Annotated in this window: 47 protein-coding genes, 1 tRNA gene and 3 pseudogenes (1 of these 51 only partly in view); 16 read left to right on the plus strand and 35 right to left on the minus strand. The window is 71.6% G+C overall.

Annotated features, from left to right (window positions below):
- Window positions 1–206: pseudogene (locus HHX30_RS31830) on the plus strand (hypothetical protein); the annotation flags it as partial.
- A gap of 62 nt (window positions 207–268) precedes the next feature.
- Here HHX30_RS31830 and HHX30_RS31835 read toward each other — a convergent pair.
- A pseudogene (locus HHX30_RS31835) lies at window positions 269–935 on the minus strand (phosphotransferase family protein).
- A gap of 9 nt (window positions 936–944) precedes the next feature.
- Window positions 945–1,787, minus strand: coding sequence for a fused MFS/spermidine synthase (locus HHX30_RS31840; protein ID WP_311922956.1), 843 nt, complete (start codon window positions 1,785–1,787; stop codon window positions 945–947).
- A 32-nt stretch (window positions 1,788–1,819) separates the two neighbouring features.
- On the opposite strand from HHX30_RS31840, the gene HHX30_RS31845 reads away from it, so the two are divergent.
- Complete coding sequence (locus HHX30_RS31845; protein ID WP_169986616.1) at window positions 1,820–3,475, plus strand: penicillin-binding transpeptidase domain-containing protein; 1,656 nt, start codon at window positions 1,820–1,822, stop codon at window positions 3,473–3,475.
- A gap of 5 nt (window positions 3,476–3,480) precedes the next feature.
- Here HHX30_RS31845 and HHX30_RS31850 read toward each other — a convergent pair whose 3' ends face one another.
- Both HHX30_RS31850 and HHX30_RS31855 read right to left on the minus strand, forming a co-directional pair.
- Window positions 3,481–3,927 (minus strand): Lrp/AsnC family transcriptional regulator, encoded by a 447-nt coding sequence (locus HHX30_RS31850; RefSeq protein ID WP_169986619.1) that lies wholly within the window; start codon window positions 3,925–3,927, stop codon window positions 3,481–3,483.
- Window positions 3,924–5,279, minus strand: a complete 1,356-nt coding sequence (locus HHX30_RS31855) for a transaminase (RefSeq protein WP_169986621.1) — start codon at window positions 5,277–5,279, stop codon at window positions 3,924–3,926. Before HHX30_RS31855 ends, HHX30_RS31850 begins: the two co-directional genes overlap by 4 nt.
- 320 nt (window positions 5,280–5,599) lie before the next feature.
- Here HHX30_RS31855 and lat point away from each other — a divergent pair, with 320 nt between their 5' ends.
- Window positions 5,600–6,889 carry an L-lysine 6-transaminase gene (gene lat, locus HHX30_RS31860; protein WP_169986623.1) on the plus strand — a complete coding sequence of 430 codons (1,290 nt, stop codon included), beginning with the start codon at window positions 5,600–5,602 and terminating at the stop codon, window positions 6,887–6,889.
- On the opposite strand, the gene HHX30_RS31865 is transcribed toward lat, so the two are convergent.
- The 12 genes from HHX30_RS31865 to HHX30_RS31920 form a co-directional block, all read right to left on the minus strand.
- Entirely contained in the window at window positions 6,878–7,105 is a 228-nt protein-coding gene (locus tag HHX30_RS31865; protein WP_169986625.1) for a response regulator transcription factor, read from the minus strand. The genes lat and HHX30_RS31865 overlap by 12 nt on opposite strands.
- Window positions 7,106–7,204: 99 nt before the next feature.
- Complete coding sequence (locus HHX30_RS31870; RefSeq protein WP_169986626.1) at window positions 7,205–9,487, minus strand: penicillin acylase family protein; 2,283 nt, start codon at window positions 9,485–9,487, stop codon at window positions 7,205–7,207.
- A gap of 9 nt (window positions 9,488–9,496) precedes the next feature.
- On the minus strand, window positions 9,497–11,728 hold the full coding sequence (locus HHX30_RS31875) for an FtsX-like permease family protein (protein WP_169986628.1): 2,232 nt from the start codon (window positions 11,726–11,728) through the stop codon (window positions 9,497–9,499).
- Window positions 11,725–12,405: an ABC transporter ATP-binding protein gene (locus HHX30_RS31880; protein ID WP_169986630.1), complete on the minus strand. Its 681-nt coding sequence runs from the start codon at window positions 12,403–12,405 to the stop codon at window positions 11,725–11,727. The genes HHX30_RS31875 and HHX30_RS31880 overlap by 4 nt, the downstream gene beginning before the upstream one ends.
- Window positions 12,402–12,926, minus strand: coding sequence for a PadR family transcriptional regulator (locus HHX30_RS31885; protein WP_169986632.1), 525 nt, complete (start codon window positions 12,924–12,926; stop codon window positions 12,402–12,404). Before HHX30_RS31885 ends, HHX30_RS31880 begins: the two co-directional genes overlap by 4 nt.
- A gap of 92 nt (window positions 12,927–13,018) precedes the next feature.
- A tRNA-His gene (locus HHX30_RS31890) sits at window positions 13,019–13,094 on the minus strand.
- 82 nt (window positions 13,095–13,176) lie between these two features.
- On the minus strand, window positions 13,177–13,773 hold the full coding sequence (gene orn, locus HHX30_RS31895) for an oligoribonuclease (RefSeq protein WP_169986634.1): 597 nt from the start codon (window positions 13,771–13,773) through the stop codon (window positions 13,177–13,179).
- 33 nt (window positions 13,774–13,806) lie between these two features.
- Complete coding sequence (locus HHX30_RS31900; RefSeq protein ID WP_169986636.1) at window positions 13,807–14,853, minus strand: DUF2510 domain-containing protein; 1,047 nt, start codon at window positions 14,851–14,853, stop codon at window positions 13,807–13,809.
- Between the two features lie 19 nt (window positions 14,854–14,872).
- The gene (locus HHX30_RS31905; protein ID WP_169986637.1) at window positions 14,873–16,210 is read right to left on the minus strand and encodes a hypothetical protein; all 1,338 of its coding nucleotides are present in this window, start codon (window positions 16,208–16,210) and stop codon (window positions 14,873–14,875) included.
- Window positions 16,211–16,295: 85 nt separating this feature from the next.
- Window positions 16,296–17,795 (minus strand): serine/threonine-protein kinase, encoded by a 1,500-nt coding sequence (locus HHX30_RS31910; RefSeq protein WP_169986639.1) that lies wholly within the window; start codon window positions 17,793–17,795, stop codon window positions 16,296–16,298.
- 123 nt (window positions 17,796–17,918) lie between these two features.
- The gene (locus tag HHX30_RS31915; protein ID WP_211592863.1) at window positions 17,919–20,168 is read right to left on the minus strand and encodes a serine/threonine-protein kinase; all 2,250 of its coding nucleotides are present in this window, start codon (window positions 20,166–20,168) and stop codon (window positions 17,919–17,921) included.
- 71 nt (window positions 20,169–20,239) lie between these two features.
- The gene (locus tag HHX30_RS31920; protein ID WP_169986641.1) at window positions 20,240–20,875 is read right to left on the minus strand and encodes a pyridoxamine 5'-phosphate oxidase family protein; all 636 of its coding nucleotides are present in this window, start codon (window positions 20,873–20,875) and stop codon (window positions 20,240–20,242) included.
- Window positions 20,876–20,942: 67 nt separating this feature from the next.
- Here HHX30_RS31920 and HHX30_RS31925 point away from each other — a divergent pair, with 67 nt between their 5' ends.
- On the plus strand, window positions 20,943–22,328 hold the full coding sequence (locus tag HHX30_RS31925; protein WP_249350674.1) for a PLP-dependent aminotransferase family protein: 1,386 nt from the start codon (window positions 20,943–20,945) through the stop codon (window positions 22,326–22,328).
- Here HHX30_RS31925 and HHX30_RS31930 read toward each other — a convergent pair.
- The 3 genes from HHX30_RS31930 to HHX30_RS31940 form a co-directional block, all read right to left on the minus strand.
- Complete coding sequence (locus tag HHX30_RS31930; RefSeq protein ID WP_169986645.1) at window positions 22,306–22,845, minus strand: hypothetical protein; 540 nt, start codon at window positions 22,843–22,845, stop codon at window positions 22,306–22,308. The two genes, HHX30_RS31925 and HHX30_RS31930, sit on opposite strands and share 23 nt — an antisense overlap.
- Before the next feature lie 197 nt (window positions 22,846–23,042).
- On the minus strand, window positions 23,043–24,725 hold the full coding sequence (locus HHX30_RS31935) for a sigma factor-like helix-turn-helix DNA-binding protein (protein ID WP_169986647.1): 1,683 nt from the start codon (window positions 24,723–24,725) through the stop codon (window positions 23,043–23,045).
- Window positions 24,726–24,868: 143 nt separating this feature from the next.
- Window positions 24,869–26,533, minus strand: coding sequence for a substrate-binding domain-containing protein (locus HHX30_RS31940; RefSeq protein ID WP_311922957.1), 1,665 nt, complete (start codon window positions 26,531–26,533; stop codon window positions 24,869–24,871).
- Window positions 26,534–26,738: 205 nt separating this feature from the next.
- Here HHX30_RS31940 and HHX30_RS31945 point away from each other — a divergent pair, with 205 nt between their 5' ends.
- Window positions 26,739–27,548: an RNA methyltransferase gene (locus HHX30_RS31945; RefSeq protein ID WP_169986649.1), complete on the plus strand. Its 810-nt coding sequence runs from the start codon at window positions 26,739–26,741 to the stop codon at window positions 27,546–27,548.
- Here HHX30_RS31945 and HHX30_RS31950 read toward each other — a convergent pair.
- The 5 genes from HHX30_RS31950 to HHX30_RS31970 form a co-directional block, all read right to left on the minus strand.
- Window positions 27,535–28,437 carry a D-alanyl-D-alanine carboxypeptidase family protein gene (locus HHX30_RS31950; protein WP_169986651.1) on the minus strand — a complete coding sequence of 301 codons (903 nt, stop codon included), beginning with the start codon at window positions 28,435–28,437 and terminating at the stop codon, window positions 27,535–27,537. The genes HHX30_RS31945 and HHX30_RS31950 overlap by 14 nt on opposite strands.
- A gap of 4 nt (window positions 28,438–28,441) precedes the next feature.
- Window positions 28,442–28,936 (minus strand): VTT domain-containing protein, encoded by a 495-nt coding sequence (locus tag HHX30_RS31955; protein ID WP_311922958.1) that lies wholly within the window; start codon window positions 28,934–28,936, stop codon window positions 28,442–28,444.
- A 221-nt stretch (window positions 28,937–29,157) separates the two neighbouring features.
- Complete coding sequence (locus HHX30_RS31960; protein WP_169986655.1) at window positions 29,158–32,523, minus strand: AfsR/SARP family transcriptional regulator; 3,366 nt, start codon at window positions 32,521–32,523, stop codon at window positions 29,158–29,160.
- Window positions 32,524–32,714: 191 nt separating this feature from the next.
- Window positions 32,715–33,794, minus strand: coding sequence for a lysylphosphatidylglycerol synthase domain-containing protein (locus HHX30_RS31965; protein WP_169986657.1), 1,080 nt, complete (start codon window positions 33,792–33,794; stop codon window positions 32,715–32,717).
- An 88-nt stretch (window positions 33,795–33,882) separates the two neighbouring features.
- On the minus strand, window positions 33,883–34,680 hold the full coding sequence (locus tag HHX30_RS31970) for a PIG-L deacetylase family protein (protein ID WP_169986659.1): 798 nt from the start codon (window positions 34,678–34,680) through the stop codon (window positions 33,883–33,885).
- 162 nt (window positions 34,681–34,842) lie between these two features.
- On the opposite strand from HHX30_RS31970, the gene HHX30_RS31975 reads away from it, so the two are divergent.
- Complete coding sequence (locus HHX30_RS31975; RefSeq protein ID WP_169986661.1) at window positions 34,843–35,952, plus strand: glycosyltransferase family 4 protein; 1,110 nt, start codon at window positions 34,843–34,845, stop codon at window positions 35,950–35,952.
- Window positions 35,953–36,231: 279 nt separating this feature from the next.
- On the opposite strand, the gene cysS is transcribed toward HHX30_RS31975, so the two are convergent.
- A complete protein-coding gene (gene cysS / locus HHX30_RS31980) occupies window positions 36,232–37,587 on the minus strand; it encodes a cysteine--tRNA ligase (protein WP_169986663.1) in 1,356 nt (451 codons plus the stop codon).
- 126 nt (window positions 37,588–37,713) lie between these two features.
- On the opposite strand from cysS, the gene HHX30_RS31985 reads away from it, so the two are divergent.
- The gene (locus HHX30_RS31985; RefSeq protein WP_169986665.1) at window positions 37,714–38,457 is read left to right on the plus strand and encodes a DUF427 domain-containing protein; all 744 of its coding nucleotides are present in this window, start codon (window positions 37,714–37,716) and stop codon (window positions 38,455–38,457) included.
- 159 nt (window positions 38,458–38,616) lie between these two features.
- Here the strand turns inward: HHX30_RS31985 and HHX30_RS31990 are convergent, their stop codons facing one another.
- Window positions 38,617–38,904, minus strand: a complete 288-nt coding sequence (locus HHX30_RS31990) for a hypothetical protein (protein WP_079315904.1) — start codon at window positions 38,902–38,904, stop codon at window positions 38,617–38,619.
- Window positions 38,905–39,145: 241 nt separating this feature from the next.
- Here HHX30_RS31990 and HHX30_RS31995 point away from each other — a divergent pair, with 241 nt between their 5' ends.
- From HHX30_RS31995 to HHX30_RS43845, 6 genes and pseudogenes are all read left to right on the plus strand, one after another.
- The gene (locus HHX30_RS31995) at window positions 39,146–40,624 is read left to right on the plus strand and encodes an XRE family transcriptional regulator (RefSeq protein ID WP_169986667.1); all 1,479 of its coding nucleotides are present in this window, start codon (window positions 39,146–39,148) and stop codon (window positions 40,622–40,624) included.
- A gap of 8 nt (window positions 40,625–40,632) precedes the next feature.
- Entirely contained in the window at window positions 40,633–41,556 is a 924-nt protein-coding gene (locus HHX30_RS32000; protein ID WP_169986669.1) for a phosphotransferase enzyme family protein, read from the plus strand.
- 211 nt (window positions 41,557–41,767) lie between these two features.
- Window positions 41,768–41,971 (plus strand): cold-shock protein, encoded by a 204-nt coding sequence (locus tag HHX30_RS32005; RefSeq protein WP_030511616.1) that lies wholly within the window; start codon window positions 41,768–41,770, stop codon window positions 41,969–41,971.
- Window positions 41,972–42,107: 136 nt separating this feature from the next.
- Entirely contained in the window at window positions 42,108–43,778 is a 1,671-nt protein-coding gene (locus HHX30_RS32010; protein ID WP_249350675.1) for an alpha-amylase family protein, read from the plus strand.
- 92 nt (window positions 43,779–43,870) lie between these two features.
- The gene (locus tag HHX30_RS32015; protein WP_169986672.1) at window positions 43,871–44,455 is read left to right on the plus strand and encodes a DUF3995 domain-containing protein; all 585 of its coding nucleotides are present in this window, start codon (window positions 43,871–43,873) and stop codon (window positions 44,453–44,455) included.
- 133 nt (window positions 44,456–44,588) lie between these two features.
- Window positions 44,589–45,026 (plus strand): annotated as a pseudogene (locus tag HHX30_RS43845) (DUF998 domain-containing protein); the annotation flags it as partial.
- Window positions 45,027–45,161: 135 nt separating this feature from the next.
- Here the strand turns inward: HHX30_RS43845 and HHX30_RS32025 are convergent.
- Window positions 45,162–46,538: an NAD(P)/FAD-dependent oxidoreductase gene (locus HHX30_RS32025; protein ID WP_169986674.1), complete on the minus strand. Its 1,377-nt coding sequence runs from the start codon at window positions 46,536–46,538 to the stop codon at window positions 45,162–45,164.
- A gap of 98 nt (window positions 46,539–46,636) precedes the next feature.
- Window positions 46,637–47,614 carry a malate dehydrogenase gene (locus tag HHX30_RS32030; protein ID WP_169986676.1) on the minus strand — a complete coding sequence of 326 codons (978 nt, stop codon included), beginning with the start codon at window positions 47,612–47,614 and terminating at the stop codon, window positions 46,637–46,639.
- Between the two features lie 298 nt (window positions 47,615–47,912).
- Between HHX30_RS32030 and HHX30_RS32035 the strand changes: the two genes are divergently transcribed.
- Window positions 47,913–49,766 (plus strand): glycoside hydrolase family 6 protein, encoded by a 1,854-nt coding sequence (locus HHX30_RS32035; RefSeq protein WP_169986678.1) that lies wholly within the window; start codon window positions 47,913–47,915, stop codon window positions 49,764–49,766.
- Between the two features lie 71 nt (window positions 49,767–49,837).
- Here HHX30_RS32035 and HHX30_RS32040 read toward each other — a convergent pair whose 3' ends face one another.
- From HHX30_RS32040 to HHX30_RS32065, 6 genes are all read right to left on the minus strand, one after another.
- Window positions 49,838–50,014: a hypothetical protein gene (locus tag HHX30_RS32040; RefSeq protein WP_169986612.1), complete on the minus strand. Its 177-nt coding sequence runs from the start codon at window positions 50,012–50,014 to the stop codon at window positions 49,838–49,840.
- Between the two features lie 92 nt (window positions 50,015–50,106).
- Window positions 50,107–51,075, minus strand: coding sequence for a 2,3,4,5-tetrahydropyridine-2,6-dicarboxylate N-succinyltransferase (gene dapD / locus HHX30_RS32045; RefSeq protein WP_169986680.1), 969 nt, complete (start codon window positions 51,073–51,075; stop codon window positions 50,107–50,109).
- Between the two features lie 25 nt (window positions 51,076–51,100).
- Window positions 51,101–51,769: a response regulator transcription factor gene (locus HHX30_RS32050; RefSeq protein ID WP_310742295.1), complete on the minus strand. Its 669-nt coding sequence runs from the start codon at window positions 51,767–51,769 to the stop codon at window positions 51,101–51,103.
- Window positions 51,770–51,777: 8 nt separating this feature from the next.
- On the minus strand, window positions 51,778–52,914 hold the full coding sequence (locus HHX30_RS32055) for a sensor histidine kinase (protein ID WP_169986682.1): 1,137 nt from the start codon (window positions 52,912–52,914) through the stop codon (window positions 51,778–51,780).
- Between the two features lie 122 nt (window positions 52,915–53,036).
- Entirely contained in the window at window positions 53,037–53,240 is a 204-nt protein-coding gene (locus HHX30_RS32060) for a DUF397 domain-containing protein (protein WP_169986684.1), read from the minus strand.
- Entirely contained in the window at window positions 53,230–54,069 is an 840-nt protein-coding gene (locus HHX30_RS32065; RefSeq protein ID WP_211592867.1) for a helix-turn-helix transcriptional regulator, read from the minus strand. The genes HHX30_RS32060 and HHX30_RS32065 overlap by 11 nt, the downstream gene beginning before the upstream one ends.
- 283 nt (window positions 54,070–54,352) lie before the next feature.
- Between HHX30_RS32065 and HHX30_RS32070 the strand changes: the two genes are divergently transcribed.
- Window positions 54,353–54,517 (plus strand): hypothetical protein, encoded by a 165-nt coding sequence (locus HHX30_RS32070; protein ID WP_249350677.1) that lies wholly within the window; start codon window positions 54,353–54,355, stop codon window positions 54,515–54,517.
- 140 nt (window positions 54,518–54,657) lie between these two features.
- Window positions 54,658–54,933, plus strand: a complete 276-nt coding sequence (locus tag HHX30_RS32075; RefSeq protein WP_169986688.1) for a hypothetical protein — start codon at window positions 54,658–54,660, stop codon at window positions 54,931–54,933.
- Window positions 54,934–55,163: 230 nt separating this feature from the next.
- On the opposite strand, the gene HHX30_RS32080 is transcribed toward HHX30_RS32075, so the two are convergent.
- Window positions 55,164–56,667, minus strand: partial view of a DEAD/DEAH box helicase family protein gene (locus tag HHX30_RS32080; RefSeq protein WP_169986690.1) — the 3' portion only. The gene runs 1,937 nt beyond the window's last position; 1,504 of the gene's 3,441 nt are visible here — the last part of the coding sequence; its start codon lies beyond the right edge, outside the window — the gene reads right to left on this strand; it ends in the stop codon at window positions 55,164–55,166.

The raw sequence follows: 56,667 nt of genomic DNA on the forward strand, positions 1-56,667 counted from the left end.
CGCTCCCGGCCACCAGGTGCCAGATCGACCACGCCGACAACTGGAGCACCGGCGGCCTGACCGACCTCAAACTGCTGGGCCCGGCCTGCCAGTTCCACAACCGCGACCGCTACCAGCACCCCGACCGTTACACCCGCCACAAGACCGGCAAAGACCGCTGGGCCTTCACCTACCACCCAGCCCGAACCAGGCGGGTCCGGGAGTGACGACCACGACGACACGAGGCGGGTTGATGCTGTGGCCGGAAGCGTTCTCCCCGGGGAGGAAGTCAGCGGTAGCCGGTCAGTCCGTCCGCCAGTTGTGCTTCGTCGCCGTCCCGCTGCGCGGACAGGGCCTGCTGCAGCGCGAAGGTGGCGCGAATCATGGCGATGCGGGTGGTCATCGTGCTGTCCGACCAGCCGCCCAGTGCGAGCAGCCGATGCAGGAAACGCGTGCCGTAGCTGGCGTCAACGGCCGCCAGGTCCTCGGCGGGATCGCCGATCGTGACCTCATCCCAATCGATCACCGCGGTGAGCACCGGCAGTCCGTCGCGGCACTCCCACAGGACGTTCTCGGCGCCGAGATCACCGTGCACCACCGCGTGGGCGATGTGAGGAAGGCGGTCGAGTGCCGCGAGTTCCTGCTCGGCTCGTTGGCGCCCCTTGCCGGACATGAGCCCGAACAGTTCGGCGCGGACGTCCGCTGCGAACCGTCGCCACCGATCTTCCTGTGGTGCCGGCAGGGCCGCTCGCACCTTCTTCCCCGCACCGCCTGCCTCAGCGCCGATCCTGGCCAGTTCGGTCAGGAGCGGCCGCTGCCGTGCGAGGCAGGCACACGACACGGTCTGCACCGATCACTACCTGGTGGAACTGCCCGTGGCGGACGGTGAGATCGTCCGGTTCGACGCCCGGCAGCAGCCGGCTCAACAGAGCGCGATTCGCCTGGGTGATCTCCACGAGGGCCGGCTACTCGAACAGGCCGGGCGGGGGGACGGGGGCGAGGACGGCGTCGCCGTCGCGGATGGGAGCGGCCCCCGCGACCAGCCGGGTGAGGTCCTCGTCCGCCACGCACCGGGCCTGGGTGAGGCCGCCGGCCGCCTTCCTGGTCAATCCGTCGATCGGCAGGTCGCCGGGCGAGGCCGCGAGGATGACGTTGCCGAACCTGCGCCCGCGCAGGATGCCGGGCTCGGCCAGCAGCGCGACGTGCGGGAAGACGCGGCTCACCGTGGAGGCGACCCGCTTGACGAAGGGCAGGCCCTTGCCGTCCGCCACGTTGATCAGCGCCGTGCCGGAGGGGCGCAGTACGCGCGCGATCTCCGCCATGTACTGGACGGTCGCGAGCTCGACCGGCATCGTCGCGCCCGTGAACGCGTCGAGCACGAACAGGTCGGCCGAGTCGTCCCCGAGGTCCGCCGTCGCCGCGCGGCCGTCCACGACCCGTACTTTCAGCCGGGGCACCGACTTGAGGCTGAGCTGGTCGCGCACGAGCTGGACCAGCGCGGCGTCCGGCTCCACCACGATGTGCCGGGAGCCGGGCCGCCGGGCGGAGATGTAGCGCGGGATCGTGCAGGCCCCGCCGCCGATATGGACGGCGTCAAGCGGGCCTTCGGGCAGGCAGTCGATCACACTTGCCATGAGCTGGGTGTAGGAGAAGTCCAGATAGGTGGGATCGGTCAGGTCCACGTACGACTGGGGGACGCCGTCCCTGATAAGCATCCATCCGTCCGGCCGGTCGAGGTCGCGCAGGAGCTCCACCTCGCCGAAGGTCACCGGGTAGCGGCCTGGCAACGGTTCTCTGCTCCTTGCCACCTATGGCTCCTTTCGCGTGATATGAGAACCGTATGCGGAACAGGGCCCTGCTCGCCCTCGTCATGGTCGCCGCGGCCATCTTCGTCTTCGGCGTTGTCGGACTCATTGTGTCCGGCAGGCAGGAGCCGAGCTCGGACTTCGTCGCCGCGCCGCGGGGGACACTCGCACCCGCCGGCCCGCAGACGCTCCAGCTCCGTCCCGAGTCATCTCCCGAGCCGTCCCCCGCGGGCTCCCCGGAAGGCTCTCCGGACGAGACGGCCGCCGCCTATTTCCAGGCCTGGGTCAAGGGCGACTACGACGCCATGCACGACCTGGTCGACGAGCCCCCCGACGACTTCGCGGACCAGCACCGCGCGTTCGAGGACGCCGCTCTGTCCGGCTCGCTGCGGATCACGGTCGGCGACATGGTCCGCACCGGGGACGAGACGGCCGAGATCCCGTTCACGCAGGAGCGGGACGAGCAGGACGCCGGCACCTGGCGATTCGACTCCAGCCTGCATCTCGCCGTACGGGACCTCACCTGGAAGGTGCTCTGGACGCCTGCCGTCCTGCATCCGGAGATCCAGCCGGGCGGCAGTCTCGTCAGGACCGCGCCGGAGGTGGGACCGCTGCAGCCGGTGACCAGGGGAGGGCGGGAGTTCCCGCGGAACTCGGGCGCCGAGGCGTACCTCGAGAACCTGGTGAAGCAGGGAGTGGCGCCCGCGACGGGTGTGGCCGTGGGGTGGGCGCTGGAGGTCGACAATCCGGGCCTGCCGTCGAAGACCGTCCTTTCGTACAAGCCGGACAAGCGGCCGGCCGGTGTACGGACCACGATCGACTACGCGACGCAGGCCGCGGCGGCCCGGGCGCTCGACGGCGTGCAGCGCGGCGCCATCGTGGCCATACGTCCGTCGACGGGGGAGATCCTCGCGGTCGCCGACCGCCTGGGCGGCCGCGGGGCGTTCGAGCGAAAGTACGCCCCCGGCTCGACGTTCAAGACGATCACGGCGGCGGCGCTGCTGAACAACGGGCTGTCCCCGGACAGCACGGTGGACTGCCCGGCGGCCTACCAGATCCCCATGAACCGGTCGATCCACAACTATCGCAACGAGAACCACGGGACGGTCACGCTGCGGCAGGCGTTCGCCCTGTCGTGCAACACCACGTTCGCCCGGCTGACGATCGAGCGGCTGAGCAGTGACACGCTGGTCGAGCAGGCCAAGGCGTTCGGCTTCGCGGTGGAGGGGGAGAGCGGCGGCATGAGCACGTGCGGCAGCCTCCGGCGGCCGGAGAACCCGGACGCGCTCGCCGAGGACTCCTTCGGCCAGGGCACGGTCGAGGCGACCCCGCTCTGCATGGCGTTGGTCGCCGCCGCCGTGGAGAGCGGCGAGTGGCGGCCGGCCCGCCCGCTGGCGGACGAGGAGCAGCAGGGGGAGCTGCCGCAGAACGTGCCGCTGCCGTCGAACGTGGCGGAGGGGCTGCGTTCGCTGATGGGCGCGGTCACGGTGGACGGGACCGCCGCCGGTTCCGGGCTTCCACAGGGGGTCGCGGGCAAGACCGGCACCGCCGAGGACGGGCAGGGCGGGCAGGACCACGCCTGGTTCATCGGCTACCGGGGCGACCTCGCCTTCGCCGTGTTCGTCGAGCACGGCGGCACCGGCCGCGGCGCCGCCGTGCCCATCGCCGCCCGTTTCCTGAAGGGCCTGTAGGACCCTCAGACGCCCGGCCAGGCGAACCGGTGGGTGTGGATCCCGAAGTAGGTGAACGCCTCGGCCCGGGTGACGCCCGGCACCCGCTTGACGTGGTCGTTGAGCACGGTGAGAAGCTCGGCCGGCTCCCGGCACACCACCTCGGCGAACAGGTCGAACGAGCCCGCCGTGAGCACCACGTAGATCACGCCGGACAGCTCGCTGATCCGGTCGGCGACCTCGTGCACGTCGCTGTCGACGCGGACGCCGATCAGCGCCATGACCGGCAGGCCCAGCGCCATCGGGTCGGTGACGCCGACGATCTGCACGACGCCCTCGTCGCGCAGCCGCTGCACGCGTTGCCGTACGGCGGGCGCCGACAGGCCGGTGGCCTCGGCGAGCGCGGTGTAGGAGGCCCGGCCGTCCCGCTGCAGCTCGCGCAGCAGGACCCGGTCGACCTCGTCGAGGGTCATGAGACCAGGTCCGCCACGGCCGCGGCGAACACCTCGTGGTGGAGGTCCACGTCCGCCTCGGTGGTGGCGGGCGACATCAGCGCCATGTTGTGGAACGGCGTGAGCAGCACGCCCCGGTTGGCCAGGTAGACGTGCAGGTAGTCGTCCAGGTCGGGGTCGCCGGCCGCGTTCGACTCGCCGCCGTTACGGGGGGCCGGGCTGGTGAAGCGGTACTCGGCGCGCGCACCGAGCCGGGTGACCGACCACGGCAGGCCGTGCTCGTCGATCACCTCCTGGACGCCCTTGGCGAAGCGGGTCGCCAGCTCGGTCATGGCGGCGAACGCGTCGTCGGTGAGCACGTGCTCCAGCGTCGCGCGCATCGCGGCGACCGACAGGGCGTTGCCGGCCAGCGTGCCGCCGACCCCGCCCATGTCGACCAGGTCGAGGCCCTCCATCGCCTCGATGCGCGCCGCGACCTCGGCGGACAGGCCGTACCCGCCGCTGGGGATGCCGCCGCCGATCGCCTTGCCGATCGTGACGATGTCGGGGTGCAGGTCCCAGGCCTTCGTGCAGCCGCCCGGTCCCGCCGAGAGGGTGTGCGTCTCGTCGTTGATCAGCAGGCTGCCGTATCGCCGCGTCAGCTCCCGCACGCCCTCCAGGTAACCCGGCTCGGGCAGCACGATCCCGATGTTGGTGAGGGCGGGCTCCATGAGGACCGCCGCGACGTCGCCGTACGCCAGTTCGCGCTCCAGCGAGGGCAGGTCGTTGAACTCGACGACGCGCGAGGTGGCGGTGGGGTCGACCGGCGCGCCGACGTTGCCTTCACGGGAGACCTGCTCGCCGTCCGGGCCGACCACGATCAGCACCTCGTCGACACTGCCGTGGTAGCAGTAGCTGTTCACGAGGATCTTGGGCCTGCCGGTGATCGCCCTGGCCAGCCGGATCGCCCACCGGTTGGCGTCCGTGGCCGTCAGCGAGAAGCTCCAGTAGGGCAGGCCGAACCGCCGGCCCAGCTCGGCGCCGACCCAGGCGGCGTCCTCGGTCGGCATCATGACCGTGGCCCCGCCCAGCCGGCCGAACCGGTCGGCCACCGCCTCCACGGTCGCACGAGGCGAGTGTCCCGCCATCGCGCCCGTGTCGCCGAGGCAGAGGTCGACGTACTCGTGGCCGTCCAGGTCGGTGACGCGGGCGCCGTGCGCCTCGGCCAGGTACAGGGGGAAGCCCGCCGCCGTCTTGTTCATCCACGTCATCGGCACGCCGCCGAACAGGTGGCCTCTCGCCTGCTCGTACGCGGCGGCCGAGCGCGGGTTGCGCTCCCGGAACGCGCCGCGCTCGCGGTCGAGGAGCCGGGCCAGGCGAGTACGGTCGATCATCATCCCTGCCTCAGAAAAGATCGCTGATATCCGTGCAGTGCCACGGAATCTGAAGCAAAGGTACACAAACGGGTCCGAATCGTCATCCAGGACCGCGAGCCGCCGATCTGGTTGTGGACCAGCCTCTCGGGAATCACGTTCACGGTGGGGCTGATCTGGATGTTCACCCGCAGGCCGCCCGTGATGAGCTTCTCGGACGCCGAACCTACCCTTACGGACTGAAAGATGTCCTTCGAAGGTGCTATCTGGGCGAAAACTATTCACATAGATGGCCGTGTGTGAGGGAATCATCTCGTTTCCCAGTATGACGCGGAGGCGAAATGGACCCCACCGCCGTACACGACGCCCTCGCACGGCACCTGCTCGTCGACGGTTACCGTCTGGTGCTCGACCTGGACAGGAGCGCCGGCTCCTGGCTGGTCGACGCCCGCGACGACCGGAGGTATCTGGACTTCTACACGTTCTTCGCGTCGTCGCCGCTCGGGGTGAACCCGTTCGCCGACGACCCGGAGTTCGTCGCACTGCTCGGCCGGGTGGCGGCCAACAAGCCGGCCAACTCCGACATGTACACCGTCCACCTCGCCGAGTTCGTGGAGACGTTCCGGCGCGTGCTCGGCGACCCCGAACTGCCGCACCTGTTCTTCGTCGAGGGCGGGTCGGCGGCCGTGGAGAACGCGCTCAAGTGCGCCTTCGACTGGAAGAGCCGCTGGAATGAGGCCCACGGCCGCCACCCCGGCCTCGGCACCCGCGTCCTCCACCTCACCCGGGCCTTCCACGGCCGCGGCGGCTACACGCTCTCGCTCACCAACACCGACCCGGTAAAGACCGACAGGTTCCCCCGGTTCTGCTGGCCGCGCATCGACGTCCCCGCCATCCACCTCGGGAACGTCGAACGGGCCGAGAGGCGCGCGCTGGCGCAGGCCAGGGAGGCGTTCGAGCGGTTCCGCCACGACATCGCCTGCTTCATCGCCGAACCGATCCAGGGCGAGGGCGGCGACAACCACATGCGTCCCGAGTTCCTCCAGGCGATGCAGGCGCTCTGCCACGAGTACGAGGCCCTGTTCGTCGTGGACGAGGTGCAGACCGGCGTCGGCCTGACCGGCACCCCCTGGGCGTACCAGCAGTTGGGGCTGGCTCCCGACATCGTGGCCTTCGCGAAGAAGGTCCAGGTCGGCGGCATCATGGCGGGCCGCAGGGTGGACCTCGTGCCCGACAACGTGTTCCGGGTGAGCGGCAGGATCAACTCCACCTGGGGCGGCGGCCTGGTCGACATGGTCCGCTCCCGCCGCCTGCTGGAGATCATCGAACGGGACGGCCTGATCCCCAGGGCGGCCATCCTGGGCGAGAAGCTGCTGGGGGCCCTGCGGGGACTGGAGGCCGACGGCCTGGTCGTCAACGCCCGCGGCCGCGGGCTCATGTGCGCCTTCGACGTCCCCGACCCCGGAGGGCTGGTCTCCCGGCTCAGGGAGGAGCACGCGATCCTGGTGCTGCGCTGCGGCGAACGGTCGGTGCGGCTGCGCCCCGCCCTGTCCGTCCAGCCCGACGAGCTCGAGTACGGGCTCGCCGGACTGCGCGCCGCTCTGCTCGGATCCGGCCGGTCACTGCCCTGAGGAGGGCTCGGCCTCGCCGCGCCAACGGCAGATCGCCCTGACCCGCGACTCCACCCCGAGCTTGGCGTAGATGCGGTTCACGTGGTTCTTCACGGTTTTCTCGCTCAGGAACAGCCGCTGGGCGATCTCGCCATTGGAGTGACCGGTCGCGATCAGCTCCATGACCTCGGTCTCCCGCTTGCTCAGCCCCATTGCGGTGCGGTCGTCGATTCTCATCCGGCCTCCGTCGAAGACGTCAGAGATCGCCGAGGCCCCCGCACGGCGGTTGTGAGCGAGAGCATAACCCGCAATATCCACCTTTGGGGCAAAGAGTGCTTACTTGCCCGCGTCAACGCCGCCACGGACCGTGACGGTCCTGAGACGCGGATCGGCGGCGATCTCCGCGGCGGTGAAGCGCTCGGTGACCCACCCGCCGCGCGAGAACAGGGCCGTCTGGTCAGTGTGATGCGGCGAGGCGGGGTTGGCGGACAAGGAGTAGGTGAGGACGGTGCGCGCACGCGGCCCACCGGGGGTGAGTTCGACGGCCATCATGAAGCTGGAGCCGGTGTCCACCTCCGGGTAGCGTCCGTCCGCGCCCAGTGGTCCGCGCATGCGCACCCGGTCGAAGCAGCCCTCCCCTTCCGTGCAGCCGGGAATCGGGATGGAGGAGTAGCTCTGCGCCTGCCCGGGAGTGAGTGTCAGCGGGATCCGGTTGGACCGGAAGAACAGCACGGCGTCGGCGAGGGCCTGCCGTACGGCGGGGTCGTTCTTGAGGCCGCGAGGGGTGGTCAGCGGGCGCGCGGGGTCGAACGGCACCCGCCACATGGGACGACCGAGCCGGGCGAAGAACTCCCGCCACAGGACGGCGCCCTCGCCGTCCAGGGTGGCGCGCCCGTCCCACTTGCCCAGCGTCCGGCAGGCCTCGCGCACGTCCGCCCAGGAGTCGGTACGGCACATCTTCAGCAGGTCGTCGCGCATCAGCTCGAAGGTGAGGTTGCGCTTGCCGTGCACCGTGGCCTGCAGCGTCTCCAGCGTGAAGCCGGGCGCGCCGAGCCCATCGGCCCCGGACAGCCGCTGAGCGATCATGTCGAGGCCGACCCGGGGGCGCGGCTCCAGGTCCGTGCCCGTCTCGCCGTACGCCTTGGGATAACCAGTGAGCGGCTTGTCCGGGTTCGTCATCCAGTAGGTGTTGTTGGAGTTGGCCACGTAGTCGGCGCGGACCAGCTTCGGCTGGCTGCCGGGCCCGAAGATGCCCGGCACGACGGCGTCGCCGTCCCTGCCCCACAGGCACGCGGAGGTCGCACCGTCCAGCACGTACGCATCCAGGCCCGGGACGGGCGAGGGCTTGGCGCAGCGCTTCGCTTCGGCGTCGCCGACGTGGGGGACGACCGAGGTGTCGGCGAAGTAGGCGGTCCCGCCCGCGTCGGTGGCGAGGGTGTGGACGAACGGCATCCCCTGGTAGGTCCGCTGGGCCGCGCGCAGCTCGTCGACGCTGCCCGCCCTGGCCATCGCCAGCCATTCGTCGGCCGCCCGCAGGTTGGCGGCGTTCGCGTCGGCCAGCGCGTACGCGGCCTCGTCGGTGTGCCCAACTGCGAGCACCGGGCCGTAGCGCGAGGTGAGGAGTGTGTGGGCGGAGACGGTGCCGTCCGGCAGCGTGACCTCCACCTCCTGCTCGCCCATCGGCTCCGCCCGGCCGTCCACCGTGTAGCTGTGGCCGTCCGCGAGTGCCAGCCGGTAGACGGTGAAACGCTGGGCGTGGGAGACGGTGTGGGTCCAGGCGACCCTGGCGTTGTGGCCGATCTGGACGACCGGTGTGCCGTACAGGCTGCCGCCGGAGACGTCGAGCACGCCGGGGATGGTGAGCTGGACCTGGTAGAAGCGGCGGATCCCCTGCCAGGGGAAGTGCGGGTCGGCCAGCACCATGCCGCCGCCCCCGCGGGTGGCCTGACGGCCCAGGGCCCAGGCGTTGCTGCCCGCCGCGGGCTTGGGCTGCGGCGGCCTGTCTTCCGGAGGTCCCGCGTCCTCGGGTCCGGCGATCCCGGTGACGGCCTCCTTGAGCGGCGAGCTGGAGAGCATCCGGCTGAGGTCGAGCAGGTTGTGCCACATGTCGCCGGCGGTGATCGGGCCGACCCAGGCCTTGCCCCGGCAGGTGGGGTCGGGCAGGTTCGCCACGCCGGTGTCCGCGAGGTAGCGGTTGTACCCGGCGACGTAGCCATCGACCAGGCGGCGCAGCTCGTCGCCTGGGCCGATCGGCGCGGGCCGGGCCAGCAGCCGCCGTACGACGCCGGAGTCGGCGACGCTCTTGTAGTACACGTCGCTGGCGAGGTTGGCGACCGGGCGGACCGGGTCGTCGGACTCGGCCTCGGGGCCGAAGTAGCGGGACCGTTCGCCGCGCAGCGTCACCACCCAGGAGGCCAGCGTGCACAGGTTGTCCTGGGCGAAGGCGTAGCCGTACCCGAATCCGAGGTCGCCGTAGTCCTCGGCGGTGATGTGCGGGATGCCGTACTCGGTGCGCCGGATCGTGGCTGAATAACCTCCGTCGGCCGCCTCCGCCGCGGGTACGGCCGCGACGGCGGGGGCGAGTAACGCCAGCGCGATCACCAGTGGTCTGAGCTTCATCGGGGGCTCCTATTCGAAACGCGCGTTGTCGGGCGCGGTCATGCGCCGCAGCAGCGGCAGCGTCGTGAGGATCACCAGGAGAGAGGCGGCCAGGCCGCCGCCGAGGGAGGCGAAGTAGACGGGTCCCGGCATCGCGGACGCCGCGCTCTTCATCGCGAGGGCGTCGAGGAGCGGCTCGGCCACGCCGAAACCGGCGGCGGCCGCGAGCGCGGCGGCCAGCGCGAGCGGCAGCGCCGACTCCAGCAGCACCACCGCGGCCAGGGTGCGCGTGGGCGTGCCCGCCAGCCGCAGCAGGGTGAACGGCCGCCTGCGATCCACCAGCCCGCCGCCGGCCGCCACCACGAGGCCGCAGGCGCCGGCCACCAGGGTGAGCCCGATCACGGCCAGTGCGATGTTCTCCGCCCGGACGTACAGGTCCGCCCTGACCCGGGCGACCTCGGCGAAGGTCATCGGCGCTTCGACGGTGTAACCGGCCAGCAGGGTGCGCAGCCGCTCCAGCGCCGCCGGATCACGTGTACTGATCATGACGGCCGCCAGGTCGAGCCCGTCGGTGGAGGAGGCGGGCGGGCTGGCCGGGCCCGCCAGCGGAAGGAGCCTGTCGACGGTGAGGGGGTTGTCGGCGCCGACGATGCGGGCGAAGTTGCCCGCAACGGCGCGAGCGCTCCTGCCGTCGATCTTCACAGGGCAGCGGCCGAGCACGGGGAAGCGGGCCAGCCCGGCGCACTCGACGACGTACGGCGCGGGCGGCGGGCCGTCGGGCCGCGGGGGGACCTTCTCCACGTCCGCCCTTGCGTAGATGGGCAGCACCTCCACGCCCGGGTGGGCGCGCAGCCGGGCGAGCAACTCCGTTCCCGCACGCGGGGACAGGCCGGAGACGCCCGGCCGGGCGAACGAGGCGCCCAGGACGTCGTTGAGCGCGCCGCCGGCCACCTTCTGCTGGCCGGCGACCACCGCCGGCACGAGGGCCGCGATCGTCGTCCCGATGAACACCGCCAGCACCAGCCCGCTTACCGACCTGAAGGCGGTCTTCGGGTCGGCGGCCAGGCGCCGCGCGGCCAGCAGCGTCGCCCCGCCCCGGGTCAGCCGGGCGGCCAGGCGCGCGGCGACCATGGTCAGCCAGGGCCCGGCCAGCATCAGCCCGATCATGATCAGCGCGAGCGCGACGACGGCGAGCAGCTCGTCGGGCTTGCCGTCCCGGTACACCGGGCCCGCGAACAGCCCCAGCCCCGTCAGCAGCGGGATCACCCGCCACGCTCTCGGCGGGGACGCGGAGGTCCTCCTCGCCACGCCGAGCGGCGAGATCCGCACCCGGCGCAGCGACCACAGGGCGGCGCAGGCCGCCGCGACCGGCACGCCGCCGAGCACGGCCGCGTACTGCCAGAGGTGCGGGGCGACCAGCTCGGGGAAGAACCGGGCGCCGGTGATCCGCACTCCGGCCACGGCCGGCCGTACGAGCTGGAAGATCGCGAGACCGGCCAGCGCGCCGGCCAGCGCGCCCAGCGCGGCGTCCACCGCCGCGAGCACGTTGATCTGCCGCGTGGTGGCGCCGACCAGGCGGATGGCGGCGAAGCGGGTCTCGCGGCGAGCGGCGGCCAGCCGGGTGGCGGTGCCCACGAGCACCAGCAGCGGGACGATCAGTCCGACGGCGGCGACGGCGAAGCCGAACCGGTAGACGTCCGCGCCGTCGTCGGCCGCGGGCTCGGCGTCGATCACGTCGACCTGCCTGGCGCCCGGCATGGCGGCGACCTGATCCGGCGTCCGTCCCACCACGATGACCAGCTCGTCGGGCCCGGACAGCGCCGCGTCGCCGATCAGCCCGGCGCGCGTGCCGGGGAAGCGGGCGCTCAGCTCCTCACGTGGGCCCGAGTCGAGCAGAGCGGCCAGCGCGGGCGAGGCGTAGTACTGCCCCGGGCCGGGCATGCGGGACAGACCGGGAATGACCGGCGCCCGCGTGCCGAGCGCGGCGGCGTCGAGCCTCCTGATCGTCCGGCCCCCGTAGAAGTCCTCGCGGTAGCTCCACAGCGCGCCGTCGGCCGTCGCGTCGAGGGCCCAGCCGCTGGGCGCCGAGCCGTTCACGCACTCCCAGCAGGGACGCTCGCCCGTGGCCTGGAAGGCGTTGAACAGCGACAGCGTGGCCAGCAGCACCGCGACGCCGGCCGCCACCCCGGCGACGATCAGCGCCAGCCTGGCCGCCGCCTCCCTGCCGCTGCTCAGCGACAGCCGCAGGCCCAGCCGGATCATCGGACGGCCCCGGTGACGTACGGATCGCAGACCCGGCCGTCGCGCACCATGACCTCCCGGTCGGCGCAGGCGGCCACCCGGGCGTCGTGGGTCACCACGATCACGGTGGCGCCCTCCTCGCGGGCCAGGCCCACCAGCAGGTCCATCACGTGCTCGCCGGTGAGCGAGTCGAGCGCGCCGGTCGGCTCGTCGGCGAAGACCACGCGCGGCCGGGTGACCAGCGCTCTGGCGATCGCCACGCGCTGCGCCTGCCCGCCGGACAGCTCCCCGGTGCGCCGGCCGCCGAGGTCACCCAGCTCCAGTCGCTCCAGCCATTCGGCCGCCCGCCGCTCGGCGTGTTTTCTCCTGGTACGGCCCAGCAACAGCGGCAGCATCACGTTGTCGGCGGCGGTCAGCTCCGGCACGAGCTGGCCGAACTGGAAGACGAAGCCGAAGGCGGTGCGCCGCAGCTCGCTGCGGCGGCCGTCGTCCAGGGTGTCCAGGCGGCGGCCGTCGAACCAGATCTCGCCACTGTCCGGCGCGAAGATGCCGGCCAGGCAGTGCAGCAGCGTCGACTTGCCCGATCCGCTCGGCCCCATGACGGCCAGCACCTCGCCCGCGGCCACCGACAGGTTCGCCTCCCGCAACGCGGGCGTGCTGCCGTAGGAGCGGCTGACCTCCCGAGCCTCGATGATCATGACGCCCGCACCGTCTCGGCCAGCGCTCCCAGGCGGGCCTGGGTGACGTCGATCCACCGCAGGTCCGCCTCCAGGTGGAACATGGCGTGGTCGGCCAGCAGGGCGTCGGTCAGGGAGCCGCCGCGCTTGACCTCCGCCAGCTCCCGCATGCGCCGCATGTGCGTGGCGCGCTGCGCGTCCAGGTAGCCGGCCGCGTCACGGCCCAGCATCAGCGCCAGCACGACCTTGGTGAACAACACCGTCTGCAGGTACGGCTCGGCCGCGACCGGCTCGGCCAGCCAGGTGGCGACCTCCTGCCTGCCCAGGGGGGTGATGGCGTAGCGCTTGCGCTCCGGCCCGTCGCCCGGTTCGCTCTGCCCGGTGACCTTGCCGTCCCTGGATAGGCGGCCGAGCGTGGAGTACACCTGCCCGAAGGGCAGCGGTCTGCCCCGGCCGAAGAAGGTGTCGTAGTCGCGTTTCAGGTCGTAGCCGTGGCTCGGCTCCCGCTCCAGCAGGCCGAGCAACGCGAGGGGAACAGTCATGATCCGAGACTATACGCTGAAGGTATACACCCGGAGGATACGTACGAATAAAAAACGAGCGGCCGGTCCGCTGGGACCGGCCGCTCGCCGTCTGGGGTGAGTGATGGGACTTGAACCCACGACATCCAGGACCACAACCTGGCGCTCTGCCAGCTGAGCTACACCCACCATGTCCGCCGTTCGAGGCGTACGAAGAAAGTGTAGCGGCATTTTGGAGTCCTCCGCGCCCCAATAACGCCGCGTGCGGAGGTCAGGGGCCGGAGACGGCCTCCGCGACCTCCCGGGCGGTGGCGGAGTCGGGGCCGGGCTGCGGCACGAAGACCGCGGCGCGGTAGTAGCGCAGCTCCCGGATGCTCTCGGTGATGTCGGCGAGCGCGCGGTGCCCGCCCTGCTTCTCCGGTGAGGCGAAGTAGACCCGGGGGTACCAGCGGCGGGCCAGCTCCTTGATCGACGACACGTCGACCATCCGGTAGTGCAGGAACGCGTCCACCAGCGGCATGTCCCGGGCGATGAAGGAGCGGTCGGTCGCGATGGAGTTGCCGCACAGCGGCGCCTTCTTGGCCTCGGGCACGTGGGAGCGGATGTAGTCGAGCACGACGGCCTCGGCCTCCGCCAGGGTCACCCCCGTCGCGAGGGCCCGCAGCAGGCCCGAGGCCGTGTGCATCTCCCGCACGACCTCGGACATCTGCTCCAGCGTCTCTGCGGGGGGCTTGATGACGACGTCCACGCCCTCATCCAGCTGGTTCAGCTCGCTGTCGGTGACTATGCAGGCCACCTCGATCAGCGCGTCGCGGCCGAGGTCGAGCCCGGTCATCTCACAGTCGATCCAGACCAGCGGGTCAGTCATGGCTCAAGAGTAATGCTCATGCCTAATGGGGCGTCACTGAGATTGGAGCGAGTCCTCCACGCGCTTGATGACCGACTGGTCCAGGTTGTCCGGCACCGAGATGTACAGCATCGCGGGACGGGCGTTCTGGCCGCGGTCCACGAGGACGATCGCGCCCTTCTCCTTCTTCCACTTCAGGCTGTTGGCCTCGGCGACCTTGGTGAAGTCCATCTCGAACTCGATCACCCAGCCCTGCTTGCCGCTCACGGTCGTCGCCTCGCTGCGCAGCACCTTGCGCTCGTGCTGGATGCCGTAGAAGAGCGGGTCGTAGGCGAGCAGCAGCGTCTGGGAGAGCTGTCCGAAGCTCTGCGGGCCGCTGTAGGGGAAGATCTGGGGCACCTCGGCGGTGTAGACGCTGCCCACCCAGTCGCCGCCCCTGCCGTCGTAGTTCGCCTGGGACGTCATCTGGCAGCCGCTCGTCCACAGCGGCATCCTCGGGTCGGACGGGTCGTTGACGTTCTTCGACTCCGGCACCTGCCACTGGTCGCCCGGGTACGCGTACGACAGGCCGGTCGCCGGGTCCTGGATGCGGTCACCGGACGGCTGGGGGAGCTGGGGCAGCGGCGGCGCGGACTGCTGCGGCTCCGGCTGGGGCGGCACGGTCTGGTCGAGCTGTGGCGCCGTCGCGGTGATCTCGGGCCGGGCGACGACCGAGCCGGCGCGGTCGCGCAGGAGGATGACCGCGCCGCCGATGACGAGCGCGAGCACGACCACCGCGGCGACGCCGCCCACGATCCACGGCCAGACGGGCGCCTGACGCCGCGGTGCACCGAAGTCGGGCGTGGGAAGCTGCGCCGTCTGGTTCGGGGGACCCCACGGTGCCCCCGGCTGCTGGAACTGGGCCTGCTGAAACTGGGCCTGCTGGAACTGCGGCTGTGACTGGAACTGTGGCTGTGGCTGCGGCTGTGACTGCGGCTGGGGCGGGGCCCCGGCCTCCTGCTCGGGCGCGTGGGTGGCGTCGGTCCACTGGGTGCCGTCCCACCAACGGAGGAGAGGGGAGCCGTACGGGTCCGGATACCAGCCGGCGGGGGTCGTCGTCATGCGCGCCACACTAATGAAATCAGCATTTGTAGGTGAAACTTGCCTTGTCCTGGATTGGTTTCCCGGTCGTCGTGGGGGACAGGACCCGCAGCGTGGCCGTGCCCTTGAACGATCCCGATCCGGTCACCTTCCAGTGCAGGGGAAGGTTCACCGACGTGTCTCCCGAGGAGATCCGTTGCTCCTGCTCCAGCGGCTTGCGGTCGTCGCTGCGGATCCAGAGGTAGCGGATCGTCCCGGCCTCGCCGTTGGTCGTGACGACGCCCGTGAAGTCGGCTCTGCCGTCGCAGCGCACCGTCTTCTTGGGCGCCTTGACGTCGACGCCGCTCACCGCGAGCGACGCGGCGGGCGGCTGGCGCAGCCACAGGATCACCGCGGCGATCAGGATCGCCAGCAGCACGGTGCCCGCCCATGCCGTCGTACGCTTGCGGCGCCGGCGGGGAGTCGCCTCACGGGCCTGGGTGGCCGTGACGGCCGCGGCGGTCTGCCCGGACCGCCAGATCTGCGCCGCCGTGGTCTCGGTGGGCACTCCCGGCCCGAACCGCATCATCACGTCGCCGGGGTCGTCCACCGTGCCGGGCAGGTCGAGCAGGGTCACGGCCTCCCCGTAGGGAGAGCCGGCGGCCGCCGCGCCGACGGGGATCTCGGGGGACACGGGCGCGTGGAGGCCGCGTGCGGCCCGCGCCAGCCCGTCCCGGCCCATGCCCGGGAACGCCGCACGCTCGGCGAGCAGGGTGTCCCGCATGGAGGCGAGCCCCTGGGCCGGGGCGGCGGCGGACGCCCACCGCAGTACCGCCGCGGCACGGTCCTGGGCGCCTGCGGCGGCCAGCGTGCCGGCGAGCGCGGCCCAGGCCGCGACGTCCTGCTCCGCGGACGCGTGCTCGCCCCGGATCGCCCGCAGCAGGCCGCGCTCGGCCAGCAGCACCGAGCCGTCCTCCCCGACGACGACCGTCCCGGGGTGCAGCGCGCCGTGGGCCAGCCCGGCGGCGTGCACGGCGAGCAGCGCCTGCGCGGTCTCCAGGAGAACGGTCCCCGCGCCGCCCGCGTCCAGCCGGTCGGCGGCCATCAGATCGCCGAGTGCCGTCGCCCCGGCCGTGATCAGCCAGACCTCGTCGCGCGCGGCCACCAGGTCGATCACGGGCAGCAGGCCGATCGGGCCACCCTGCTGGAGACGCACGTCGGCGCCGACGGCCGCGACGATCCGTTCGCGCGCCTGGGCCGTCGCGACGGCCCGAGGATCGAACCGCAGCACGCCGGACGGCCGCCCGTCGGGAGAGACGGCGTCCGCCCAGGTGCCGACCTCGCTGCTCCGGGTGCGGCCGGTGAGCCGGTGCCCCGCGACCGTCACGCCTTCACGCATCTACCGCCGCCTTCGGAGTCGTCCGCGCATGCGTCCATGGCCAGTGTGGCGGGAACGAGACCGGTCGTCACCACCCACCCGAGAGTCACTGCAGCGTGGGTTCATCAACCGGAGTCGGGGTCGGCTCGGAGTTGCTCTGCGTCGGCGAGGGCTGGGTGGAGGGCTGCGTGGGCGGGTTGCTGGTCGGGGTGGAGTTGGGCCGCTTGGTCGGGGTGTTCTTGGGCGGGTCCACCGTGACCGTGGGCTCCTCCGAGGGAACCGGCTTGGGCGAGGGCTTCGGCTTCTGCGTGGGCTTCGCGGTCGGCTTCGGCTTCGGCGAGGGGCTCGGCCTGCGGGTCGGCCGCTGGGTCGCGGTGGGCACGGCCGGCGGCTGCGACGCGCGCGGCATGGGCCGGCTGGCGGTCGGCGTCGGGCTGGTCTCCTCCGGCTCCTCGGTGGGCTCCTCGGAGGGTTCCTCCGCCGGGGGCTCGTCCGACTCGTCCTCGACGTCGATGGACGAGGGATCGACCTGGGGCGAGCTCGACGTCTCGATCGTCGTCCCCGCCTGCAGGGTGGTGCCGCTCACGGTCTGCACCAGCGCCACCGTCCCGCCCGCGATCACGACCATCCCGGCCAGGGTCAGCCCGATCTTCATGCGGGTCTGGGCCAGCAGGCCGCCGAGCTTCGTCTCGGCCAGCGCGGTGCCGGTCTCCGGAGCCTTCTCCTTGAGCGGGAAGAACGGCACGAGCAGCCCGGCGAGCGCGGCGAGCCGCCGCCGTCCGCGCTCCTCCCAGGCCGGGCCGTACGTGCCGGCGGCGACGGTCTCGAGCTCCCGCAGGAACTCCTCGACCGAGGTGTACCGGTCCTCGGGCCGCTTGGCCATGCCGCGCTCCACGAGGTCGCGCAGCGGGGGCGGCACCTCGTCGACCGGCGGAGGGGTCGCCTGGTGCTGTCGGGCCAGCGCGGCCATGTTCTGCGCCCGGAAGGGCCGGCCGCCGGTGAGGCACTCGAAGAAGACGACGGTGGCGGCGTAGACGTCGCTCGCCGGTCCGGCCTTTCCGCCCGCCCACTGCTCCGGGGCCATGTACGGCGGCGTCCCCGCCGCCCTGACCCCTTCGCCGGCCTGCGCCGCGATGCCGAAGTCGACGAGCTTGCTGATGCCGTCGGCCTCGACCATGACGTTCTCGGGCTTGTAGTCCCGGTGGACGATGCCGATGGAGTGCGCCGCGGACAGGGCGAGCAGCGAGCCCTTCAGCACGGTGAGCGCGGCCTCGGGCCCGGTCGGGCCCTCCGAGCGGAGCATCGCGCGCAGCGAGACGCCGTCGACGAGTTCCATGACGATGGCCGCCCCGCGTGCGGTCTCGACGTACTCGTAGAAGCGCACCGCGTGCGGGTGGGGGTCCATCGCCGCGAGCAGCCGAGCCTCGTGCCGGAACCGGGCGACGAAGTGGAGGTCCGCCATCATCTCGTCGGACAGGTACTTGATCGCCACCGGGAGGTCGTCGGCATCGTGCCGCGCGAGCACCACGCGCCCGGCGCCCCCCGTGCCGAGCTCACGAATCTCCGTGTAGCCGGGGACGCGCCAGGCGCCCGTCTGGCCGTGCATCACGGTCTGTCTCCTCATCGCCTGGGCCCCCGCCTAATGACGAGACCGTAGCTTAGTGATGACCTCGCGATTACGATGAAAAGTCACTATTTAGTCAGATGGGATTGTCAGGGATTGTCCGCGTCATTTGATGCAGGGATCCGTGTTCCGGGTGACCGTGGAGGCACCGCCCGCCGCGGCCGGTGAGGTCGACGCGGTGACCGCGTAGGAGTCGCAGGGCCAGCGGGAGTAGGTGTATGTGGCGGTGACCGTGTAGCCGGTCTTGCCCGACAGGTTGTAGGTCCTGGTGGCCGCCTTGGAGCCGCCCGTCATCCAGGCGACGTCCAGCCGCACCGCGGAGGTGTTGCCTGTGGTGACGGCGATGGTGGCCGTGGCCGTCGTCCCGCTGATGGACAGGCTCTGCACACGTACCTGGCTGACCGAGGCGGGGCAGGTAACCGTGACCGAACCCGACGCCGTGCCGTCCGGGGCCGCGGGGTCGGTCGAAGCGCTGAACGTGACGTTCTCACCGCAGGGACGGCTGGAGAAGGTGTACGACAGCGTCCGCGTGTAGGTCCTCGCTCCGGACAGGTGGACCGTCGTCGTGCCGCCGCCCGCGGAGGGCGCGGAGAACCGGCCGGTGAGGTCGACCTGGCCGGTGCCGTCGGTGGTCACCGTCACGGTGGCCGTCGCGACCCCGGCCGAGGACACGGCCGGTGTGCCGACCTTCACCGAGGTGACGGAGGTCGGGCACGCCGGCGCCTTCGCCGTGGCGACCTGGGCGCCGCCCGGCGCGGCCGGGCCGGTGGTGACGCTCATGCCCCAGGTGCCCGAGCAGACGCGGCCGAGGTCGCCGGAGAGGGTGCGGGTGTAGGAGGTCGCGCCGCTGAGGGTGAGCGTGCGGGTGGCGGTCACCGTGCCGTTCGCGGTGAAGCGCACGGTCAGCGTCACCTTGCCCGGTCCGCTGGTCCTGACGGTGACCGTTCCGGTGCCGGTCGCCTCGTCCTTACCGGCCCCGGCCTTGTACGACAGCCCGCCGACGTCCAGGTCCGAGACCTTGAGCGGCGCGGGAGAGGGCGACGGCTTGGGCGATGGCTTGGGCGTTGGGGTCGGAGACGGCTTCGGAGAGGTCTTGGGGGAGGCCTTGGGAGACGGCGTGGGAGACGGCTTGACCGAGGGCGCCGCCGAGGGGGATTCGGAGGAGGTGTCGTCCGGGCTCTCCTGCGGCGTCTCCTCCGGTGCCGCGGAGGGAGCTTCGGAAGGGCTCTCCTCCGGGCCGGCCGGAAACGCGGACGCCGTGGCGGGCACGCCCGTGTCCCCCGGTCCCGTGCTCTGGGACGCCGTGTCCTGCGACGCCGCGACGGTGCGCGTGCCGGCCGAGCCGAGGGCGTACGCGCCGATGCCGCCGGCCGCGACCACCATGAGCACGGCCCCGGCGGTGAGCAGGACGCCCCTGCTCCGCACCGACCGCAGCGCCGTGGTGAACAGCGAGGTGCCGGTCTCGGTGGGCCGCACCCGGTTCAGCGGGAACGCCGCGGCCAGGGCGGCGGCGAGCGCGGCCAGCCTGCGGCGGCCCCGCTCCTCCCACGCCGGGCCGTACGCCGCCGTGGCGGCCTCCTCCAGCTCGGAGACGAACGCGGCGGCGCTCGCCGGCCGCAACAGGGGGTCCTTCGCCATGCCGCGCGCGACCAGTTGCCGCAGCGGCGCGGGGATCTCCTCGACCGGCACGGGCGCGGTCATGTGCATGTGCCGCAGCACGACGTGCTCGGTCGCGCGGTAGGGCCGGTGCCCGGTCAGGCACTCGAAGAAGACCGCTGTGGCGGCGTACACGTCGGAGGCCGGGGAGGCGGCCGCGCCCGTCCACTGCTCGGGGGCCATGTACGGCGGGGTGCCGGCGGGGGCGGGGGCCCCTCCGGCCCGCACGGCGATGCCGAAGTCGGCGAGCTTGCTCGTCCCGTCGGTGGCGACCAGCACGTTCTCGGGCTTGTAGTCGCGGTGGACGACGCCGGTCCCGTGTGCGGCGGCCAGGCCGAGAAGGGAGCCCTTGAGGACGGCGAGCGCGGCCTCGGGACCGATCGGGCCCTGCTCGCGCAGCAGCGCGCGCAGGGTGGGACCCTCGACCAGTTCCATGACGATCGCGGCGCCCTGCCCGGTCTCCAGGTACTCGTAGAGCCGCACCACGTGCGGGTCGTCCAGCTCGACGAGCAGGCGGGCCTCCTGCCGGAAGCGGGCGACGAACCCCTCGTCCCGGCGCAGGTCCTCCGACAGGTACTTGATCGCGACCGTGGCGCCCGACTGCTCGTGGACGGCGAGGACGACGCGGCCGCCGCCTCCCGCGCCCAGCTCACGCGTCACCCTGTAACCGGGCACATTCCAGTGCTCGGCGGAACTCATGAGGCCTCCCCAGATCAATAGGTCGGCCACAGTTTCACTGAAACCGCTTGCAATCCGCTTACAAATACGGCTTATCGGTCTACGACATGTGCGGGAACGGGGATGCCGGGGGCGAGGCGCGGGTCGGGCTCCGGGGCGCCCCAGGCCACGGTGAGCGGCAGCACGCCCGCCCAGACCGGCAGGTCGTAGTCCTCGTCGTCGTCCTTCGGCGGTCCCTGCCGCACCTTCACCGACGCCTCCTCCAGCGACAGGGCGACGACGGCGGTGGCGGCGATCTCCTTGCGGTCCGGCAGGCGTACGACGTCCCACTGCCCGGGAGCGAGCTGCTCGGTGATGGCCCGCAGGCCGGCGAGCCGTTCCTCGGGGTCGTCCACCAGCCGGGCGAGGCCGTAGACCATGGCGGAGCGGTAGTTCACCGAGTGGTGGAACGCGGAGCGCGCGAGCACGATCCCGTCGAGGTGGGTCACGGTCACGCAGACCGGGGTGCCGAGCGCGGCGCGCAGCGAGGTCGCGCCGGTGGAACCGTGGAGGTAGAGCGTGTCGCCGATCCGCCCGTAGCCGGTGGGGACGACCATGGGGGACCCGCCGGCCAGCACGCCGAAGTGACAGATCAGGCCGGCGTCGAGGATCGCGTACAGGTCGGCGCGGTCGGTCCGCGCCCGTTCCTTCGCGCGGTTGAGGGTGGTACGGGCGGTTGTGGAGAGCATGTCCGTTACGTTAGGGCGAAGTGGACCGGCGGAACACGTCCACTCACGACCCATACGGGGAGACCACTTGCGTTCGACTATCGACGTGCCGCTGACGGTGGACCGCGAATCCGGGGTGCCGCTCGCCGTCCAGGTGGCCGCCCAGTTGCGGGAGGCCATGCGCACCGGCGGGCTCAGGGCGGGGGAGCGGCTGCCGTCGACCCGGGGGCTCGCCACCCTGCTCGGCGTCAGCAGGACCGTCGTGACCGACGCCTACCAGCAGTTGTACGCCGAGGGATGGCTGGACGGGCGGCACGGCTCGGGCACGTACGTGGCCGACGAGGCGCTGCCGTACGAGAAGGCCGAGGGCCGGGCCGTCCACGCGAACCGGGGCGGCCACCGGGAGGAGGCGCCTCCGGGGGTGGTGGACCTGCGGCCTGGGCGACCGTGGGTGCTCGGGTATGACACGGCGGCCTGGCGGCGGGCGTGGCGTTCGGCCGGCGAGCTCCCGCTGAACGCGTTCCCCGACCCCTACGGCCACCCGGAGCTGCGCGAACTGCTGGCCGAGCACCTGCGCAGGGCCAGGGCCGTGCCGGTGGGCGCCGGGAACGTCATGGTCACCAGGGGCACCGGGAACGGCCTGGACCTGATCGCGGCCACGCTGCTCGGCCCGGGGACCCGGGCCGGGGTGGAGGAACCCGGCTGGCGGGCGGCCCGGCGGATCTTCGCCTCCCGGGGCGCCGAGGTCGTGCCCTGCCCCGTGGACGAGCAGGGTGTGATCGTCGAGGCGCTCCCCGACGACCTGCGCGTGCTCTACACCACGCCCGCGCACCAGTTCCCGGTGGGCGGCAGGCTGCCGATCCCGCGCAGGGAGAAGCTGCTCGCCTGGGCGCGCAGGACCGGCGCGATCGTCGTCGAGGACGACTACGACGCCGAGTTCCGCTACGACGTCGCGCCGTTGCCCGCGCTCTACGGGCTCGATCCCGGGCGGGTGGTGCTGCTCGGCACACTGTCGAAGTCGCTCGGGCCCGACGTCGGGCTCGGCTGGCTGGTCGCCCCCGCCGGCCTGCTCGACGCCGTCGCGGAACGCCGGGTGCGCCTGGCCGACCGCACGTCGGGGCCGGTCCAGCGGGCCGTGGCGACCCTGCTGGAGCGCGGCGACCTCGACCGGCACCTGCGCAGGATGCGGCTGGAGTACGCCCGCAGGAGGGCGGCCATCGTCGAGGCGCTCGGGCCGTACGTGCGGGGTGACACGGCCGGTCTCCACGTCATGGTCGCCCTGCCCGCCGGCGTGGTCCCCGGCCTCGTGCGGCGGGCCGGGGAACGCGGCGTGCTCCTGGACACGACCGAACCGCACCACCACGGGCCGCCTCGGGTGCACGGCCTCGTGCTGGGCTACGGCTCGGCCTCCCGGGCCGACGTGCGGCGCGGGTGCGCGGTGATACGGGAGCTCATACCTCCTGAAGGAGCCTGAACTCGCTTCCGGGCAGGGGGACTTCCAGGTTGAGCGCCTCCTCGCCGATGATGCGGGCGATGTCGATCGACCCCGGGTCGCCCTCCCTGCTGCCGGGCACCTGGGAGTGGCCGAAGTGCCCGCCCCGCGCCCACAGCCGCTTGTTGCGCTCGGCGGCCACGGAGTGCGGGTAGGGCAGCGGGGGGCCGGCCGGCCAGCGGCGTGGCACCCCCCAGGAGTCGAGCCAGGCCAGGATGTCGTCCAGGCCGTCGAGCTTGGTGTCGGTGAACGGTTCCCTCGCCGAGCCGATGACTTGGATCTGCACGCAGACCCGTCCGTTCCTGCCGCGGTCCGCGGTGAGCCCGCCGGCCGCCCGGGTGGGCGGCAGCGACTGGACGATCTCCCCGGTCACCGGGTTCCACACCAGGTGGGAGGGCCGGTGGAGCTGGATCAGCCGCTGGGCGACGGACCTGGCCGAGACCCCTTGGGGATCGGCGGGCCAGATGAACCAGACGGTCCTCGGGGCTCCTCCGAGCATCGCTCCGGAGTCCCCGGGGGAGGGAAGTCGGCTTGCGCCGGGCAGCCATGCTTGGGCCACAATGCCCCCTCAAATCCTCGGTCGCGTCGTTTTTCCCCTTCCAAACTTCCGCTGACACCTGGCTACGCCGGATTGTTACTGGCGGGTGCCAATCTTCCAACGAGGGTGTAACAAATGGTGATGCTGTGACGGATGCGTCACGGTGAGGGACTCGCCGCGGTGTCGACCGCCGGAGGCGGGCTGCCGTCGGACCTGCCCGGGGGCTCGGCCGTGGGACCGCTACCGGAGCCCGAGGTCGGGTCGGGCACCGGGTCGGCCTCGCCGGTCCCCTCCTGGCCGTCCCAGGTGACCCGGCAGGAGGGCCGGCCCGCCGAGGACTGGAAGGTCACCACGCCCGTGCCCGCGACCCCCGGATCGACGACGGCGAGCACCACCCGGCCGCTCGCCCCCGCGCGGAGCCTGCCGTGCCGGGGCGAGACCGCGATCCCGCCCGAGGTGCTGGCCGTCCACTCGATCACGGCGTCGCGCGCGGCCAGCGTGACCGACGTGCCCGCGGCCGTGCCCAGGTCTCCGGGGCACAGCGCCGTCAGGGCCGGCCGGGGCGCGCGCGGCGTACGGGTGGGAGTCGGCCGCGACCGCCCCGAGGGTGCGGTGGTGTGGGACGGGGCGGTCGCGGCCGATTGGGGGGGATCGTCCTGTGGGGTCGGCGTGTCGTCGGCGGGCGTCGGGGTGGCCTGGTCGAGGGGCGGGTCGAGGGGCGGGTCGCTCTCCTCCGGGCCGAGCACCAGGTCGCCGGGGGCCGGATCGCCGGGGGTCGGGTCCCCCGGGGCCGCCGTCGGGGGCATGCGTATCGCCTCGAGGTGCTCGGCCGGCGCCTGCCCCGAGACCAGCGCGAGCCCGCCCGCCGTGCCGAACACGCAGACGGCGGCGAGCATGACGGGCGCGGTCCGCAGCGGGCGGGAGCGGGCCCGTCCGCGCCGTGCCCGTGCCGCCGGCTGCGCGGCCGCGGGGAAGCCGCGCCGGTCGAGGAGAGCGGTGGCGCCGTCGTGGGGGTCGGCGCGGAGCGCGGACTCGATCACCCGGCGGCGCAGCGACAGCGGGGGGAAGGCGACGGGGATCATGTCGAGCAGCCGCCCGGCCGACACGTGCCTGCCCCGGCCCTCGCGGCAGATCTCGCAGCCCGCGATGTGCCTGCTCAGGCGCTTGCGCAGGGGAGCAGCGAGGGGACCGTCCTGCCAGCTGGCGCCCACGCCGTGGTCGACCAGCGCGGACAGCTCGGGGCAGTGGGCCCGGCCGGCCCTGGCCAGCACGAGGGCCGCGGCGGCGTTCTCCAGGTGGTCGCGGGCCCGGGTGAGCCGAGCCGACACCTGCCGGGAGGCGAGCCCGAGGACCGAAGCGATCTCGGCCGCCGTCAGGCCGTGCCGCAGGGCGAGTTCGAGCGCCTCGCGCTCATGGTTGCCGAGCTCTCCCAGCGCCTCGCGGACCAGCGCGGCGAGCGGGGGATCCGCGGACTCCTCCACGGTGATGACCGGTCCGGTGCCGTCCTCGCCGTCCCGCGCGGTCTCTCTCCGGGTGGCCCCTCGTTGAGTGGCCCCTCGTTGAGTGGCGCTGTGGAACCGGGTCAGCGCGTACAGCCACGCCCGCAGCCGGGTGGGCTCCGTCAACCGGCCGGCGGAGCAGGAGGCGGCGACGAGCGCGTCGTGCACCGCCCGGGCCGCGGCGTCCAGGTCGCCCAGCAGCGCGTACGCGTAGTCGCTCAGCCGGTCGGCGTACGCGTCGTACAGCGCGGCCGGGGCCTGGGCGTCGGTGCCGCCCCCGCGCCGCAGCGCCTCCAGCAGTCGGTGGTCGTCGGCTCTCCCGACGCCGGGCCATACGGGCAACGAACATTCCTCCCCGTGTGACGGAACCTGGTCTCGCCGGTCCCCACACGAGTGGGACGCCGTCCCCGCTGGCGTCGTTTACGGGTCGCGCGGTCATGCCCAACGGGCATGACCTGCGAAAACGGGTGCCTGAGGGACTCTTGCTACTGGAGTCGCCGTGCGATGCCCTTGAGGAAGATGTTGCGGATCTCCAGAACCGTCTGCGGGAAGTAGGCGGCGCCGCCGGTCGCCTTCGCGATGGAGGTCATCTGCGTCCGGTCTTCGTCCTTCTGCGTGTTGAACGAGATGATCAGGAGGCTCACCGGCCGCTTCGGGTCGAAGGCGCCCTTCAGCTTCTGCAGGATCTCGCTGTTGGAGATGCCGCCGTTCGGGTCGTCGTTGCCGACCCCGTCGGTGAACAGCAGGATCGTGTTGACCTTGTCGGGCTCGTACTCCTTGGTCATCTTCTGGTACGCGGCCCACAGGGTGTCGTTCAGGCCGGTGTTGCCCGTGGGAATGGCCTTCGCCTGCCGCAGCGCCTGGGCGATCACGTCGCGGCGGGTCACCCCGTTGATCTGCTGGGCCAGCGGCCCGATCTGCACGACGGGCTTCCAGTCGACGCCCTCGCCGCGCAGGTTGTCGGAGAAGGCCCAGATGCCGATCTCCGCCTTGTCGGGGAACAGCTTCAGGCCCTCGATGCTGATGTCGGTGATCGCGCGCATCCGGGTGACGCCGGTCTTGTCGGCGGGCAGCGCCATGGTCCCGGAGATGTCGATCAGGGCGAGCATCTTCGTGCCGAGCTTGATCTGGTGCCAGGCCTGGGACAGGCGGGTGACGGTCGCGGTGTCCGGCAGCGGGATCGCCGCCGGCTTCTTGGCGTTCACGCCGTTGTCGGGCTTCAGCAGGCCGCCGCCCGCGCCGTCGGGCGTGCGGAAGCCGTAGTCCTGGACCGTCTTCCTGCCGTTGGGCGAGGTCATCTCGGTCGCCAGGGCCTGGGCGGCCTTGCGCGTCGCGGAGTCCTTCGCCGTGACGATGATCGGGTAGTCGAGGCTGATCGTGCCCTCGGCGGGATACAGCGCGACCGCCGGGTTCGAGGGGGTCGTCGTCGTGTTGTACGACCACACGGCCTGCTCGGACGTCACGCCCACCGGGATGCGGGCGGCGGCCTTGGTCAGCGTCGCGAACATGCTGTCGGGCGTGGACACGGTGGACTCCGACAGCCGGCGCAGCACGCCGACGAGCGTCTCCTCGTTGCCGCCTCCCTGCTTGAGCACGGCGGCCCCGGCCAGCAGCGCGCCGAGACCGGCGGCGTTCTGCGTGGGGTCGAGCGCGAGCACGCGCACCTTCCGCGCCAGGCCGTCGGGGTTGGCGGCGTTCGCCGCGCTCATCAGGCCGGTCCAGCTCGGGCTGAAGGCCGACTGGAGCTTGTCCGCGCCGGCCTTGGAAGCGGCCAGCACGACGGGTGTGCTGGCGGCGTTCCCGGCGGGCTCGGGCGCGTTCTTGACGCCGCTCAGCCACAGGCTGGAGTCGGGGATCCACAGGTCGGGGTTCAGCTTGCCGCTGGTTGGGCCGGTGCCCGCCATCGCGTTGGCGACGTCGGCCGGCTCGGCGGCCTTGACCGTGACGGCGACGCACTTGCCGTCGACGGCCCGGCCCGACTTGCCGAACCTGGTGGCGATCTTCTGGACGGCCGGGTGGATGTCGGGTGAGGCGACGACGGAGAGCTTGACTTTCTCGCCCGCGCAGCCCGGGCCCTTGTTCACCACCACGTACGCCGCGACGCCGAGGAGCACGGCCAGGGCGACCGCGCCGGCCAGCGGGACGAGCACCGTCCCGCGCCCCGCCCGCCGCCGCGGCGGTGGCTCGAACTGGGGGTCTGAGCCGCCATCGAGTTCGTCTGTGCGGTGCCGTCCGCCCACGGTGCCCTCTCCGGTATCCACTGGCCGTAACAGGTTTACGGAACGATACTGGCAAAAGCGACAACATGCGCCTGATGCGTGCGGGAGGGTCCGGCGCAGGCCGTACCCTTGGCCCGTGGTCATCCCGGTCGAGGACGCCGCCGATCCGCGCCTGGCGGACTATGTGCGGTTGCGCGACGTCGATCTGCGCAAGAGCGTCGAGAGCGAGCGCGGTCTGTTCGTCGCCGAAGGCGAGAAGGTCATCAGGCGGGCGATCGGCGCGGGCCATCCGGTGCGCTCGGTGCTGACCACGGCCAAGTGGCTCGACGTGCTCGCCGACGTCATCGGGGAGGCCTCCGTCTACCTGGTCTCCGACGAGGTGATGGAGGGAGTCACCGGTTTCCAGGTCCACCGGGGCGCGCTCGCCGCGATGGAGCGCACCCCGCTTCCGCCGATCGGTGAACTCCTCGCGGACGCGGGGCCGAGGATCCTCGTCCTGGAGGACCTCGTCGACCACGGCAACGTCGGGGCGATCTTCCGCTGCGCGGCGGCGCTCGGCGTCGGCGCGATCGTCCTGTCGCCGCGCTGCGCCGACCCCCTCTACCGGAGGGCCGTCAAGGTGTCGATGGGGGCGGTGTTCGCGATCCCGTACGCCCGGATGACCGACTGGCACGGCGGCCTGGCGGAGATCAGGACGGCCGGGTTCCGCCTGCTGGCGCTCACACCGGACCAGTCGGCCGTGCCGCTCGACAAGGCCCCGCTGTCCGGCCGGGTCGCGCTGATGCTCGGCTCGGAGGGCGACGGGCTGTCGTCCCACTGGCTGCACGAGGCCGACCAGCCCGTGTGCATCCCGATGAGCACGCGGGCGATGGACCTCGGCGTCGACTCCCTGAACGTGGTGGCCGCCGCGGCCATCGCCTGCCACGGCCTGCTCAGGGGAGCGTGACCCCCGCCCCCGCGACCGCTTCCTCGCCGGCTCCCTCACCGGCTCCCTCGGTGGCTCCCTCGGTGGCCCAGTCGAGCAGCTTGCGCGCGGTGGCGAACCTGGCCTTGTCACTGCGCTCGCCCAGCACGACCCCCACGTACGTGCGCCCGTCCCGGACGGCGGCGAACGACAGGCAGTAGCCCGCCTGGTTGGTGAAGCCGGTCTTCAGTCCCACCGCGCCGTCGTCGAGCAGGTCGTTGGTGTTGCGCCACACGTGCCCCCGGTGGAGGGCCGACTTCCGGACCACCCGCGTGGGCGTCCTGGCGATGGCCGCGATCACGGGGTCGCGCAGCGCGGCCATGGTCAGCGCCGCCTGGTCGCGGGCCGTGGAGTACCCCTTCGACGGCAGCCCGTCGGGGTTGGCGTAGCGGGTGTCGCGCAGTCCGAGGCCGCGTGCCGCGTCGTTCATCTTGGCGACGAACTTCGCCGTCCCCGGGCCGTACCGCTCGGCGAGGGCGTGGGCGGCGTCCGCCCCCGAGGGGAGCATGAGCCCGTAGAGCAGGTCACGCACCGTGAGCCGCTCGCCCGCCCGCAGCCCCGCCGTCGTGGCCCCGCCGGACAGCGCGTGCCTCACATCGGCCTTGGTGATGGTCACCACGTCGTCCAGCCGGGCCTGCCGCCGGACCACGTAGGCGGTCATGACCTTGGTCAGGCTCGCGACCGGCACCCGGCGCGTCTCGCGCTTGGCGAACTGGACCGTTCCCTCCGTGGTGTCCACCAGATAGGCCTCCCGGGCCGTGACCGACGGCCCCCGGCCGGACGCGGCGTCCGTCGTGGCGCGTGCGGGCGCGGCGGCGGTCCCTGCCGTGACGAGGGCGGCGGCCAGCGCGATGAGTACCCCGTTACGCATCCCGTCATGATCGCACGGCTTCGGACGCGGCGGGTGCGTCGCCGCTCCGGCCCCTCCTGCGGCGGCGCCGTACGAGGAGGGCGACGGCCACGGCCACGACGGCGGCGACGGCGGCGGCCAGCGCGGGCGACCGGGCCGCGAGCGACAGCCAGGCCCACAGGAGCGAGTAGAGGCCGAACGAGGTCACCGGCACCCAGGTCAGGCAGCCGAGGGCGCTGGCCACCAGGTACCAGCGGTAGTCCACCCGCAGCGCCCCGGCCACCCACGGCAGCGTGTGCCGGAGGCCCGGCACCCAGAAGCAGCCGTACACGGCGAGCGCGCCCCACCGGCGCACCACGTTCTCCACGCGCTCGATCCGCTCCCGGCCGATCCTGCGGCCGACGCGCGAGCGGTAGAGCGCCTCGCCGAGCCTGCGGCCGACCCAGTAGTACACCTGGAACGCGCCGAAGAGGGCGACCGCGCCGACCGTGACTACCAGCCACAGTGGCAGGCCGAACACGGAGGCCGCCGTAGGGTCAGGGATCCGCACGTGCTCTCACCGCCGGTCGTCGCCATTGATTAGGCAAGCCTCACCTTAACGCCCCCGGTCGCGCCGTTTGCAAGCGGATGTCAACCGGTGGTCAATCCGTCCGCCGTACACATGAGGGGACGAGAGGCGACGGGTTCGCGATGTCACAGGGGCCTTCGCGGACTCTGCCTCCCATCCACACGGCCTCTCATTCAGACGCCCGCGAGAGCCTCGCGGGCCTCGGTGACCCAGCGGGGGACGCCCACCCGCTCGGCCACCGCCAGCGCCTTCTCGTAGTGGTCGCGGGCCGGCAGATTGAGCCGTACGGCGAGGTCGCCGAGCGTCCTGGCCACCGGCCACAGGGCGACGACGCCGGTGCCGGCCCCGGCGATCCGGTCGCGGAACGGCGCCAGCTTCTCGTACGCCTCCCGCATCCGGTCCTCGTCGTCCAGGAGCATCCCGGCGAGGGCCCGCCAGATGAGGGCGAGCTCGTAGAGGAAGTCGGTGCGGACCGGTTCCCTGCTCGCGGCCACCACCCGCGCGTCCCGGGCGTGGCCGGCCGAGGCGAGCGCCACGGCGTAGGCGTCGAGGGTCCACTTGGCGCCGCGCTGGTGGGCCTCGCCCAGCGGCTCGGTCATCTCGGCGGCCCGGCCGTCCACCAGGTGCAGGCAGAACGTGGCGATCAGCGGCAGGTCCTGGCGGCCTTCGAGCATGCCGGCCCGTGCGGTCAGCCGCGCGGCGTTCCGGTAGGCCCGCTCGGCCCCGGCGTAGTCACCGGTGATCATCAGGCGCTGCCCGGCGTACCACGCGCCGACGGCCGCGGGGGCGGGCAGGTCGTACCGCCGCCCGAGGCTTTCGGCCTGGGCGAGGTGCTCGTCGGCCTCGGCGAAGTCGCCGCGGGCCGCCGCGCACTCCAGCAGCACCAGGTGCGCCAGCGTCTGCACCGCGATCTGGCCCGACTCCGACCCGACCCGCAGCAGCTCACGGCCGATGATCTCGCGCTCGTCGACCTGCGTCAGCGTGTACGACTGCCGCAGCCGGCCGCTCAGCGCCATCGCCAGCAGGGCGGGGTCGCCGCTCGCCCTGGCCAGCTCCTCGGCCTCCAGCGACGCCTGGTAGCCGCGCTCGGTGGCCGACCCCTCCAGCTCCAGGGCCAGCGTGGCGAGCAGGCTGGCCCGCAGGGACTGCTCGCCCTCCGGCAGCGCGACGAGCGCCTTCTCGGTGACGTCGACGATCTCCCAGGCCGTGCGCGTGAAGTCGCGGGCGATGCCCTTGTGCGGCACCGCGAGCGCCGCCGCGACCCGGGCGGTCAGCTCCAGGTCGCCGAGCGGCAGCGCGACGGACATCGCCTCCCCCCGGTGCGCGCGGGCGGCGGTCATGTCCCCGCACAGCGCCAGCGCCCTGATCAGCCGGAGCTGGAGCTCTAGCCGGTCGCGTACCGGCCCCCGGTCCGCGTGGGCACGGCCCGTGTGAGCACGGCTTGTTCGAGCACGGTCGAAGGCGGCGATGGCCTGCTGCCAGAGCGTGGCCGCCTCGCGGTGGGCGAACCTGCGCTCGGCCTGCTCGGCCGCCAGCCCCGCGTACCGCACGGCTTGCGCCGCCGTCTCCACCGTGCCCGCCGCGTCGTAGTGGTGGGCCAGCGCGGCCACGTCGTTCGGGCTGCGCTGCTCGATCACCGAGGCCACCGCCGCGTGCAGGCGCGAACGGCGCAGCCGTGAGGCGTCGGAATAGAGCGTGTCCCTGACCAGGTCGTGGTCGAACCTCAGCAGGCCGGGCCCCGGCTCGGTCACCAGCCCGGCCAGCAGCGCCGCCTCCACCGCGTCCACCACGGCGTCCTCGTCGCCGGACACGTCGACCAGCACGTCGACGTCCACGTCCCGGCCGATCACGGCGGCCTGCAGCAGCACCTGCTGGGCCCGCTCCGGCAGCCGGGCGATCCGCCGCCGCAACACGTCGCGCACGCCCGAGGGCACCTCGGAGATGTCGGCTTCGGCCTCGAACAGCCGGGCCGTCTCCTTGACGAAGAACGGGTTGCCCCCGGCCCGCTCGACGATCGTGCTGACGACCTCGTCGTCGACCTCGCGCACGCAGGTCGCCCGGACGAGTTCCGCCACGGCGGCGTCGTCGAGGCCGCCGAGCCCGACGCGTACGGGGTCGAGGCGGGCCAGCGCGGCCAGCACGTCCTGCTGCTGGTCGTTCAGCTCGCCGTCCCGGCAGGTCACCACGATCAGCACGCGGCTGGCCGCGAGCAGGCTCGGCAGCGCGCGCAGCAGCGCCAGCGTCTGGTCGTCGGCCCAGTGCAGGTCCTCGACGAGGATCAGCAGCGGCGCCTCGCGCGCCACGGCCGACAGGTAGCCGCCGACGGCCCGGTGCAGCCGGAAGCCGCCCGACGCCTCGTCGTCGGCGGTGTCGGGGGCGGCGTCGTCGAGCAGCGGCGCCAGCAGCGCGGCGTACTCGCCCGCGCCCCTGCGGGCCACGAGGGCGCGCAGCACCTCGACCCAGGCCCAGCCGGGCGGGGTCGCCGTGCTGTCGGGGCAGCCGCCGGTCGCTCCGATCCAGCCCTCGTGCTCCAGCCGTTCGAACAGCCGCCGCACCAGCGTCGTCTTCCCCGCGCCGGGATCGCCGCTGATGACGGCGACGGTGAACCGGCCCCCCTGGGCGCGCGGCGCGGCGGCGGCGAGCGCGGCCAGCTCGGCGTCGCGGCCGACGAACGGCTCGGGCTCCAGCGGCGGCGCGTCGCCGGTCGCGACCGGTCTCGGGGGCCAGGTGGCGCTGATCTCGACGGGCCGCCGGGGCGCGGGGAGCACGAGGTCGAGCCCGGGGTCCTGGGCGAGGATGTCCGACTCCAGCTTGCGCAGCGCCGGACCGGGGTCGATGCCGAGCTCGTCGGACAGGATCGTGCGGGCCCGGCGCAGCGCGGCGAGCGCGTCGCCCTGCCGCCCGCACCGGTACAGGCCGAGGGCGAGCAGCCGCCAGCCCTCCTCGCGCAGGGCGTGCTCGGTGGTCAGCGCCTCGAGATCGGGCACGGTCTCGGCGTGCAGGCCCATCCGCAGCCCGGCGTCGGCGTGCCGCTCCCTGGCCACCAGGCGCAGCTCGCTGAGCCGCGCCACCTCCGCCTCCGCCCAGGGCTGGTCGGCGAAGTCCGAGTAGGGCGTGCCGTGCCACAGCGCGAGCGCCGCGTCCAGCCGGGCCCGCGCGGCCTGCGGGCTCTCGTCCAGCCGCTCCCCTGCCGAGCGGACCATGGCCTCGAAGCTCAGCGCGTCCACCTGTTCGGGGGCGGCGCGCAGGGCGTACCCCGACGCGACGGTCACGAGCAGCCGGTTGGGCCCGCCACGCGGGCGGTTCGGCTCCAGCACCCGGCGCAGCCGGGAGATGTAGACCTGTAACCCCGACTGGGCGCCCTTGCCGGCGTCGTCGTCCCACAGGTCGAACAGCAGGGTGTCCACGGGCACGACCTGACCACGCGCCACGAGCAGGCGGGCCAGCACCGCGCGCTGCCGCAGCCCGCCGAGGTCGAGCTCGTCGGTGTCGTCGTGCGCCCCCACCGGCCCGAGGACCCGGAACGTCACCGGGCTCATCGGGCGCTCCTCCGCTGTCGTGCGCCGTGCCCGCAGGCCGGCGCAGGTTGCCGTCGTGTCTCGGGTTGGCGTCGCATGTCAGGCGCCACCGTATGCGCGTCCGCGAAGCGGGCACAAGGTTTTAACCGACCCGGACACCCTCACCTTCCCGCCCGTGAGTTTAGAAGATCACGAGGAGGTTCCGCAGGCAGTCAGGGGACGCGCGTGCGGCGCGGAGAGGGCGCCGGACCGGCGCCCTCGGCGCGGGCGTCCCGCCGGCGCAGCAGCGCCCATCCGCCGAGCGCGAGCCCGCCCCACGGGATCTCGATGGTGTAGGTCCAGAAGCCGAACAGCACGGCCGCGGCGGTGGCCCCGCCGGCGGGCTGGCCGAACGCCCCGATCAGCAGCGTGGCGACGCCGCCCTCCATGATCCCCGCCCCGCTGGGCGTGACGAGGGCGGTGGTGAGGACGCGGCTCAGCGCGAAGACCGCGACGGTCTCGGCGGGTCCCGGGTACGAGCCGGTGGCCACCAGGCAGGCGGCCATGATCAGGCACTGGAGGACGAGGAAGGCGACCATCCCGAGCGACAGGCCCGCCCACCGGCTGTGGATGATGTCGGCCGTGTCCCGGCGCAGCCGTTCGATCGCCGCCGACGCGGCGTGCTCCGCCGGGCGGAACCGCCGGGGCGCGAGCCGTACGAGCCCGTCCAGGGCGCGGCCGAGCACGGCGGCGGCGCGGTCCCAGTAGAGGGCGGCGGCCACCACGGCCACCAGCGCGAGTATCGACACCGCGCCGGCCCAGCCCGCCTTGGCGACCGTGGGGTTGGTGGCCTTGCCCGCGATCAGCAGGCCCAGGATCCCCACGGCGGGCAGGATGAAGCGGAACAGCGAGTTCCAGATGCCGGTGACCAGCGTGTAGACGACGATCGGCCGGTTGGCGAAGCCCCAGCCGCGGGTCATGCCGAACGTCAGGGCCACGCCCGCCGCCCCGCCGAACGGCAGCAGGTTGCTGACCGCGCTCCCGGCCGCGTTGAGCGTGAGCGCCTGCGTGTGCGTGAGGCCGGGCAGCGCGGAGGTCATCACGAACGTGTACGCCCACAGGCTCGCCAGCCACAAGGCGCTCATCAGCGCGATCGTGTGCCACCCGAGACCGCCGAACTGGTGGCCGATCTCCCGCCAGCTCACGGTGGCGCCGGTCAGCGCGTGCACGATCTGCGGGAGGTAGAGCACGAGCGCCCCGGCCAGCCCGAGCGACACCGCGGACAGCGCGATCTGCAGCCACTTCCTGTTCACCCGCGTATGCCCCCAGTCCGGTGTCGGTCCTTCCCAGTCTGCCGGTCCGTGTGGGCTGTCGGCTCCTCCTGACGGAGGATCACCACCCCTAGGGGTTGTCGAAGGGATGCCGCAGGCGGGTACCCCGGGGCAGGCCGCGGCGCACGTACCACTCGGTGCCGAAGACGTAGCGGTAGGCGAATCCGGGGATCTTCAGCATCGCGCCCAGCGTGCGGTCGCCGTCGCCGCCGGTGGCCTGGCTGGCGTGGGCCGCCATCGCCGCCCGCTTGGCCTTGGCGTGTCCGCGTACGTTCACCCGGTGGGTGATCGCGTCCCGGGGCGAGTAGGCCCGTTCGAAGCTCCGCACGTCGATCGCCGGGTAGAACCGGGAGGCCAGCCGTACGCCCTTGAGCAGCAGGTCGCGGTCGACCGTCGCCTCCAGCACGATGGGCGTCCCGGCGATCTCGGCGGCCCGGCCGCCCACCCGGTAGACCTGCACGTGGTCGGGGTGGCCGTAGCCGCCCGCCGGGTCGTAGATCGTGAGCAGGTCGGCCGTCTCCTCCTTGAGCACCGAGGCCAGCCGCTGGGCCGCCTCCTCGATGTCGGCGTCGATGAACGCGTTGTCCGGCCGGTCGTCGGCCACGCCGCCGTCGATCGCCAGGCCGGAGTCGCCGTAGCCGAGCAGCACGACCCGGGCGCAGCCCAGGGCCGCGGCCGAGCGGTGCAGTTCCTCCATCCGGGCTCTGCCCAGTTCCTCGCCGTGGGGGAGATCGGCGAGGCCGCGCTCGCCCGCCGTGGCGACGACGAGCACCACGCGGTGCCCCTCGTTCGCCAGCATGGCCATGGTCCCGGCGGTCAGCAGCGCCTCGTCGTCGGGATGGGCGTGGAAGAACACCGCCGTCCTCATCGCGCCCCACGGAACGTCGTCATCGCGTGCTCCACTCGTCTGCGCCACCGCGGCTGCCGTGGCGGCCGGTTCCCGACATGATCCCACGTGGTCCGGCCCGGGCCGCGCCGCCCTCCCCGCGAGCGGTTTGATGGGCGTGGCGCACTCTGCCAGGCTGACCCGGTGAGGATTCTTCACGTCAGCGACTGCTACCTGCCGCGGCTCGGGGGAATCGAGGTGCAGGTCGCCGACCTCGTCAGGGCCCAGCGAGAGGCGGGCCACACGGTCGAGGTGGTGACGGCGACGCCGGGGGAGCGGCTGCCCGGCGTGCACCGCGTGGTCGCGAACCTCCCGTTCGACCTGCCGGTCCATCCGCGGGGCACGGCCCACCTGCTCCGGCTCATGACGAGCGGGCGGTTCGACGTGGTGCACGTCCACACGGGGGCGGTCTCGCCGTTCGCGTGGATGGGGGTGCGCGCGGCGGTCCGGGCCGGCCTCCCGGTGGTCGCGACCGTGCACAGCATGTGGGATCCGGTCACCCGGGGCGTGTACCGGGCGCTGCAGGCGGCCTTCGAGTGGCGGCGCTGGGGCCTGGTCCTCACCGCTGTGAGCGAGGCCGCCGCGCGCCCCATCCGCGCCGTGGCCGGGCCGCGCGTGCCGGTGCAGGTCGTCTCCAACGGGCTGGACGTGACCTCGTGGCGGCCCGAGCCCGGCCCCGTACGGGCCGCCGGGGACGAGACGGTGAACGAGACGGTGCATGTGGTGGCGGTGGGCAGGCTGGCGCCGCGCAAGCAGCCGTTGCGCCTGCTCAAGCTGCTGGAGGCGGCGCGCGACAGGGTGCCGGGGAACGTCGCGATGCGCGCGACGATCGTGGGCGACGGCCCGGCCCGCGGGCGCATGGAGCGCTACCTGCGGGCGCGCCGGATGGGGTGGGTGGCACTCCCCGGCAGGTACAGCCGGGAGCAGATCAAGGATTTGCTGGCCGAGGCAGACGTGTTCGTGGCCCCGGCGCCGCGCGAGTCGTTCGGGCTGGCCGCGCTGGAGGCCCGCGCGGCCGGCGTGCCGGTCGTTGCGCGGGCGCAGAGCGGCGTGGCCGACTTCGTCAGGCCGGGCAAGGAGGGCCTGCTGGGCCGCACGTTCGACGACCTCGTCGCCTCGGTCGTACGGCTGGCCCGGGACCCCGGCCTGCGTCAGTCGATCGCCGAGCACAACCGGGAGACCGAGCCGGTCCGGTGCTCCTGGCCCGCCGTGCTGGAGGGCTTCGCCCGCTGCTACGAGCTGGCCGGGAGCTGACCCGGGCCACCGGCCGTCTAGTAGGGGAGGACCCTTCCCGAGGGGGTGCGCAGGTCGATCGGGGCGGGAGTTCTCGGTGGCCGCGGTCGCGGCACGATCTGCACCTTCTTCATCGGGGCCCTCCTTTCGGCGGTGTCCGTCAGCTGGTGCCGTCATGATTCCCACGAATTGGCCAGAATTATCCTCCGGACGTCAGTTCTTGTTCTTGCAACGTGCGCTCCTCGGTCACCCGGACGTGGGACCGCCCGGCGGCGCCGTACCCGGCCGGGCGACCAAGATCTATCTGATAAGCGCGGGGTGCTCGATTTGGCGTCGTTTGGCGAGCGCCATCTCAATGTGCTGCTCCATGATCCGCGCGCGTTCGTGATCTCCCTGCCGGGCGCTGGCGGCGGCGAGATTACGGACCACCCGGAGTACGGCCCCCGCGACCTCCTGCAGATGCGTTTCCCGATGCCAGGTATCGCTGAGCGGATCGAGGCCGAGGACATTCAGCATGGCCCGGACCGACCGGCATTTGCCGGCCGCCCCTTCGCGATCCCCGGCGGTCAGCGCGGCGTTGCCCTCGGCCACCTCGCCGTGGACGGCCGCCAGGGCCTGCGACACGTTCAGGTCGTTGTCCATCGCCTCGATGAACTGCTGGGGAAGGGGCGCGGCGGCGTCGGCGCCCACCCGCAGCACGAACCTCTCGACGCGCCGGTAGGCCGCCGCCGCCTCGTCCAGGGCGTCCGGGCTGAATTCCATCGGCGACCGGTAATGGGCCGCCGCCAGGTAATAGCGGAGTTCGACCGGCCGTACGCGGTCGAGCAGGGCCGGGACGGCCAGCGGGTTGCGCGGGTGTTTGCGTATCTTCTCGCCCCGGTGCGTGACCGGGCCGTTGTGCAGCCAGAAACGCGCGAAGGAATCCCCGGCGGCCCGCGACTGCGCCATCTCGTTCTCGTGGTGCGGAAATATGAGATTGGCTCCTCCACCGTGGATGTCGAATTCCGCGCCCAGATACCTGCGGGCCATCGCGGAACATTCCAGATGCCACCCCGGGCGCCCCTCGCCCCAGGGTGAGCTCCACACCGGCTCACCGGACTTCGCGCTCTTCCACAGTGCGAAATCGCGCGGGTCCCGTTTTCCCCGCTCGTTTTCCTCGGCCGCCCGCAGGCGCTCGGCCTGCTGCCGGGAAAGGGACCCGTAGTTCGGGTAGGAGCCGACCGAGAAATACACGTCGCCGTCGGACTCGTAGGCGTGCCCGGACGCGACGAGCTGCTCGACCATCTCGATCATCTCGGGGATGTGTCCCGTCGCCCGCGGCTCCACGCTGGGCGGAAGGCATCCCAGAGTGGTGTACGTACGGACGAAGGCCCGGTGGACGGGACCGGTGATCCGCCACCAGGGGACCCCCTCGGCGATGGACCTGTGAATTATCTTGTCCTCGATGTCGGTGACGTTCCGGCAGAGCAGGACCTCATATCCGCTGAATTTCAGCCAGCGGTGCAGAATGTCGAAATTGACCTGCGATCTGAGCTGTCCCACATGGGGCGGCACGACGACGGTGGGACCGCAGAGATAAATCGACACCATTCCGGGAATTCGAGGGACGAAATCGCGGACGGCGCGGCGATGCGTATCGTAAAGGCGAAGACCCACCTAGCCGAGGGTAAGCGACCTGTTCGCTCGCTGTCGATAGCGCGGGCCGACCCGGGCCCGCACACCCGGAAATGGCGATTGTGAGGCCGGGGAATAAGGACGATCCGCCCCTTGGTTGGCGCAGGCATGGAGCCGACGAAACGGGGCCGCGTCCGGGTGGAGACGACGGCCAAGCGCGTGCGTGTCTACGCCGAGGGCCGCGCGGTGGCCGACACCACCCGGGCCCTGCTGGTCTGGGAGGTCCCCTACTACCCGACGTACTACTTCCCGGCGGACGACGTCCGCGTGGAGGAGTTGAAGGCCGCCGGAGAGACGCGGCACTCGCCCAGCAGGGGAGACGCGGTGGTCCACGACGTGGCCGGCCGGCCCGGCGCGGCCCTCGTGTACGGGGACGACGCCCCGCTGGAGGAGATCCGGGGCCACGTCCGCTTCGACTGGAACGCGATGGACAACTGGTTCGAGGAGGACGAGGAGGTCTTCGTCCACGCCCGCGACCCGTACACCCGGGTGGACGTCCTGGCCAGCTCGCGCCACGTCCGGGTGGAGGTGAACGGCGTCACCGTCGCCGACTCGCGCAGCCCGCGCATCCTGTTCGAGACCGGCCTGCCGCCGCGCTACTACCTGCCCAAGACCGATGTGCGGCTCGACCTGCTGCGCCCGTCCGAGACCGTGACCCACTGCCCGTACAAGGGCCGCGCGGTGTACTGGTCGGTCGGCGAGGACGAGTCGGGCAGGGACCTGGTCTGGTCGTATCCCACTCCGCTCCCGGAGTCGCAGAAGATCGGCGGACTGGTCGCCTTCTACGACGAGAAGGTGGACGTGTACGTCGACGGCGTCCTCCAGGACCGCCCGAAGTCGAAGTTCGCCTGACCCTCGCCGTGCCGGTCAGCCGTGCCGGTCAGCCGTGCAGGTCGAACGCGCACCGGATCTCGCCGACGGTGAGGCATCATCGGCCGAGGTCCACCTCTCGTGGGAGGTCCTTGTTCCTGGGGACCTTCGTCAAGCGCGCGGTGCACGCCGGGGCCAGCGTCAGCGGCGGATGACGTGGAGGACGCTGGCGATGCGCTCGGCGGCGGTGACCACGTCGGAGGCGTGCCCGATCCGGCCGGCCCACGACAGCCAGTACCACCACTCGCCGTCGCTGGCGTTGGACGCCAGCACGTCCTCGGCCATCGTGGGCTCCATGGGATTGATGACACGCAGTCGCGGATAGAGACCGGCCGGCGCTGTCAGGCGCACCTGGAAGGAGTGGGCCTCGAGCTGGGCGGCGAGCCGCTCCAGGTGGTCCATCGCCTCGCTGCGGTCTACCGTCGTCATCCTCAGCCTCCGGGGAACGTCAGGACCTATCACCGGAAAGGGTGAACCCGCAACGACCTACCGGCAATCGTGCGGATTCCCCGAAACCGTGCAATAACCAGGGAACTCACCGGGATTCCGTGGAACACACACGGGTTCACGAACACGAAGGCATAACAGTCGCGGGAGGTTGTGTGCCTGCGCGTTTACCGTGGGGAAACAACCGTAAACGGGGACCGCTTCACCAGTGGAGGGCGTGCACATGGCCCGCGGAGAGCACTCACCCGCTTGCGCGCGTCGCTGGCGCGAACAGGCACAGGTACGACAGTGGACGCTCTGGCAGACCGTCCAGGCGATCCACGGGTGCTGCGGCGTCAGCCTGCTGAAGGCCCACCGGCTCGGCCGCGGGTGGTCGGCCCGGCAGGCCATCGAGGAGCTGGAGCACCTGTGTGAGCAGCAGAGCCTCGGTCACCCGCGGGCGAGCATCGACCTGCTGAACGCCTGGGAGAACAACCGGGCCCGTCCGCGTCCCCAGACCATCGACCTGCTGGCCCGGCTCTACCGGGCCAACGCCGTACGGCTCGGCCTGGCCGCCGACTACTGCGAGGACGCGGGCGGACAGAAGATCGTCGTGGTCGGGCCCGGCCAGGCCGGCGAGCAGTCCCGGGCCGAGGACCCGGCCCCCGACGACGCGGAGCGCCGGGCGCTGTTCCACCAGGCGATGCTGATGGGCACGCCCAACGGCCGGTTCTTCGCGGAGGTCGAGGGCCTGCGCCACGACCTCGACCGCACGCTGGCCACGGGCACGGTGAACGAGGACCAGCTCGACCGGCTGGACGAGCAGGTGTTGCGCTACCGCAGGGAGTACATGACGACCCCGCCGACGCCGATGCTCTGCCGGGTCATGCTGGAGATCTCCGACGTGCGCCGGCTGAGCTCCGCCCGCCAGCCGTCGTCGGTGCAGCGCCGCCTGCTCACCGCGACCACGATGCTCACGCTGCTCGCCGCCGACGCGCTGATGAAGCTGGGCGACACCCGCCAGGCCCACGCGTGGTACGGCACCGCCCGCGCCGCCTCCGACGACGTGGGCGACCTGCGGCTGCGGGCGCTGGTGCGGGCCCAGCAGACCATGCTCCTGTACTACTACGGCGACCTGAACGAGACCGTACGGCTGGCCCGCGAGGCGCGGATGCTGGCCGGCTCCGCGCCCAGCTCGCCCGCGGCGCTGGCGGCGGCGGCCGAGGCCCGCGCGCTCGCCAGGATGGGGGACGGCAAGGCCGCCAGGATCGCGCTCGCCGAGGCGGAGCAGATCTTCGCCCGCATGCGCGGCATGAGCCAGGACGACCTGGCCTTCGTCTTCACGGAAAAGCGGATGAAGTTCTACCGCACCGGCACGCTGATCGAGCTGGGGGACGCCCAGCAGGTGCAGGGCATCGACGGGTTCCCTCCCGGCTTCCAGACCATCGACCCGGCGCTGATCCTGCTCGACCAGGCGAGCCACCTGGCCAGGAACGGCGACCACGAGGAGGCCTGCCGGATCGCCGCGGACGCGCTGCGGCAGGTCCCCGCCGAGCACCGCACCTCGATCGTCGTCACGCGGGCCAGGGCCCTGCTGGCGGACGCCGACCCCGCGTTGCCCGCCGTACGGCGTCTGCGGCGGGTGCTGGCGGAGTCGACGCCCACGCTCGCCCTCAGCGGGCTGTTCCCCGCGACGGACTCCCCTGCCGCCGAGAACGCGTGAAAACCGCCATGAGGACGATGGAGCCGGCGCCGCTGGCCGAGGAGGCGTTCAGGGTCCTGCGCGAGGTCTGCGCGACGATCGGGGTGGACGCGCGGGGCGCGCAGCTCCTGCGGCTGCGCAGCAACGCGGTCTTCAAGCTGCGCGCGGACGCGCGCCGCGGGGAGATGGTGGTGCGGATCGCGACCGCGCCGGACGCGCTGACCCGGTTGCCGGTGGTCGTGGCGGTCGCCCGCTGGCTCGCCGACCGGGGCTTTCCGACCGTGCGGCCGGCCGACGAGATCGCCGACCAGCCGATCGTGCACGGCGGCCGGGCGGTCACCTTCTGGCGGTACGTCCCCTCCCGTGGCCGCCCGACGACCCGGCAGCTCGGCCGGGTGCTGCGCAGCCTGCACCGGGAGCCGGTGCCGCCGGTGGGGCTGCGGACGCTCACCGACCCGCTCGCGGAGGTGCGGCACGCGGTGGAGCACCGGGCCGAGGTGCTCACCGCCGGCCAGCGGTCATGGCTGAGCGACCGCATCGAGGAGCTCACCGGGCGCTGGCGCGCCCTCGACACCGGCTCGCCGGTGCTGCTGCACGGCGACGCCTGGATCGACAACCTGCTGCGGTGCCAGGACGGGCACGTGGTGCTGTGCGACTGGGACGGCGTGGCCGTCGGCCCGCGCGAGTGGGACCTGGTGCACACCTACCACGGGCAGCGCCGCTTCGGCCTGTCGACGGCCGACGTGGACGAGTTCGCCCGCGCGTACGGCTCGGACCTGCGGCTGTGGCCCGGCTACGGCACGCTGATGGAGGTGCGGGACATGTACGCCGTGGGCATCCACATCCGTAACGCCTCCGGCGACCCGTTCTCCCGGCAGGAGCTGCCCCGGCGGCTCGACTCGCTCACGCGCGGTGACGGGCACGCGCGGTGGTATATGGCGGCACCGGCATAGCTCCGGGTAATCGTGGGTACTCTCCGGACAGGCTGCGAGTGTCGCAGTGGACAATTCCTGAAAACATGGTTTGTAAAAAGCGCACCCGGGTCATCCCGGCGGCGGATATGCGCGCGCTTCCAGCGTCTCACGCGGTCGCGCAACGATTCCGCTACGCAGCCTCATGCTCTCGACCTGGGAACATGGTGTGGCTTCCAAGAAGGAGAAGCAGTTGTCTGAAGGCACTGTCAAGTGGTTCAACGCCGAAAAGGGCTTCGGTTTCATCGCTCCGGACGACGGCACCGCTGACGTGTTCGTTCATTATTCGGCGATCACCTCGAACGGTTACCGGACGCTGGACCAGAACCAGCGAGTCAGCTACGTGACCGTTCAGGGCAACAAGGGACCGCAGGCCGAACAGGTCACGCCGCTCTAGGACGTGACTCACGGTGACACAGCGGTCGTGACCGGCCGCGCCGGCGGTACCACGTCGGCCCGCGCCGCTGCGGCGGCGCGGGCCCGATGTTTTGCCGTTCTTTTACCGGGCATCGGGAACGGTCATGAGACTGAGCATGACCTCCGATCTGTGGTGGAAGAACGCGGTCGTGTACTGCCTCGACATCGAGACGTTCGCCGATGGCAACGGCGACGGGATCGGTGACTTCAGAGGGGCGATCCAGCGCATCGACCATCTGGACCGGATGGGCGTGACGTGCATCTGGCTGATGCCGTTCTTCCCGACGCCCGACAAGGACGACGGCTACGACATCACCGACTTCTACAACGTCGACCCGCGCCTGGGCACGCTCGGCGACTTCGTCGAGTTCATGCGCGTGGCCAGGGACCGCGGCATCAGGGTCATCGCCGATCTCGTGGTCAACCACACCTCCGACCAGCATCCCTGGTTCAAGGACGCGCGTTCCAGCCGGGACTCCCGCTACCGGGACTGGTACATCTGGTCGGACAAGCCGGAGCCCGACGATCCCGGCGGCATCGTCTTCCCCGACGAGGAGGACAGCCTCTGGGAGTACGACGAGAAGACCGAGCAGTACTACTTCCACCGGTTCTACCGGTTCCAGCCCGACCTGAACACCGCCAACCACGAGGTGCAGGACGAGATCTCCCGGATCCTCGGCTTCTGGATGGAGCTGGGCCTGTCGGGCTTCCGGGTGGACGCCGTGCCGTTCCTCATCGAGCAGGTCACCGACAGCGACGACCTGCCCGACCCGCACGAGTTCTTCGCCTGCCTGCGGGCCTTCCTCAGCCGCCGCGACGGCAGCGCCATCCTCCTCGGCGAGGTGAACCTGCCGTACGACGACCTGGTGCGGTACTTCGGCAACGATCTCGGCGACGAGATCACCATGTGCTTCGACTTCATCACCATGCAGCGGACGTACCTGTCGCTGGCCCGCCAGGACGCCGGTCCGCTGGCCGCCGCCCTGCGCGAGCGGCCGGCCCCGCCCAAGGACTCGCAGTGGGCGACGTTCGTCCGCAACCACGACGAGCTCACGCTCGACAAGCTGAACGACGCCGAGCGTGAGGAGGTCTTCGCGGCCTTCGGCCCGGACAAGGACATGCAGTTGTTCGGCCGGGGCCTGCGGCGACGCGTGCCCACCATGCTGGGCGGCGACATGGACCGGATCAAGATGGTCTACAGCCTGCTGTTCTCCCTGCCGGGCACCCCGGTGCTCTTCTACGGAGAGGAGATCGGCATGGGGGAGAACCTGGAGCTGGAGGGCCGCCAGGCCGTCCGCACGCCGATGCAGTGGACCCCCCACCGCAACGGCGGCTTCAGCGACGCCGACCCCTCCAAGGTGCGCATCCCCATGCCGACAGGGGACTACGGTCCCGAGAAGGTCAACGTCAGCGCGCAGGAGCGCGACCCCGACTCGCTGCTGTCCTGGATCACCCGGCTGATCCGGCACTACCGCGACTGCCCGGAGTTCGCGTGGGGCGACTACACGGTGCTCGACACCGGCGTGGACGCCGTGTTCGCCCACCGGGCCGACTGCGACGGCGAGACGGTCGTGGCCGTGCACAACCTCGGTGAGACCGAGGCGGAGGTGGAGATCACGCTGGACGGGCTCGACTCGTCCAAGGTGCTGACCGACCTTCTGGTGGACGGCACGGTCGAGATCTCCGGCGACGGCCGGGCCCGCTTCCCCATGGGCCGGTACGGCTGCCGCTGGTTCCGCGCGTCCACCCCCGAGACCGCCCCCGCGGATTCCGCCGACGTCTCCTAGGCCGGCGGCCGGGTGTTCTCAGCTGTGTCTCAGGGCCGGTTCGGCATTCTGATCTCCGGGCCATGAGCGCATTCGGGGGAAATGTGGCAGCTGTGGAGCACGTGCGGGATGTGGCGGCGAACAGGGTCAGGATCAGCATCGTGCTCGGTGCGTGGGCCCTGTTCTACAGCGCTTATCGGGCTTACTACGCGCTGGGCGGGACCTTCGGCATGTTCGGCACGCCCCTGTCGCACCGGCAGTGGTTGCTGGTGAACGCGGCGGGGGCGGTCATCCTGCTGATCGCCGCGGTGGTGCCGGTGGCGACGCTGCCGCTGTGGCGGCACCCGTACGGGCGGCGCGGCCTGCAGGCCCTCTGCTGGGTGGTGGCGGTGGGCTGCGTCATGCACGCCCTGATCAACGTCATCCAGCGGGTGCTGAGCCTGGTCGGCCTGCTGCACATCGACCTTCCGTTCTGGGCGACGATCGACCGGCGCACGGCCGACCTTCAGGATCTGCTGTTCAACGAACCGTGGTTCCTGGTGGAGGGGCTGTTGTGGGGCTGGCTCGCGGTGGTGAGCCTGGGCACCGGCACGGCGCGGCGTCGATGGCTGACAAGCGCCGGGGTCGCGGTCGCCGTACTGACCGTGCTGGGCGTGCTGAGCGCGACCGGCGTGATCGGCACCTTCATCGTGATGTAGACCGGCTACCTAGGGGATCCCTCAGGGGTGGCTCGGGTGGATCTCCGATGGGCCGCCGCCGTCCCCGCGGCCAGGCTGAAGAGCCATGGGGACGGTCTTGGGATACGTGCTGGTTGCGGCCGGCGCCGCAGCGATGTTCGCGTTACACCTGGTGGCGGGGCTCGACCCGCTCACCGCGATGATCAGCGAGTACGCCTTCGCGCCGCACGGGTGGCTGCTGCCGGCCTCCCTGACGTCGATCGCCGCGGGCTCGGCGGTGCTCGCCGTACGGCTGGCGCGGCTGGACCGGCGTGCGGCGCTGCTGGTGGGCGTGTGGAGCGCCTGCCTGCTGCTGGTGGCCGGGTTCCCGACCGACCGGCCGGGCCTGTCGCTGTCGGTCTCGGGCGGCATTCACCGCTATGCCGCCTTCGCCGCCTTCATCAGTCTGCCTGTGGCCGGGTTACTCGTATGCCGCGCCACCCGTTCGCGTCCGGTACGGCTGCTGTGCGCCGTGGCGCTCGGTTCGCTGCTCCTCGTGGTCCTGCCGTACGCCTTCCGGATGCTGCACCTCGACCCCGGCATGGTGCCGGCCGGGCTCACCCAGCGCCTGACCGTCGTCTCCGAGGTGGCGGCGCTGGTGGCGATGGCGGCCAGTGCGGCGAGGGCGGCCAGTGCGGCGAGGGCGGCCAGTGCGGCGAGGGCGGGCAGTGCGGCGAGGGCGCCGGGCTCACAGGCCCGGCACCTGGCCGCCGAGCGTCTCGAGCGCGTCCTCGATGGTCCGGTGGAAGGCCGGATAGGCGAACATCATGTGCCGCAGCCGCGTCGTGGGGATCTCGTTCTGCACCGCCACCACCAGCGCGCCGAGCACCTCCCCGCCGGCCGGTCCGGCGCTCGTGGCGCCGACCAGCACGCCACGCCGCGCGTCCTCCACCAGCTTGACGAAGCCCTCGTGCCCGGCCCCGTGGATCCAGCCGCGGGCCGACTCGTCGACGTGGGCGAAGCCCACCCGTACGTCGAGCCCGGCCTCCCGGGCCTCCCGCTCGGTGAGGCCCACCGAGCCCACCTCCGGGTCGGTGAACGTGACCTGGGGCACCGCCCGGTAGTCGGCCGCCGGACCGCCCTCGCCGAGGATGTCGCGGGCCGCGATCCTGCCCTGGTAGACGGCGACGTGCGTGTAGGCTCCCCGGCCGGTCACGTCGCCCACCGCCCACACGCCGTCGGCGGCGCGCATCCGATCGTCCACGGCGACGAACCTGGCGCTCTCGTCGAGGCCGGCCTCTCCCGCGCCGATAGCGGCCAGGTCGGTCCTGCGGCCGGTGGCGACCAGTAGACGCGCGGCGCGGAGGGTCCGGCCGTCCTCAAGCGTCAGTGTGAAGCCGTCGTCGTCGTGCCGTACCCGCGCGGCCCCGACGCCGGTGTACGTCGCGAGGCCCTCACCGGCGAACACCCGGGCCAGCAGCACGCCCGCCTCGGGCTCCGCCTGTGGCAGCAGGCGGTCGGCGGCCTCCACGACCGACACCCGCGTGCCGAACCGGGCGAACACCTGGGCGAGTTCGCAGCCGACCGCCCCGCCGCCCAGCACGATCAGCGACTCGGGCGCCTGCCGGGCCGTGACGGCGTTGCGGTTCGTCCAGTACGGCGTGCCCTCCAGGCCGTCGATCGGGGGGACGTCGGGGCTGGTGCCGGTGGCGAGGACGATCCCGCGCCGGGCCCGCAGCACCCGGCCGTCCACGGTCACCTCCCGTGGCCCGGTGATCCGGCCGCGGCCCCGGACGAGGTGGACGCCCGCGCTCTCGAATTGCTCCGCCCTGGCGTCGTCGCTCCAGCCGTCCGTCGCCTCGCCGGTGATCCGGTCGATCACCGGGGCCCACTTCGGGGACACCCGGACCGAGCCGGCCATGCCGGGCACCCGCCGTGCCTCGGCCAGCAGCCCCGCGGCCCGCACCATCATCTTGGAGGGGACGCAGCCCCAGTAGGCGCATTCGCCCCCGATCAGGCGGGCCTCCACCCCGGCGACGCTGAGGCCGGCCTCCGCCAGCCGCCCCGCGACGCCCTCTCCGCCCGGTCCCAGGCCGAGCACCACCACGTCGTACATCCCGTCCATGCCCGTCAACTGCCCAGACGGAGCCGTAGCGCACGGGAAACCCGCGGAAAACGCGAGGGGCGGGCCGGTCGCCCGGCCCGCCCCTCGCGTGACAGCTCTCAGATCAGACCGAGCGCCCGCACCGCGTCCCGCTCCTCGACCAGCTCGCCGACCGAGGCGTCGATCCGCTCGCGCGAGAACGCGTCGATCTCCAGGCCCTGGACGATCTCCCAGCGGCCGTTCCTGGACACCACGGGGAAGGAGGAGATGAGGCCCTCCGGCACGCCGTACGAGCCGTCGGAGGGGATGGCGGCCGAGGTCCAGTCGCCCTCGGGCGTGCCGTTCACCCAGTCGTACACGTGGTCGATCGCCGCGTTGGCCGCGGACGCCGCCGAGGACGCGCCGCGCGCCTCGATGATGGCGGCGCCGCGCTTGGCGACGGTCGGGATGAAGGTGTCGCGCAGCCACTCCTGCTCGACCTGCTCGGCCGCGATCTTGCCGCCGACCTCGGCGTGGAAGAGGTCCGGGTACTGCGTGGCGGAGTGGTTGCCCCAGATCGTCATCTTCTTGATCTCGGCCACCGGCACGTTCAGCTTGCCCGCGAGCTGCGAGAGCGCGCGGTTGTGGTCGAGCCGGGTCATCGCGGTGAACCGCTCGGCCGGCACGTCGGGAGCCGCGGACTGCGCGATGAGCGCGTTGGTGTTGGCCGGGTTGCCCACGACCAGCACCCGGATGTCGTCGGCGGCGTGGTCGTTGATGGCCTTGCCCTGCGGGCCGAAGATGCCGCCGTTGGCCTCGAGGAGGTCGCCGCGCTCCATGCCCTTCGTGCGCGGGCGGGCGCCGACGAGCAGCGCGACGCTGGTGCCGTCGAAGGCCTTGGCCGGGTCGTCGGAGATCTCGATGCCGCGCAGCAGCGGGAACGCGCAGTCGTCGAGCTCCATCGCGGTGCCCTCGGCCGCCTTCACGGCCTGCGGAATCTCCAGAAGGCTGAGCTTCACCGGGGTGTCAGCCCCGAGGAGCTGGCCCGAGGCGACGCGGAAGAGCAGCGCGTAACCGATCTGGCCGGCCGCGCCGGTGACGGTCACTTTGACGGTCATGACGTTCCCCATTCGCGATTTGTGTGACTCACGGATGCTACCCGTCGGGCCTCGTCCCCTCGCATCGGCCCTCTGGCCATGCGTTTCACCTGCGAAATGGTGAAACTTTCACGAAACACGCAAGTGACTTCAGACGTAACACCATGACGGAACCCCTGCTCGGACGCGGGGCGCGCATCAGGTCGCGACCTCGCCGCCCGGCGGCCCTTGACGGGTCTCTGTACGGCGCCGGAGGTGGTGCCTATGGTTCGTGGGAGCGCTCCCAAGCGCAGCAATCATCGCCAGGAGGACCTTCCCAATGAGATCCACCCCCCGACCGGGAGCCGTGGGCTCCACGGTGCGCCGCGGCCTGGTCGCGGCGGCCGTGCTCGCCCTCGGCGCCACGGCGGCCGTCGCCACCGCCACCTCGGCGAGTGCCGCGGTCGCCTGCAAGGTCAACTACACCGCCAGTGAATGGCAGGGCGGCATGTCCGCCAACCTGACCATTCAGAACCTGGGTGACGCGCTCAACAACTGGACGCTCACCTTCACCTTCCCCAACAGCGGCCAGAAGGTCAGCCAGGGCTGGTCGGGCAACTGGAGCCAGTCGGGCAGCAACGTGACCGTGACCGCCATGGACTGGAACAAGTCCCTGGCCAGCGGCGCGTCGACGAGCATCGGCTTCAACGGGACCTGGAGCGGCAGCAACCCGGCGCCGACCAGCTTCAAGATCAACGGCGTCACCTGCAACGGCACCCAGCAGTCGCCGTCGGCGTCGCCGTCGGCGCCGGTGTCGCCGACGCCGCCGGTCTCGCCCTCCCCGCAGGTTTCCCCCTCTCCGCAGGTCTCCCCGTCCCCGCAGGTGTCGCCGTCGGCTTCTCCGTCGACCTCGCCGCCGCCGCCCGGGACCCATGTGGACAACCCGTACGTCGGCGCCACGGGGTACGTGAACCCCGACTGGTCGGCGAGCGCGGCCTCCGAGCCGGGCGGTTCGCGCGTGGCCAACATCTCCACGGCGGTCTGGCTGGACCGCATCGCCGCGATCACCTCCGGCTCGGCCGGCAACAACAGCAAGGGCCTGCGTGACCACCTCGATGAGGCGGTCAAGCAGGACGCGGCCAACGGCAGCACGCCTCTCACGATCCAGGTCGTCATCTACGACCTGCCGAACCGCGACTGCTCGGCGCTGGCCTCCAACGGCGAGCTGAAGATCGCACAGAACGGTCTCGCGCGGTACAAGACCGAGTACATCGACGTGATCGCCGGGATCATGGCGGACTCGAAGTACTCCAACCTCCGCATCGTGACGATCATCGAGCCCGACTCGCTGCCGAACCTGATCACCAACGTGAGCGCGTTCCAGGCGTGTCAGGAGGCCGAGTCCTCGGGCGCCTACGTCCAGGGTGTGCAGTACGCGCTGAACAAGCTGCACGCGATGAAGAACGTCTACACCTACGTGGACGCGGCGCACCACGCCTGGCTCGGCTGGGACAACAACTTCCAGCCGATGGTGAACCTCTTCCACCAGGTCGCCACCGGCACCACCGACGGCGTGAAGAGCATTGACGGTTTCATCGTGAACACCGCCAACTTCGGCGCGACGGTCGAGCCGTACTTCACCATCAACACCTCGGTGAACGGCCAGTCGGTGCGCCAGTCCAAGTGGGTCGACTGGAACTGGTACGTGGACGAGCAGTCCTTCGCGGTCGGTCTCCGCAACGCTCTGGTGGCGAAGGGCTTCCCGAACACGCTGGGCATGCTGATCGACACCTCCCGCAACGGCTGGGGCGGCTCGGCCCGGCCGACCGGGCCGAGCACGTCCACCAGCGTGGACACGTTCGTCAACCAGTCCCGTGTCGACCGCCGCATCCACGCCGGCAACTGGTGCAACCAGTCCGGCGCCGGTATGGGTGAGCGGCCGAAGGCGAACCCCGCCGCCGGTCTCGACGCCTACGTCTGGATCAAGCCTCCGGGTGAGTCCGACGGCTCCAGCTCCCAGATCCCGAACGACGAGGGCAAGGGCTTCGACCGGATGTGTGACCCGACCTACACGGGTAACTCGCTGAACGGCAACAACATGTCCGGTGCTCTCGGCGGAGCCCCGGTCTCGGGCCACTGGTTCTCGGCCCAGTTCCAGCAGCTCATGCAGAACGCCTACCCGCCCCTCTCGTAACACGAGGCGCGAGTGACAGCGGGCCCCGCCGCATCCGCGGCGGGGCCCGCCCCTTTTCGTCTACGGCCCGGTCAGGTGTAGTGACCCGACCTGCTGCTCCGGGTGAGCTTGAGCACGACCGACACGATCAGCGCGATCGCGCCGATGATCAGAACCCACTTCAGCGCGCCGAAGATGAGCCCGATGACGGAACCGAGAAGGAAGAACCCGACGATGACGGCTGCGGCGATGAGGAGAATGCGTCCCATACCTTCACCGTACGGGCCGCACTCCCCCCGCTCACAGGGCCGAAGGCCAAGTTCAGGGCAGACTCAGGGTCATATCAGGGTCTGGTCGCGATCTAGTCGTTGGCGTGCAGCGCGGCGTTGAGCTCGATGCCCCTGCTGTCGCGTGACACCGCCTCGACCGCCCCGGTCGTCGAGTTGCGGCGCAGCAGCAGACCCGACTTGCCCGACAGCTCCCTCGCCTTCACGACCGCCCCGTCCGGCAGCGTGACCTTGGTGCCCGCCGTGACGTACAGCCCGGCCTCCACCACGCAGTCGTCGCCCAGCGAGATGCCGACGCCGGAGTTGGCCCCGAGCAGGCACCGCTCGCCGATCGAGATGACCTCCTTGCCGCCGCCGGACAGCGTGCCCATGATCGAGGCGCCGCCGCCCACGTCGGACCCGTCGCCCACGACGACCCCGGCGGAGATGCGGCCCTCCACCATCGAGGCGCCGAGCGTGCCAGCGTTGTAGTTGACGAAGCCCTCGTGCATGACGGTGGTGCCGCTCGCCAGGTGGGCGCCGAGCCGTACGCGGTCGGCGTCGGCGACCCGCACGCCGGAGGGCAGCACGTAGTCGACCATCCGGGGGAACTTGTCCACGCCGTAGACGGTCACCGGGCCCCGGGCCCGCAGGCGCAGCCGCACCTCCTCGAAGCCCTCCACCCTGCACGGGCCGTGGCTGGTCCACACGACGTTGGCCAGCAGCCCGAAGACCCCGTCGAGGTTGATCGAACGCGGCCGGACCAGGCGGTGGGACAGCAGGTGCAGCCGCAGGTACACGTCGTACGCGTCGGCCGGCGGGGCCGACAGGTCGGCGATGCCGGTGCGCACGGCCACGACCTCGACGCCCCGGGCGGGGTCGGGGCCGACCAGGTCCGCCATGCCCTCGCCGAGGTCGTCGCCCGCGATCGGCTCGGTGCCCACGGCCGGGGGCTCGCCCAGTGCCGGGAAGGGGAACCAGGTGTCCAGCACGGTGCCGTCCGCGGCGATCGTGGCGAGGCCGATCCCGTACGCACCCGAGGTGGTGGAGTCGATAGCTGTCATGTGCACCTACGCTACCGGCTGTCGACTAGGGGTCTCCTGGGCGGACGACCCCCGACTCGTAGGCGTACCTGACGGCCTGGGCGCGGTCGCGCAGGCCGAGCTTGGCCAGCAGGCGGTTCATGTGCGTGCTCACCGTCGCCTCGCTGATCGACAGTGTGCCGGCGATCTCGCCGTTCGACAGCCCCCGCGCGACCAGGCGCAGCACCTGCTCCTCCCGCGGCGTCAGTCCGGTCTCCGGCGGTGGCGCGGCGGGTTGTGCGCGGCGGTAGGCGTCCACGACCCTGCCTGTGACGGCGGGGTCGAGCAGCAGCTCGCCGCGGGCGGCGCTGCGGATCGCCGCGAACAGGTGCTCGGGCGGCGAGACCTTGAGCAGGAAACCGCTGACCCCGGCGTGCAGGGCGTGGCCGAGGTTCTCGTCGGTGTCGTAGGTCGTCAGCATGATCACACGCGGCGGCTCGGGCGCGGACAGGATCCGCCGGGCCGCCTCCAGGCCGTCGAGGCGCGGCATCGCGATGTCGAGCAGCACGACGTCGGGCCGCAGGCTCCGGGCCAGTTCCACGGCGCGTTGGCCGTCGGACGCCTCGCCCAGCACGGCGAGGTCCGGCTGGGTGCCGATGACCAGGCGCAGCCCGGCCCGGATCATCGCCTGGTCGTCGGCGATCAGGATCCCGATCACGTTCACAGCGTCACTCACAGCATCACTCACAGGGGCAGCACCGCCCGGACGCCGAACCCGCCCGAGGCGAGCGGTCCCGCGGTGAGCGTGCCGTGGAACAGCGCGGCCCGCTCCCGCATGCCGATCAGCCCGTGTCCGCTCTCCGGCCCGGCGGCGCGCGCCCGCGTCCTGCCCTGGCGCGGGCCGTGGTCGACGACATGCAGGTGCAGCTCCCCGGGGCGGTAGTCCACGGTGACCGCCGCCCGGGTCGGGCCGGCGTGCTTGAGCGCGTTGGTCAGCGCCTCCTGCACGATGCGGTAGGCCGACAGGTCGAGCCCGGCGGGCAGCGGCACCGGGTCTCCCCGCACCTCCAGGGCCACCTCGAGGCCCGCCGCCCTGACCTGGTCGAGCAGGTCGTCCAGCCGGTCGAGGCCGGCCTGGGGGCCCGCGTCCGCCTGCGGCCCGCGCAGCAGGCCGAGCATCCGGCGCAGCTCGTCGACCGCGCCGCGGCCCGTCTCCTCGATCGACGCGAGCACCTGCCGCTCGCGTTCCTGGTCCTCGCGCAGCATGAGCCGTACGCCGCCGGTCTGCATGGTCATCACGCTGACGCTGTGGGCGACGATGTCGTGCAGTTCGCGGGCGATGCGGGCGCGCTCCTCCGACACCGCCTCGCGGGCCAGCAGTTCGCCGCGCTCGGCGGCCTGCGCGGCGATCACGCGGTGCCGCCGCACGGCCAGGCCGGCTCCGGCCGCGATCGCCGACATCACCACCGCCACGGCGACGTCGCCCCACCCGGCAGGCGGGGACGAGGCCGCCAGCATGGAGACGACGTACGCACCGCTCGCGACCAGGCCGGTCACGGCCTTCACGCTGCCCGGCCGTACCTCCGACAGCAGGGTGAACAGCAGCACGAGCTCGGTGTAGAACTGCCAGGCCGCCGACATCTGGGGGGCGAGGGCGAACAGCAGGACGTTGACGGCGGAGTAGACGCACAGGATCGCGAAGGGGACGCGGCGCCGGAACAGCACTCCGGCGGCGGTGACGACCCCGGCGGCGATCCAGATGGGGAGATCCTCGCGGGAGGGGCCCATGGAGCGCCCGCCGATCTCCTCGGCGATCGCGAACAGGCCCACGGCCGCCGCGACGAGCCAGTCGACGAGAGTGGGGGGACGGCGGTGGAGCATGACGCAGACAGTAGCCGCCATTCGGCCGGGGATTGACGCCCATTATGTGACAAAAGGGGCACGCCATCCCGGCCGCGGCCGGATCGTCGGGGGCGACGGGTCCCTGGGGAATGCCTCCGCGATCAGTTGTCGAACTCGCCGTTCTTCACGCCCGCGATGAAGGCGCTCCATTCGCTCGGGGTGAAGGCCAGGACCGGTCCCGAGCGGTCCTTGCTGTCCCGCACGGCCACCAGCCCCGGCAGGTTCGTCGCCACCTCGACACAGTCATTGCCGCCGCCGCTGAAGCTGGACTTGTGGAACTCGGCACCGGACAGATCACGGGACACGTTCACTCCTTACTGCGGCGATGAGTTCCGCGGACTCCTCAGGGGACAGGCACACGCCGACGAGGCGCTCGAATGTCAGCTTAAGTCGGCGGACTTGATCAGCTGCCTCCACGTACACGTCGCCTGCCGGTCCTTCGACATATCCGACGTCCGGGTCCTCATCGCCGAAGCTCAGCACGGAGAAGCCGCCTTCCACGCCGCCGTGAGCGCCGGCTTTCATAGGTAAGACCTGCATAGTGACGTTGGGCCAAGCGGTGGCCTGGAGGATGTCGTCAAGCTGCCGGGCCATCACACCGGGCTCACCGATAGGGCGGTGTAGAACGGTCTCGTCCACGAGGGTATGGAGCTTCGGCGCTTGGAACCCGATCAGGTTGATCTTCCGGGCCATCCGTGCGTCCACGTGCCGGTCCAGCTCAGTGGTGGTCAGTTCTGGCCGCGCCGCCCTGATGATCTCACGAGCGTAGTCCTCGTTCTGGAGCAACCCGGGTACGAGAATCGGCTCCCACTTTCGGATAGCGGTCGCTTCGGTCTCAAGAGCGATGTAAGAACCGGTAAAGACATCGCTGTAGGCGGTCCACCAGCCTCGTTTGCCGGCGTCCTTGCCGAGCTGGATCAGGCCGGCCTTCCCGATGCCGTCCACGCCGTACAGATCGCAGGCGTTGCCGATGTCCTCCGCGCTCGGCAGCAGCCGCGCGTTCTCGACGCGGTTGAGCTTGGAACGGCTCCACCCAAGCTGGTGGGCTGCCACATCAGGTGACAGACCTGTCTGCTCACGCAGTCGTCGCAGTTCGCGGCCCAATCGACGGTGTCTCACAGTGGGACTTCTCATCACCAAGCCCTCGCATAGTCGTGATCGCGTAAAGATTCAGCGCACAGTTCCTTGCCACCTCGCACTGTGCGAGCCATGATGTCGCAGAGCAGACACGAGGAGTAAAGCAATGATGACGGAGAGGAGTGGATAAGCAAAGTAATCGCCGTCGGAGGCGATACAAGCGCGGACCCGTCCGTCGCGGCCACGATCGGACGGGTCCTTGATCAGGAAACGAGGTTCCTGACCCATGACCCAAGATAGGGCCACTGCGCCCAGCACGGAGTTCGCCGGGTGGCGGATCATGAGGAGCGATGCCGGGCGCTTCTGGGCAAGCCGTGAGCGGCCGTTCCCGTCGGCGGCCGAGCAGGCGGGCGCCTACCGTACCGTTGACGGCGACAACCTGCGCGAACTGTGTCAGGCCATCGCCGAACAGGAGAGCCTGGCCGAGGTGGCGGTGCCCCAGTGATCGGAGACCACATCAAGACGTTCGCCGGAGTCGGCCTCGGCGATCGGAAGGGACAAGGCGGCGGGTCCTCGTGGGGCATGCCTTTCAAGCTGGGCCGTACTCTGGTCGAGCGTCCGCGTCGGTCGTGTCCGCCCTGGTGCATGGAGGCGCACATCGGTGAACCTCCCGGTGAGCGCATCCACAACGCCTGGCTGCAGTCCATCGAGCTGAACGCGATCCCCCTGGCCGGGCAGCCGCAGCGGATGTGGATCGATCTCAGCCTCGGGCCGGGTGACGCCGAGCCTCGTGTTCATCTGCAGGTCGAGGGTTGCTCCTTCGTGGAGTTGACGATCAGCGAGGCGCGGAGCGTCGGAACGCATCTCGTCGGCCTGGCCGCTCTCGGCGTCATGGAGATCCCGCCGACGTCACCCGCCTGACGCTCGCATGCGATGACCGTCACCGATGAGCTGCCCTGCCGGTCGCGACCGGCAGGGCTTGGGCGGTCTCCCGTAGACGCCTTCCCGCTGAGGGAGACCGCCCCCGCCGAACGGCCTGCCTGCCGTACAGCCCCCGTTACGGCAGGCAGGCTTCACGACCGGCCCCGAGGCCTGACGGCGCGCGCCTCGGAGCCGCGGCCCTTCCGTACGGATAGGCCTTTGCTGGTATCTCAGGCGGCGTTCTCTTCGGGTATGGCCGTCGCCTGGACGGATGCGAGGACCTCGACGAGGGCGTCAACGTCGGGGTCGGGGAAGAGGTCCTCGGGGCCGCCGGGGGCCAGCGACGTGAAGGGCGACTCGTAGAGCACGTCGACCTCCATGAAGCCGTTCTTCGCCAGGAAATCGATCACCAGTGAGACGAAGTGGAGCTGGCTCGCAGTGAGGTTCTTGCCCGACTGGAACTGATCGAATGCCTTACCTGCGGCCTCGCGGTCGAGGCCGGTGAGAGAGCGGAGGAAGAGGCCGAGCCCGCCGTGCTCGGATTTGGCCCGCTCAATGTCGTCCGCCGTGCCGAATCCGTTCCTGAGGAAGATCAGCTCAAACTGGTCTAGGTCGGCGGAGGTGATCTGCCGGTTGCGGTGAAGCTTCTGGATCACAAGCTCGTTCTCGTGGCTGCGCAGGTATGTCCTAACCTTGGCTTCGAACTTGGACCTGTCCGTGCCCAGGGACACCCCGTTGATCTGCGTCACGCTCAGGTCGCCGAGCTCGTCTTCGAAGTCGGTGTAGACGATGCCGCGCTTCACCTTGGGGATGAGCTTGACCAGCCCGCGCAGCCGCTTGCGCATGTTCTCCAGCATCGGCAGCGTGACGTCCTCCCACCACTGATTGGTGGTGAGGTCTTCGAGGAACTCCTGCTGCTGCTTGACGTTGGGGATTGTCAGTGTGGTCGGGTCGAGCAGCGCTGAGGCGATCTCCTGCACCTGGTCACGGAGCTTGGAGTAGTCCGCGTCGGCTTGGATCAGGGCGAGTTGCAGTCGCAGCGCGAGCAGGTCGAAGCGCTTGGCCTCCTGACTGTTGTCGTCGTCGCGAAACTCGGTGGGGAGGCCGGCCAGGGCCGAGGTGATCTCGGCGTGCTTGTCCAGCGTGATCTGCTGCCAGTTCGCAGCTTCGCGGTACGTCTCGACTTCGCGCAGGTGACGGCGCACCTCGACGTTGGCCGTATTCATGTTGGCCACTTCGGACTGAAGCCGCTCGGCGAGGGACCAGCGCAGATCGACTTCGCTTTTCGTCCCGTCGGGCGTGCCGTCCGGAGGCGGGGGCAGGTCGGGGTGCTGCTGGTCGAGCTTGAGCAGCAGGTCCATCCGCTGCTTGAAAAGCCGTTCGCTGAGCGAGGGCTGCACCCTGCCCTCGGCGGTCGGGAAGTTCTGGTTGAAGAACTCCACGTTCTGGAACAAGTCGAAGACGAGGAAGCCGTTCTTGTCCTGGTTGGGGCCGAACAGGTCGGGACAGAGCCGCGTGCCTCGCCCGATCATCTGCCAGAACTTAGTCTTGGACCGCACGAGCTTGGCGAACACCAGATTGACGACCTCGGGCACGTCGATGCCAGTATCGAGCATGTCGACCGAGATCGCGATATGCGGGGCCTTGTCTCGGTCGGAGAACTTGTCAATCAAGTCTTGGGCGAGCCGCTTCTGATACGTGATGACCTGCGCGAACGTGCCCTTGTATTCGGGG

It is taken from the genome of Microbispora sp. H10836, assembly GCF_012999525.1.
Classification (GTDB): domain Bacteria; phylum Actinomycetota; class Actinomycetes; order Streptosporangiales; family Streptosporangiaceae; genus Microbispora.

What these genes read in the sequence shown, in the direction of transcription:
- HHX30_RS31845 (WP_169986616.1), top strand. Translation starts at nt 1,820, where the DNA reads ATGCGGAACAGGGCCCTGCTCGCCCTCGTCATGGTCGCCGCGGCCATC.
- HHX30_RS31850 (WP_169986619.1), bottom strand. Translation starts at nt 3,927, where the DNA reads ATGACCCTCGACGAGGTCGACCGGGTCCTGCTGCGCGAGCTGCAGCGG.
- HHX30_RS31855 (WP_169986621.1), bottom strand. Translation starts at nt 5,279, where the DNA reads ATGATCGACCGTACTCGCCTGGCCCGGCTCCTCGACCGCGAGCGCGGC.
- lat (WP_169986623.1), top strand. Translation starts at nt 5,600, where the DNA reads ATGGACCCCACCGCCGTACACGACGCCCTCGCACGGCACCTGCTCGTC.
- HHX30_RS31865 (WP_169986625.1), bottom strand. Translation starts at nt 7,105, where the DNA reads ATGAGAATCGACGACCGCACCGCAATGGGGCTGAGCAAGCGGGAGACC.
- HHX30_RS31870 (WP_169986626.1), bottom strand. Translation starts at nt 9,487, where the DNA reads ATGAAGCTCAGACCACTGGTGATCGCGCTGGCGTTACTCGCCCCCGCC.
- HHX30_RS31875 (WP_169986628.1), bottom strand. Translation starts at nt 11,728, where the DNA reads ATGATCCGGCTGGGCCTGCGGCTGTCGCTGAGCAGCGGCAGGGAGGCG.
- HHX30_RS31880 (WP_169986630.1), bottom strand. Translation starts at nt 12,405, where the DNA reads ATGATCATCGAGGCTCGGGAGGTCAGCCGCTCCTACGGCAGCACGCCC.
- HHX30_RS31885 (WP_169986632.1), bottom strand. Translation starts at nt 12,926, where the DNA reads ATGACTGTTCCCCTCGCGTTGCTCGGCCTGCTGGAGCGGGAGCCGAGC.
- orn (WP_169986634.1), bottom strand. Translation starts at nt 13,773, where the DNA reads ATGACTGACCCGCTGGTCTGGATCGACTGTGAGATGACCGGGCTCGAC.
- HHX30_RS31900 (WP_169986636.1), bottom strand. Translation starts at nt 14,853, where the DNA reads ATGACGACGACCCCCGCCGGCTGGTATCCGGACCCGTACGGCTCCCCT.
- HHX30_RS31905 (WP_169986637.1), bottom strand. Translation starts at nt 16,210, where the DNA reads ATGCGTGAAGGCGTGACGGTCGCGGGGCACCGGCTCACCGGCCGCACC.
- HHX30_RS31910 (WP_169986639.1), bottom strand. Translation starts at nt 17,795, where the DNA reads ATGCACGGCCAGACGGGCGCCTGGCGCGTCCCCGGCTACACGGAGATT.
- HHX30_RS31915 (WP_211592863.1), bottom strand. Translation starts at nt 20,168, where the DNA reads ATGAGTTCCGCCGAGCACTGGAATGTGCCCGGTTACAGGGTGACGCGT.
- HHX30_RS31920 (WP_169986641.1), bottom strand. Translation starts at nt 20,875, where the DNA reads ATGCTCTCCACAACCGCCCGTACCACCCTCAACCGCGCGAAGGAACGG.
- HHX30_RS31930 (WP_169986645.1), bottom strand. Translation starts at nt 22,845, where the DNA reads ATGCTCGGAGGAGCCCCGAGGACCGTCTGGTTCATCTGGCCCGCCGAT.
- HHX30_RS31950 (WP_169986651.1), bottom strand. Translation starts at nt 28,437, where the DNA reads ATGCGTAACGGGGTACTCATCGCGCTGGCCGCCGCCCTCGTCACGGCA.
- HHX30_RS31960 (WP_169986655.1), bottom strand. Translation starts at nt 32,523, where the DNA reads ATGAGCCCGGTGACGTTCCGGGTCCTCGGGCCGGTGGGGGCGCACGAC.
- HHX30_RS31970 (WP_169986659.1), bottom strand. Translation starts at nt 34,680, where the DNA reads ATGAGGACGGCGGTGTTCTTCCACGCCCATCCCGACGACGAGGCGCTG.
- HHX30_RS31985 (WP_169986665.1), top strand. Translation starts at nt 37,714, where the DNA reads ATGGAGCCGACGAAACGGGGCCGCGTCCGGGTGGAGACGACGGCCAAG.
- HHX30_RS31990 (WP_079315904.1), bottom strand. Translation starts at nt 38,904, where the DNA reads ATGACGACGGTAGACCGCAGCGAGGCGATGGACCACCTGGAGCGGCTC.
- HHX30_RS31995 (WP_169986667.1), top strand. Translation starts at nt 39,146, where the DNA reads ATGGCCCGCGGAGAGCACTCACCCGCTTGCGCGCGTCGCTGGCGCGAA.
- HHX30_RS32000 (WP_169986669.1), top strand. Translation starts at nt 40,633, where the DNA reads ATGAGGACGATGGAGCCGGCGCCGCTGGCCGAGGAGGCGTTCAGGGTC.
- HHX30_RS32010 (WP_249350675.1), top strand. Translation starts at nt 42,108, where the DNA reads ATGACCTCCGATCTGTGGTGGAAGAACGCGGTCGTGTACTGCCTCGAC.
- HHX30_RS32025 (WP_169986674.1), bottom strand. Translation starts at nt 46,538, where the DNA reads ATGGACGGGATGTACGACGTGGTGGTGCTCGGCCTGGGACCGGGCGGA.
- HHX30_RS32030 (WP_169986676.1), bottom strand. Translation starts at nt 47,614, where the DNA reads ATGACCGTCAAAGTGACCGTCACCGGCGCGGCCGGCCAGATCGGTTAC.
- HHX30_RS32035 (WP_169986678.1), top strand. Translation starts at nt 47,913, where the DNA reads ATGAGATCCACCCCCCGACCGGGAGCCGTGGGCTCCACGGTGCGCCGC.
- HHX30_RS32040 (WP_169986612.1), bottom strand. Translation starts at nt 50,014, where the DNA reads ATGGGACGCATTCTCCTCATCGCCGCAGCCGTCATCGTCGGGTTCTTC.
- dapD (WP_169986680.1), bottom strand. Translation starts at nt 51,075, where the DNA reads ATGACAGCTATCGACTCCACCACCTCGGGTGCGTACGGGATCGGCCTC.
- HHX30_RS32055 (WP_169986682.1), bottom strand. Translation starts at nt 52,914, where the DNA reads ATGCTCCACCGCCGTCCCCCCACTCTCGTCGACTGGCTCGTCGCGGCG.
- HHX30_RS32065 (WP_211592867.1), bottom strand. Translation starts at nt 54,069, where the DNA reads ATGAGAAGTCCCACTGTGAGACACCGTCGATTGGGCCGCGAACTGCGA.
- HHX30_RS32070 (WP_249350677.1), top strand. Translation starts at nt 54,353, where the DNA reads ATGAGGAGCGATGCCGGGCGCTTCTGGGCAAGCCGTGAGCGGCCGTTC.
- HHX30_RS32075 (WP_169986688.1), top strand. Translation starts at nt 54,658, where the DNA reads ATGGAGGCGCACATCGGTGAACCTCCCGGTGAGCGCATCCACAACGCC.